The sequence below is a fragment of the Sphingomonas sp. genome (genome assembly GCF_017304635.1).
GTDB lineage: Bacteria > Pseudomonadota > Alphaproteobacteria > Sphingomonadales > Sphingomonadaceae > Sphingomonas.
On the sequence record NZ_JAFKMA010000001.1, the window covers coordinates 1,234,781 to 1,292,451 of the forward strand.

Annotated in this window: 42 protein-coding genes (2 of these 42 running past the window's edge); 25 read left to right on the forward strand and 17 right to left on the reverse strand. The window is 66.7% G+C overall.

Features of this window, described 5'->3' with window-relative positions; genetic code table 11:
- Positions 1–1,087 carry the end of an AAA family ATPase gene (locus tag J0I47_RS06290; RefSeq protein ID WP_294045628.1) on the forward strand. It extends 1,415 nt beyond the left edge of the window, so the window shows 1,087 of its 2,502 coding nt (coding positions 1,416–2,502); the start codon falls outside the window, past its left edge; it ends in the stop codon at positions 1,085–1,087.
- A gap of 125 nt (positions 1,088–1,212) precedes the next feature.
- Here the strand turns inward: J0I47_RS06290 and J0I47_RS06295 are convergent, their stop codons facing one another.
- The 3 genes from J0I47_RS06295 to J0I47_RS06305 form a co-directional block, all read right to left on the reverse strand.
- Positions 1,213–2,373, reverse strand: a complete 1,161-nt coding sequence (locus J0I47_RS06295) for a hypothetical protein (protein WP_294045629.1) — start codon at positions 2,371–2,373, stop codon at positions 1,213–1,215.
- A gap of 265 nt (positions 2,374–2,638) precedes the next feature.
- Positions 2,639–4,240, reverse strand: coding sequence for an alpha-L-arabinofuranosidase C-terminal domain-containing protein (locus J0I47_RS06300; protein WP_294045631.1), 1,602 nt, complete (start codon positions 4,238–4,240; stop codon positions 2,639–2,641).
- 74 nt (positions 4,241–4,314) lie between these two features.
- Positions 4,315–5,751, reverse strand: coding sequence for a GH1 family beta-glucosidase (locus tag J0I47_RS06305; protein WP_294045632.1), 1,437 nt, complete (start codon positions 5,749–5,751; stop codon positions 4,315–4,317).
- A 209-nt stretch (positions 5,752–5,960) separates the two neighbouring features.
- Between J0I47_RS06305 and J0I47_RS06310 the strand changes: the two genes are divergently transcribed.
- Positions 5,961–6,458 carry a hypothetical protein gene (locus J0I47_RS06310; RefSeq protein WP_294045634.1) on the forward strand — a complete coding sequence of 166 codons (498 nt, stop codon included), beginning with the start codon at positions 5,961–5,963 and terminating at the stop codon, positions 6,456–6,458.
- 22 nt (positions 6,459–6,480) lie between these two features.
- Here the strand turns inward: J0I47_RS06310 and J0I47_RS06315 are convergent, their stop codons facing one another.
- Genes J0I47_RS06315 through J0I47_RS06325 form a run of 3 tightly spaced genes read right to left on the reverse strand, consistent with a single transcriptional unit; the run spans position 6,481 to position 11,645 of the window.
- Positions 6,481–8,037: an aldehyde dehydrogenase (NADP(+)) gene (locus J0I47_RS06315; RefSeq protein ID WP_294045635.1), complete on the reverse strand. Its 1,557-nt coding sequence runs from the start codon at positions 8,035–8,037 to the stop codon at positions 6,481–6,483.
- A 48-nt stretch (positions 8,038–8,085) separates the two neighbouring features.
- Entirely contained in the window at positions 8,086–10,422 is a 2,337-nt protein-coding gene (locus J0I47_RS06320) for a TIM-barrel domain-containing protein (protein ID WP_294045637.1), read from the reverse strand.
- Between the two features lie 11 nt (positions 10,423–10,433).
- On the reverse strand, positions 10,434–11,645 hold the full coding sequence (locus J0I47_RS06325) for an alpha-galactosidase (protein WP_294045638.1): 1,212 nt from the start codon (positions 11,643–11,645) through the stop codon (positions 10,434–10,436).
- 64 nt (positions 11,646–11,709) lie between these two features.
- Here J0I47_RS06325 and J0I47_RS06330 point away from each other — a divergent pair, with 64 nt between their 5' ends.
- The 8 genes from J0I47_RS06330 to J0I47_RS06365 are packed head-to-tail and all read left to right on the forward strand — an operon-like array spanning position 11,710 to position 20,686.
- Positions 11,710–13,065, forward strand: coding sequence for a mannanase (locus tag J0I47_RS06330; RefSeq protein ID WP_294045640.1), 1,356 nt, complete (start codon positions 11,710–11,712; stop codon positions 13,063–13,065).
- Positions 13,065–14,147 carry an SGNH/GDSL hydrolase family protein gene (locus J0I47_RS06335; protein ID WP_294045641.1) on the forward strand — a complete coding sequence of 361 codons (1,083 nt, stop codon included), beginning with the start codon at positions 13,065–13,067 and terminating at the stop codon, positions 14,145–14,147. The genes J0I47_RS06330 and J0I47_RS06335 overlap by 1 nt, the downstream gene beginning before the upstream one ends.
- Positions 14,144–16,120: a sialate O-acetylesterase gene (locus tag J0I47_RS06340; RefSeq protein ID WP_294045642.1), complete on the forward strand. Its 1,977-nt coding sequence runs from the start codon at positions 14,144–14,146 to the stop codon at positions 16,118–16,120. The genes J0I47_RS06335 and J0I47_RS06340 overlap by 4 nt, the downstream gene beginning before the upstream one ends.
- Before the next feature lie 19 nt (positions 16,121–16,139).
- A complete protein-coding gene (locus J0I47_RS06345; protein WP_294045903.1) occupies positions 16,140–17,294 on the forward strand; it encodes a fumarylacetoacetate hydrolase family protein in 1,155 nt (384 codons plus the stop codon).
- Positions 17,291–18,058 (forward strand): SDR family oxidoreductase, encoded by a 768-nt coding sequence (locus J0I47_RS06350; protein ID WP_294045644.1) that lies wholly within the window; start codon positions 17,291–17,293, stop codon positions 18,056–18,058. Before J0I47_RS06345 ends, J0I47_RS06350 begins: the two co-directional genes overlap by 4 nt.
- Entirely contained in the window at positions 18,049–18,930 is an 882-nt protein-coding gene (locus J0I47_RS06355) for an SMP-30/gluconolactonase/LRE family protein (RefSeq protein ID WP_294045645.1), read from the forward strand. Before J0I47_RS06350 ends, J0I47_RS06355 begins: the two co-directional genes overlap by 10 nt.
- On the forward strand, positions 18,927–20,063 hold the full coding sequence (locus J0I47_RS06360; protein WP_294045646.1) for an endo-1,4-beta-xylanase: 1,137 nt from the start codon (positions 18,927–18,929) through the stop codon (positions 20,061–20,063). Before J0I47_RS06355 ends, J0I47_RS06360 begins: the two co-directional genes overlap by 4 nt.
- A 26-nt stretch (positions 20,064–20,089) precedes the next feature.
- Positions 20,090–20,686: a hypothetical protein gene (locus J0I47_RS06365; protein ID WP_294045648.1), complete on the forward strand. Its 597-nt coding sequence runs from the start codon at positions 20,090–20,092 to the stop codon at positions 20,684–20,686.
- 80 nt (positions 20,687–20,766) lie between these two features.
- Here J0I47_RS06365 and J0I47_RS06370 read toward each other — a convergent pair whose 3' ends face one another.
- The gene (locus J0I47_RS06370) at positions 20,767–24,153 is read right to left on the reverse strand and encodes a TonB-dependent receptor (protein ID WP_294045905.1); all 3,387 of its coding nucleotides are present in this window, start codon (positions 24,151–24,153) and stop codon (positions 20,767–20,769) included.
- On the opposite strand from J0I47_RS06370, the gene J0I47_RS06375 reads away from it, so the two are divergent.
- From J0I47_RS06375 to J0I47_RS06400, 6 genes are read left to right on the forward strand one after another with little or no spacing between them, the layout of a single operon-like run.
- Positions 24,140–24,358, forward strand: a complete 219-nt coding sequence (locus J0I47_RS06375) for a hypothetical protein (protein ID WP_294045650.1) — start codon at positions 24,140–24,142, stop codon at positions 24,356–24,358. The genes J0I47_RS06370 and J0I47_RS06375 overlap by 14 nt on opposite strands.
- 15 nt (positions 24,359–24,373) lie before the next feature.
- On the forward strand, positions 24,374–25,888 hold the full coding sequence (locus tag J0I47_RS06380) for a tryptophan halogenase family protein (RefSeq protein ID WP_294045651.1): 1,515 nt from the start codon (positions 24,374–24,376) through the stop codon (positions 25,886–25,888).
- Positions 25,885–27,378, forward strand: a complete 1,494-nt coding sequence (locus tag J0I47_RS06385; protein ID WP_294045652.1) for a tryptophan halogenase family protein — start codon at positions 25,885–25,887, stop codon at positions 27,376–27,378. The genes J0I47_RS06380 and J0I47_RS06385 overlap by 4 nt, the downstream gene beginning before the upstream one ends.
- Entirely contained in the window at positions 27,375–28,991 is a 1,617-nt protein-coding gene (locus tag J0I47_RS06390) for a tryptophan halogenase family protein (protein ID WP_294045653.1), read from the forward strand. The genes J0I47_RS06385 and J0I47_RS06390 overlap by 4 nt, the downstream gene beginning before the upstream one ends.
- A gap of 11 nt (positions 28,992–29,002) precedes the next feature.
- Positions 29,003–30,520: a tryptophan halogenase family protein gene (locus J0I47_RS06395; protein ID WP_294045655.1), complete on the forward strand. Its 1,518-nt coding sequence runs from the start codon at positions 29,003–29,005 to the stop codon at positions 30,518–30,520.
- Positions 30,517–31,533 carry a cupin-like domain-containing protein gene (locus tag J0I47_RS06400; protein ID WP_294045657.1) on the forward strand — a complete coding sequence of 339 codons (1,017 nt, stop codon included), beginning with the start codon at positions 30,517–30,519 and terminating at the stop codon, positions 31,531–31,533. Before J0I47_RS06395 ends, J0I47_RS06400 begins: the two co-directional genes overlap by 4 nt.
- On the opposite strand, the gene J0I47_RS06405 is transcribed toward J0I47_RS06400, so the two are convergent.
- A complete protein-coding gene (locus J0I47_RS06405; RefSeq protein WP_294045659.1) occupies positions 31,530–32,555 on the reverse strand; it encodes a cupin-like domain-containing protein in 1,026 nt (341 codons plus the stop codon). The genes J0I47_RS06400 and J0I47_RS06405 overlap by 4 nt on opposite strands.
- Before the next feature lie 97 nt (positions 32,556–32,652).
- On the opposite strand from J0I47_RS06405, the gene J0I47_RS06410 reads away from it, so the two are divergent.
- Positions 32,653–33,594, forward strand: a complete 942-nt coding sequence (locus J0I47_RS06410) for a polysaccharide deacetylase family protein (RefSeq protein ID WP_294045907.1) — start codon at positions 32,653–32,655, stop codon at positions 33,592–33,594.
- 57 nt (positions 33,595–33,651) lie between these two features.
- On the opposite strand, the gene J0I47_RS06415 is transcribed toward J0I47_RS06410, so the two are convergent.
- Positions 33,652–35,082 carry a sugar porter family MFS transporter gene (locus J0I47_RS06415; protein WP_294045661.1) on the reverse strand — a complete coding sequence of 477 codons (1,431 nt, stop codon included), beginning with the start codon at positions 35,080–35,082 and terminating at the stop codon, positions 33,652–33,654.
- A gap of 64 nt (positions 35,083–35,146) precedes the next feature.
- The gene (locus tag J0I47_RS06420; protein ID WP_294045909.1) at positions 35,147–36,169 is read right to left on the reverse strand and encodes a LacI family DNA-binding transcriptional regulator; all 1,023 of its coding nucleotides are present in this window, start codon (positions 36,167–36,169) and stop codon (positions 35,147–35,149) included.
- Between the two features lie 244 nt (positions 36,170–36,413).
- On the opposite strand from J0I47_RS06420, the gene J0I47_RS06425 reads away from it, so the two are divergent.
- Genes J0I47_RS06425 through J0I47_RS06440 form a run of 4 tightly spaced genes read left to right on the forward strand, consistent with a single transcriptional unit; the run spans position 36,414 to position 41,314 of the window.
- The gene (locus J0I47_RS06425) at positions 36,414–37,466 is read left to right on the forward strand and encodes a glycoside hydrolase family 43 protein (protein ID WP_294045911.1); all 1,053 of its coding nucleotides are present in this window, start codon (positions 36,414–36,416) and stop codon (positions 37,464–37,466) included.
- Between the two features lie 7 nt (positions 37,467–37,473).
- Positions 37,474–38,928 (forward strand): xylulokinase, encoded by a 1,455-nt coding sequence (gene xylB, locus J0I47_RS06430; RefSeq protein WP_294045662.1) that lies wholly within the window; start codon positions 37,474–37,476, stop codon positions 38,926–38,928.
- Positions 38,929–40,242: a xylose isomerase gene (gene xylA, locus J0I47_RS06435; RefSeq protein WP_294045663.1), complete on the forward strand. Its 1,314-nt coding sequence runs from the start codon at positions 38,929–38,931 to the stop codon at positions 40,240–40,242.
- Positions 40,243–40,282: 40 nt separating this feature from the next.
- Entirely contained in the window at positions 40,283–41,314 is a 1,032-nt protein-coding gene (locus J0I47_RS06440; RefSeq protein WP_294045665.1) for an oxidoreductase, read from the forward strand.
- A gap of 7 nt (positions 41,315–41,321) precedes the next feature.
- On the opposite strand, the gene J0I47_RS06445 is transcribed toward J0I47_RS06440, so the two are convergent.
- Positions 41,322–42,980 (reverse strand): glycoside hydrolase family 43 protein, encoded by a 1,659-nt coding sequence (locus J0I47_RS06445; RefSeq protein ID WP_294045667.1) that lies wholly within the window; start codon positions 42,978–42,980, stop codon positions 41,322–41,324.
- A gap of 292 nt (positions 42,981–43,272) precedes the next feature.
- Between J0I47_RS06445 and J0I47_RS06450 the strand changes: the two genes are divergently transcribed.
- The 3 genes from J0I47_RS06450 to J0I47_RS06460 are packed head-to-tail and all read left to right on the forward strand — an operon-like array spanning position 43,273 to position 47,954.
- Positions 43,273–44,175 carry a glycoside hydrolase family 5 protein gene (locus tag J0I47_RS06450; RefSeq protein WP_294045668.1) on the forward strand — a complete coding sequence of 301 codons (903 nt, stop codon included), beginning with the start codon at positions 43,273–43,275 and terminating at the stop codon, positions 44,173–44,175.
- A gap of 3 nt (positions 44,176–44,178) precedes the next feature.
- Complete coding sequence (locus tag J0I47_RS06455; protein WP_294045669.1) at positions 44,179–45,795, forward strand: DUF5597 domain-containing protein; 1,617 nt, start codon at positions 44,179–44,181, stop codon at positions 45,793–45,795.
- Positions 45,796–45,839: 44 nt separating this feature from the next.
- Complete coding sequence (locus J0I47_RS06460) at positions 45,840–47,954, forward strand: alpha-glucuronidase family glycosyl hydrolase (protein ID WP_294045671.1); 2,115 nt, start codon at positions 45,840–45,842, stop codon at positions 47,952–47,954.
- Positions 47,955–48,032: 78 nt separating this feature from the next.
- Here J0I47_RS06460 and J0I47_RS06465 read toward each other — a convergent pair whose 3' ends face one another.
- The 4 genes from J0I47_RS06465 to J0I47_RS06480 form a co-directional block, all read right to left on the reverse strand.
- A complete protein-coding gene (locus tag J0I47_RS06465; protein ID WP_294045672.1) occupies positions 48,033–50,351 on the reverse strand; it encodes an autotransporter domain-containing protein in 2,319 nt (772 codons plus the stop codon).
- A gap of 226 nt (positions 50,352–50,577) precedes the next feature.
- Positions 50,578–51,588: a CaiB/BaiF CoA-transferase family protein gene (locus J0I47_RS06470; RefSeq protein ID WP_294045674.1), complete on the reverse strand. Its 1,011-nt coding sequence runs from the start codon at positions 51,586–51,588 to the stop codon at positions 50,578–50,580.
- Between the two features lies 1 nt (position 51,589).
- Positions 51,590–52,372 carry an SDR family NAD(P)-dependent oxidoreductase gene (locus J0I47_RS06475; RefSeq protein ID WP_294045676.1) on the reverse strand — a complete coding sequence of 261 codons (783 nt, stop codon included), beginning with the start codon at positions 52,370–52,372 and terminating at the stop codon, positions 51,590–51,592.
- A 92-nt stretch (positions 52,373–52,464) separates the two neighbouring features.
- On the reverse strand, positions 52,465–53,640 hold the full coding sequence (locus tag J0I47_RS06480; protein WP_294045678.1) for an acetyl-CoA C-acetyltransferase: 1,176 nt from the start codon (positions 53,638–53,640) through the stop codon (positions 52,465–52,467).
- Between the two features lie 132 nt (positions 53,641–53,772).
- On the opposite strand from J0I47_RS06480, the gene J0I47_RS06485 reads away from it, so the two are divergent.
- Positions 53,773–55,866, forward strand: coding sequence for a malate synthase G (locus J0I47_RS06485; protein WP_294045680.1), 2,094 nt, complete (start codon positions 53,773–53,775; stop codon positions 55,864–55,866).
- Between the two features lie 30 nt (positions 55,867–55,896).
- Here J0I47_RS06485 and J0I47_RS06490 read toward each other — a convergent pair whose 3' ends face one another.
- On the reverse strand, positions 55,897–56,220 hold the full coding sequence (locus tag J0I47_RS06490) for a hypothetical protein (RefSeq protein ID WP_294045682.1): 324 nt from the start codon (positions 56,218–56,220) through the stop codon (positions 55,897–55,899).
- Positions 56,221–56,287: 67 nt separating this feature from the next.
- Positions 56,288–57,671, reverse strand: the 3' end of a protein-coding gene (locus J0I47_RS06495; protein ID WP_294045684.1) for an error-prone DNA polymerase. The gene runs 2,231 nt beyond the window's last position; the window shows 1,384 of its 3,615 coding nt (coding positions 2,232–3,615); its start codon lies off the right edge, out of view; the stop codon is at positions 56,288–56,290.

Below are 57,671 nucleotides of genomic sequence, written 5' to 3' on the forward strand. Positions count from 1 at the left end.
AGTCGAAGGGGTTGCCGACCAAGTGCTTCTCGCAGGCATCTCGCGTGCAATCCTGCGTCGTGGAGTTTCGAGCGAAACCGAATTGCTCGATTTGAACCGGATCGTCTTGGTGCCGTGCGGCTCAGCCAGCCACGTGCCGTATATGCTCTACCTGATCCGCGGTCGCGACAGCGATGCGCCAGCGGTCATCGTTCTATTGGATTCGGACAAGAGCGGAAACGAAGCAGCAGCTGTGTTACGCAAGGATGACAAAGCCTCCCGGCGCCTCATCAATCCGGACTACGTTATGCAGTTCGCCGAATTCGATATCGCGTCCGGCATCACACATCTAGTTGCTGAGCCTGAGGACCTGTTACCCCTCCCGCTCGCCCTGGTTGCTGCCAATTTGTATTTCAAAGAAGTCGCGGAGTTCCGCGAGGGCGAAGCGATTGTCCTGACCGAAGCCGATGTTGCTTCCAAGCTCAGCGCCACCGTAGGGATTTTTGACGCACTTAAGGCTGCCGCTAACGCCCAAGGCGGTCACATCGACAAGATTGGATTGGCCCGTTCGATCGTTACTCTATGCGAGGTTTCGTCTGCGGATAGCGCAATCGAGGAAAGCATTGCGCAGTTCCTCGGAAGAATGAAAGCACTGTTCAAAGGCCTCAATCGAAAGCGCCGTGCGGCGGACGAGGAGCGGCAGCGCCATAGGGTCAAGGCCTTGGTCGAACAACAGCGCAAAATCTTCCTTCAAGACTTCCCAGAATCTGCGACCCGCGAACAAGGACTATTTCTCTTCGAACGGATAGCCGATGGCCTCGACCATTCCCTCGAGGCCAAAGCCATTCGCGATCAGATGCTGACACTGACCGTCGAATTCGGGCTTGATGGAGAAGCGAATGAGCGAATTGCCGACTACGACGGGTTTAAGGCACGGCTCAAGGTTCTGAAGGACACGCTCTCAATGGGTCAAGAAGGGAGAACCGTCGCTAAGTTGAGCGAAGTAGTCCAGGGTGCAAAATCGTCAGCCAACAACGTCATCGCCAGATCAACTTCCCGCAGGTCACGCGCAGCGAAGAATGCGTCATCAGCGGTGAATAAGTCATAAGTCCACAGCATCGACATTAGTCATCATAGCCGCCTCTGTGAAAGACGACCGAGTGATATAGAACCGTCCCGTGATCTTATTTGCATCGCCGCCAGTAGAGGCAGCCGATAGGCCGTAGAATCGCGCTAGGGAAGATCCTGCGAATACCTTATCTCGAAGACTGACTGACCCGATTTCATCTCGCGACAAATTGCATGCATCAAGGCACTGGCGGGCTGAGACTCAATGAAGTTTTGCACGAAATTCTGCGTCATCTCTGTCGTCATCTTCCGCGTTATCTTCGTGCCGGGCATGTTGATATTTGTCCGCCCCTTCTTCGGCTCACCGTCGCCATCGTCGTCAACGTAAATGTAGTCGATCCTGAGCACGATTATCGCTCCCGATTTCGTGGCTTCCGCAAAATGCCGTGAACCAAGGTTCTCGGCAAACATCGGCGCCGAATATTCTTCCGATAGATAAAAGCATATCATTGAGCACAGCCATGACAGGTCGCGAGCCTCGTCCTGCTTGTCTGGGCTCCACGCCCCAGGCTTGCGCCGGTTGTTGTGAAAGTAGTGGCCCCGCCGCTCAACTAGGTGTTCGGCGATCTCATCCGGGGTAGGCGAACCGCGCAAAAACGTCCCGGTCGGCGTAGCGGGCCGAGTCCGATCCTCTCGAAAATCGGCCTGCGCCGACTTGATGGCGTCCATGAGCACGGCGTTGCCCTTAAACGCCTTTTCGAGACCGGCCTTCTTGAATTGCCCGTCGCTGAAGAAGGCGTCGAGGATCAGGAAATAGTAGCGAAAGGCGTCGATATATCGCGCTTCCTTTGACGCCTCGCGGGCGTAGCCGGTCAGCGTGGCAAATAGCCGGTATCGTTCGTCATACGGCTTTTCGGCAGCCATCATGGCCCTGGTGAAGTAGTCATATGTCAGGGCGAGCGGACGGTCATCGGCCTCGCCATATGTGAAGCGGCTAATAGCTATCGCATCGTTCTCCGCCGGCGTTTCCCCTTCATATTCCGCGTCTGTCCGATCGAAAGCGACTTGAACGGGAAAGAGTGCCTGGATGAAGCTAAAGCCATTCCGAACCTGCTGACGCAACAAGGATTGCAGCGGATCGTTGACGGTGATCGTCGGTGGCTGCCCCGGCTTTTTAGGGTCCGTCATTGTCGGCGCAAGAGATGTGGGCTGGCCGGTGAAAGTGAACAGCAATGCACTGACCATATCGCCGTCAGCCACCAGCGTCATGCGCGCGCCCAACACGTCAATGGGCCAATGATCCAGCATACGGATGGGCTGCTTCAAATGAACCGTATAGCGAGCTATCATCCTCGAAAAGCTACGGTGCGACCGTTGAAACGCAACCTTTCATACTAAAAGATATGATAGCAATTAGCAGATAGCCAACTACCGGTTTCAGAAGTTAGCCGGCGGCACAGGATGACCAGCTGGGCATCAATCTGCCTTTAAGCCACCCTCTGAACGAAAATTTCCCAATGATCTGAGTGCCCATCTCTTTCATGTCGGGTGCGCCACACATCATCCTCCCAGCCGCCGGGCCGCTTCCGTCCTAATCCACCGCCACCACGGCGATCGACTTGGGCGGCAGGTCGAACTGGAGCGTGCTGCCCGACACGCGGCCGGCGAAGGGTTGCGGCGTCACGGCGTTGGGCGTGTCGAAGCTGTTGTGGCTGTCCACGGCGGGCGCGGTCAGGACGTGGCCGGTCGCGGCGCGCGGCGTCACGCCGGCGATGGCCGTCGCGATGTGCACCGAACGGTCCGGATCGACGTTGACCAGCGACAGCCACAGCTTGCCGCTCGTATCGCGCGCCGCGACCGCATCCACGCGCGGCAGGCGAATGTCGCCATGGGTGTAGCTGCCCGCGTCGAACCGCACCGGCACCAGCGTCGCATCGTGGAACGGCACGTACAGGCGATAGACGTGGTAGGTCGGCGTCAGCACCATCTTCGGTCCGCTCGTCAGGATCACCGACTGGAGCACGTTGACCATCTGCGCGATGTTGGTGCCGCGCACACGATCCGCGTGGCGCATGAAGATGTTGAGGTTGAGCGCCGCGATCACCGCGTCGCGGATCGTGTTCTGCTGTTGCAGGAAGCCCGGATTGGTGCCCGGCATCGGGTCGGCCCACAGCCCCCATTCGTCGACGAACAGCGCGATCTTCTTGCCCGGATCGTAGCGGTCCATGATCGCGCTCTGGGTGTCGATCCAGCGGTTCATCTGGAGCGTCGCCTTCAGCGCCTTGGCATATTCGTCGACGCCGAACCCGACGCTCGGCCCCTTCTTCTCCCACGTATTGGGGATGGTGTAGGCGTGGAGCGACAGGCCCTCGATATCCCAGCTCCAGGTCTTGTTCTTCCACGCCTTCATGACGGCGTCGGTATAATCGCTGCTGCCGCTGTCCCAGCCGACCGCGATGCGGCGCATGGCGGTGGCGCCGGTCTGCGCCGCGTTGAAGTTGTGCGCGTAGTGCGCGAACTGCTTCATGCTCTCGACATAATGGTCGGGCGACATCGCGCCGCCGCACCCCCAATTCTCGTTGCCGAGGCCCAGGAACGTGATCTTGTACGGCGCCGGGTGACCGTTGGCGGCGCGTTCCTTCGCCAGCGTGGTCGGGACGTCGGCAGTCATGTATTCGAGCCAGTCCGCCGCTTCCTGCACCGTGCCCGAGCCCAGGTTGACCGACACGAACACGTCGGCGCCGACCTGGTCGGCGAAGTCCATGAACTCGTCGGTACCGAAGCTGTTGGGCTCGATCGCGTTGCCCCAGTTCGAGTTGATCCGGCTGTGGCGCTGCGCCGCCGGCCCGACGCCGTCGCGCCAGTGATATTCGTCGCCGAAACAGCCGCCGGGCCAGCGGACATTGGGCACGCGGATCGCGCGCAGGGCCTGCACGACGTCGGTGCGGATGCCGCGCACGTTGGGGATGGCCGAGCCTCGCCCGACCCAGACGCCACCATAGATGCCGGTGCCGAGATGTTCGGCGAACTGGCCGAAGATGTTGCGATCGATCTTCGGGCCGGCGCTGCCAGCGTCGACGCTGACCGACACGCTGCCCGCGTCAGCGTGCTGCGCGCGAACGCTCGCCGCGGGAGCCAGCGCGATCGCCGCCGCCGCGACACCCAGACGTGCCCCTGCCATCCCCAGTTTCATGGTGCCCCCTCGCAATCCCGATGCTGCAGCTCACTCACCCGCAACCGGCCGCTCCGACCGATTGCCTGTCCCCGTCAGACGATCCGGTTCTGGCGGATGACTTCCTTGTACCACGCCGCGCTCAGCTTGGGCGTGCGCGTCTGCGTCTTGAAGTCGACGTAATGGATGCCGAACCGCTTGGTATAGCCGTCCGCCCATTCGAAATTGTCCATCAGGCTCCACAGGAAATAGCCCTTGAGCGGATAGCCCTCGGCGACCGCGCGGCGGAACTGGCCGACATAGTTGCGCAGGTACATGACGCGATCGACGTCATCGATACGGCCGTTGGTCACCGGATCGTCGGCCGATGCGCCGTTTTCGGAGATGTAGAGCTCCTTGGGCCTCCACAATTCGCTGACGTGGCGCACGCCCCAATAGGCGACCTCCGGCCCGACCACGAGCCACGGCGAGGCCATGCGCGGCGACGATCCGATGTGCGGGACGACGGCATAGCCCTTGGCACTGTCGTCGGCACGGACCCATTCCGGTGCGTAGATGTTGAGCGCGACGAAATCGAGCGGACTGCCGATCGCGGCCATGTCACCCGGCTGCACCTTAGGCGCGTTCGCCCCCTCCTGTTGCAGATATTCGTCGATGTAGCGGCCTTCCATGATCGCGGTCAGGAACATCGCGTTCATCTCGCGCGTCGCCTTGCGCGCGGCGGCGATGTGCTCGGCCGTCTCGATCGCCGGGGTGTAGATCGTCGTATTGTCGGCCAGCCCGACCTTGGCCCCCGCCTTCGCGTGCGCGCGGATCGCCTGGACGCCGAGGCCGTGCGCCAGCACGCCGTGGTGCCGCACCTGGTTGACCTGGGCCGGCGGCAAGCGAAGACCCGGCGCGTGCAGACCCTGCATGTAGCTGAGGTCGGTGAAGCAGCGCAGTTCGTTCACGGTCATGAAATGGCGGACGCGATCCGACAGCTTGCCTGCCATGAACCCGGCATAATCGGCGAAGGCGAGCGCGGTGTCGCGGTTCTGCCATCCGCCCGCCAGCGCGACCGGGTAATCCCAGTGGAACATCGTGACGTACGGGTCGATGCCCGCCGCCAGCAACGCGTCGATCACGCGGTTGTAATAGTCGATCCCCTTCTGGTTGGGCTTGCCGCGTCCTTCCGGGAAGATCCGCGACCAGGCGATCGACATGCGATAGGTGCCGACGCCCAAGTCCTTCAGCAGCTGGATGTCGCGCGGATAGAGGTGATAGCTGTCGCACGCGACGTCGCCGGTATCGCCGTTGGCGACCTTGCCGGGCGTCTTGCAGAACACGTCCCAATTGGTCGGGCCGCGACCGTCCTCGTTCACGGCGCCCTCGATCTGGTAGGCGGCGGTGGCGCACCCCCAGCGGAATCCGTTGGGGAAACTCTGGTCGATCGGTGCGGCGACGGCGTTGCCGGCGCTCAGCACGTCGCCGGCCAGTACGGTCGCGGCCACGCCGAGGCCCTTGGCCAGGTCACGCCGATTGATCTCACGCATATCCGTCTCCCATGGCTGCGGTGTCCGCAGTCGCCCGCCGCGCTCGTTGGTCGCGTCCCGGAGAGAACGGTACATCGACATGATAACGCTAACAAGACGGTTTCTGGCGACCGTCGATCGGCGTGGCGGCAGCGTGAAATCTCGCTTATGATCGAGTGTCGCGAACGTTGGCGGAGGCGAAGATGGATCGGTTGGCGATCACATTATTGATGCTCGCTGTGAGCAATCCGGCGCTGGCCGGGCCCAAGTCCAAGCCGACCCCGCAAAGCTGGGGCCGCGCCGGCGTGTCGCTGGAGCAATACCGGCGGGACGCGATCGAATGCGGCCGCCAGGGCTATTATCTCGACATCGCCCAGACCGACGACGCCAAGGCGTTCGTGCGGGCGTCGCGCCAGCTCGACGATGCCAGCCAGAGCGTTTCGACCGCGCTGCCGGGCGACAATCCGGTGGATTCGGCGGTGAACCAGGCCAACCGGCTCGAACGCATCCGCGCCAGCATCCAGCCCGATCGCCGCATCGCGCATCTGCAAACCGTCATGCAGTCGGCGGTCGATCAGTGCCTCGTCAGCCGCGGCTATGCGCGGTTCCAGCTGACCGAAGATCAGTCCCGTCGGCTCGCCAAGCTGCCGCAAGGGTCGCCGGAACGGCGGTCATTCCTGTACGCGCTCGCCAGCGACCCGGCGGTCCTGAAGGCCCAGGCCCTCTAGACCGCCGGCGCGCCTCGCACCGTCAACTCACGTAGCGTGGCAGGTCGAGCGGGTTCGCGTCGCGCAGCATGTCGGGCAACAGCGCGTCCGGGATATCCTGATAGCAGACCGGCCGCAGGAAACGGTCGATTGCCGTGGCGCCGACCGACGTCGTCCGCGCGTCCGACGTCGCCGGGAACGGCCCGCCATGGACCATGGCATGACTGACCTCGACCCCGGTCGGCCAGCCATTGGCGAGGATCCGCCCCGCCTTGCGCTCGGCGATCGGCAGCAGGCGTCGCGCGGCGTCGTGGTCGGCCGCGTCGATCTGCAACGTGATGGTCAACTGCCCTTCGATGACTTCGAGCAAATTCGCGATCTCGTCGAGCGAGGCGCATCGCACGATGATCGACGCCGCGCCGAACAGTTCCTCGGCCAGCGTCGGGTCCGCCGCGAACGCAGCGCCGGTGGTCGAGAACAGCGCCGCGCGGCCGCAATTGGCCCCGCCCGCGGCCACGCCTTCGGCCAGTAGTTCGACCGCCGCATGGTTGCTCCGCCCGTTGACGCCCTCGCTATAGGCACGATGGATGCCGGGGGTCAGCATCACCTGCGGCTGCGCTCCCCCCAGGGCCTGCGCCGCTGCCGCCGCAAACCGATCGAGATCGGGGCCGTCGACCGCCAGCACTACGCCCGGATTGGTGCAGAACTGCCCTGCCCCCATCGTCAGCGACGCGATATACCCGGTGCCCAGCGCTTCGGCGCGATCGGCCAGCGCCGCCGGGAACAGGATCACCGGGTTGACGCTCGACATCTCGGCATAGACCGGGATCGGCTCGGGGCGAGCCTGAGCGATGTTGACAAGGGCCAGCCCGCCCGACCGGCTGCCGGTGAAGCCGACCGCCTTGATCCGGGGATCGCGCACCAACGCCTCGCCGAGTGTGTAGGACGGCCCCTGGAGGATCGAGAACACGCCCTCGGGCAGGCCGCACGCCGCCACGGCCTCGCGAATGGCATCGCCGACGAGTGCGGAGGTGCCGGGATGCGCCGGATGCGCCTTGACCACGACCGGGCACCCCGCCGCCAGCGCCGACGCCGTGTCGCCGCCCGCGACCGAGAAGGCGAGCGGGAAGTTCGACGCGCCGAACACGGCGACCGGTCCAAGCGGGATGCGGCGCTGGCGCAGGTCGGCCCGCGGTAGCGGCTGGCGCTCGGGCAGCGGCGGATCGAGCACGACGCCCGCCCAATGCCCCTCGCGCAACACGCGTGCGAACAGCCGCAACTGCCCTGTGGTCCGCCCGCGCTCGCCGGTCAGGCGGGCCTGCGGCAGGCCGCTTTCCGCCATTGCGCGCTCGATCAGCGCATCGCCGATCGCGTCGATCCGCTCGGCGATCGTCTTAAGGAAACGGGCGCGATCCTCCGGCGTCGTGGCACGAAACGAATCGAACGCGGCCTCAGCCTGGGCACAGGCGTCCGCGACGTCGGCCGTGGTCGCGATCGAGAAGGCCGGGGCGATTTCCTGCCCCGTCGCGGGGTTGATCGCCTGAAAGGTTTCGGGCCGGACGACGGCACGCGACCCGACGAGAAAATGACCGTCATTCATCGACATATGAAGCTAGTCCTGAGGCTTGGAGAGAAGAGTGGGAAGCGGTTACGGCGCCGGGCGAACGACCCGGACCAGCGGCGCCAGCGGCTGACGCGTCGGCAACGCCCCATCCGCCCGCAGCCGCTGCCCGCGCTCGTCCCAGCGCAGCGTCGTACCGCCGGTTCCCGCCGAGCGATAGGCGTTGGAGACGCCATCGTCGTCATACAGCGCGAACGTCGCGTCGCGGCCGGGATAGACGCGGATCTCGGCCAGATCCTGTTTCTCGGACGTGTTCTGGATCGGCTTGCCCAGCGGCACGATCGACCCGGCGCGCACGAACAAGGGGATCCGGTCGATCGGCGCCGCCGAGGTAATCGTCTGGCCGCCGGCATAGCGACGCTCGGTCCAGTAATCGTACCAGTCGGTCCCGGCCGGCAGATAGACCTGCCGCGCGGTCGTCCCCTGGTCGGTCACTGGCGCGACCAGGAAGGCCGGTCCGAACATATATTCGTCGCCGATCGTCGCGACGCGCGGATCGTCGGGAAAATCCATGAACAGCGCGCGCATGAACGGCGCGCCGGTCTCGTACGTCTGGCGGCCGAGTGAATAGAGGTAGGGCATCAGCGCGTAGCGGAAGCGTAGCCATTGCGCGAGGATCGGCTCCGCCGCCGCGCCATATTGCCAGATCGCGGTCGCCGGGCGCTGGCCGTGGATGCGCAGCGTCGGCGTCAGCGTATTGTATTCGAACCAGCGCACGAACAGCTCGGGATAGTCGCGATAGCTGGGCGCCATCGCGGTCGCGCCCGCCGGATCGACCAGCACCGGGTGCGCCGCCGCCGGCCCGTTCGGCCATTGCCAGCCACCGGTGTCGCTGCTCCAATACGCCATGCCGGACGCAGTGAAGCCAAGCCCCGCCGGAACCTGTCGCCGCAGCGCCTCCCACGTCGACTGCACGTCGGACGACCAGAAGATCGCGCCGTTCGCCTGCGCACCCAGATAGGCGGCGCGCGCGAGGATCAGGTTGCGCTTGGCCGGCCGGTCGCGCGCCGACCCTTCCGCCACGCCTTGCGTGTGCACCAGCGGATAGAGGTTGTGGAACCGGTCGCCGCTGCCGATCGAATAGAAATGGCCGTCTGGCACGAGGTCCGGCTCCGTCTCGTCGAGCCAGAACCAGTCGAAGCCGCGGCTCGCGATATTGTCGCGAATGCGATCCCAGAACCACGCACGCGCATCGGGGTTGGTCGAATCGATCAGCGCGCCGGCCCGGTCGGACCGTACCGGCAGGCCGTCGACCGGCGCGCCATCGGAATCGTGGAGCAGCCAGCCCTTGCTCGCCAGCCAGTCGTGATAGCGCGATTCGCGCTCGAACCGCGGCCACACGCTGATGATCGAGTGCATGCCCCAATCGTGCAACTGCCGGTTCATCGCGTCGGGATCGGGGAAGGCGGCGGGATCGATGTCGATCTGCCCCATCCGCGTCCAGTAGAACCAGTCGAGCACCATCACGTCGAGCGGATAGCCGCGCTTGCGATATTCGGCGGCGATGCCCAGCAACTCGGCCTGCGTCTCGTAGCGCGCCTTGCTCTGGATGAAGCCGAACGCGGCCTTGGGCGGCAGCGGCGTGACGCCGGTCAGGCGACGATAGCCGGCATAGAGCTCGTCCGCCGTCCGGCCGACGATCACGAAGAACGAGACGCGCTCGCCGACTTCCGACTGGAAGCGAGTCGCATTGTGCAGCCCGGGCGACACCGTCGTGGCCGATGGATTGTCCCACACGATCGCATAGCCCTGGTTGGTCACCAGGAACGGCACGCACACCGTCTCGCCCGCCGGCGCATCGTAATTGTGGCGGCAGTCGATCGTGCGCCCGCGCAGGTCGAGCACGCCCTCCTGATTCTGGCCGAGCCCGTAATAATGCGTGGCGGGGGTGTCGGCGAACGCCGCGCCGGTCTGGAAGGTGCGCTCGCCGGCGACGACGTGCGGCGCCAGGTCCCAGCCGTTCATCCGCGTGATCGCCGAGCCATCGGCGCGTGCGAACGCGATCGACACCGGCGGCAGCGAGGGCGCGAAATAGCGATCCATCTGGCTCGGCGGCTTGGGCTTGGGTTGCGCAGCGACGCTGACGGTCAGCGCGGACGAGGCGAAGACGTCGCCGCTGGCGTCGCCGCGATGCTCCCACCCAGTCTGGTCGGGCGTGCCGCTGATGCCGTAGCCCGCCGCCCGCTCCACCTCGCTCCGATCGAGCGCGATCGTGACGCGGACGATGTTGGGGCCATAGGGCTCGATCGCGACCAGCGCGCCGTTGCGATCGACCGTCGCGAACCGTGCCGCCGGCCACGCGCCGGCAATCCCAGCGGCCACCGCGCCGAGCACCCCGACGACGATCGTCAGCCAACGCCTCATGCCCGGCCGATTCACAGGCTCACCACGAACATGGCGACGCCGTGCGGTGCGACCGTCGCCGACAGCCGGCCGCGCATCGACCCGAGCTCGCGATGCGCCCACAGGTCGCGCACGCGCAACGACAGCGCCGGCGCCAGGTCGAGCATCGCCCAGTCCGCCGCGATCGTCGCCGGCGCCACACCGCGATTGAACAGCAGCACCGCCCGCCGCCCGCCCGACAGCGGCTTCACCCACACTTCGCGGTCGCCGTCCTTCGCGACGCGATGGCCCTGGACACCAAGCGGATCCTGATCGACCGCGATGACGTCGCGGTTGAGCAGGATGTCGCGCGTCGCCGCATCCATGCTCGCCACGTCGTTGCCGGCGATCAGCGGCGCCGCCATCATCGCCCAGAGCGAGAAATGGCTGCGATACTCGGTATCGGTCAGCCCGCCATTGCCGACCTCCAGCATGTCGGGATCGTTCCAGTGCCCCGGTCCGGCGAACGGCCAGAGCGGCTCGTTCAGGTCGGCGATCACGGTGAACCCCTTCCCCCATTCGGGATTGCCGCCCCATTTGTCGCCGATATCGCCGGTGGTGCGCCACATCTGGCCGACGCCCGCCGCCCATAGCCACGGCTTGCTGGTGCCCCATTCGCAGATCGACAGCAGGATCGGCCGCCCGGTCGCCTTCAGCGCCGCGGCCATGGTGCGATACGCTTCCTCCGCGTTGCGGGTGCCCGTCTCGCACCAGTCATACTTAAGGTAGTCGACGCCCCAGCGCGCATAGGCGAGCGCGTCCTGATATTCGTGCCCCTGGCTGCCGGGCCGCCCGCCGCACGTCCTGGCGCCGGCGTCCGAATAGATACCGAACGACAGGCCCCGCGCGTGAACATAGTCGGCCAGCGCCTTGATCCCGCTGGGAAACTTCGTGGCGTCGGCGGTGATGACGCCGTTCGCGTCGCGTGGACCCTGCCAGCAATCATCGATCACGACGTAGCGATAGCCGGCATCGCGCATTCCCGAGGCGACCATCGCATCGGCGACGCGGCGCACCTTGGCCTCGTCGACCGAGCAGGCGAACTTGTTCCAGCTGTTCCACCCCATCGGCGGGGTCGGCGCAAGACGATCGACCGCCACGGCCGGCGCGGGGTCGGCTGCGGCCATCGAAGCGGCAAGCATGGCGGCGATCCCGAGCAACGCCCGCCACCAATGCGCCCCATTTCGTTGCAGGGTGGCGATCATCCTTGTTCTCCCCTCCGTGTTACCGCTACCTTATGCCGACTCGCTAACGAGCGAAAGGGGTGGGATGACCGATCGGCGAAGCGTCATCGCGGGGGCCGCCGCGACCTTGGCAGCGAGCGCGGCACGGCCGGTGCTGGCCGCGATGCCGGCATCGCGCGACGAGCGACCGTTCGTACGCCGCGACGCTTCACACCTGATGATCGGCCGCGACCGCTATCGCTATGCCGGCGCCAATATGTGGTACGCCGCCTATCTCGGCGCGGAGGCGCCGATCGGCGACCGCGCGCGATTGCGCCGCGAACTCGACGCGCTCACCGGGATGGGGATCGGCAACCTCCGCATCCTGGCGTCGTCGGAAGCCTCGCCGCTCAGGAACGCGGTCAAGCCGAGCTTTCGCGACCAGGGCACCGCGTACAACGAAACGCTGCTGCGCGGGCTCGACGTGGCGCTCGCCGAAATGGGCAAGCGCGGCATGCGCGCGGTGCTCTACCTGACCAACTTCTGGGACTGGTCGGGCGGCATGATGACCTATCTGTCCTGGACCAATGGCGGTCGCTACATCGAGCCGAACGACCCGGCGCATCCCTGGCCGGCGTTCGCCGACATGACCGCGCAATTCTACCGCAGCCCGGCGGCGATCGCGCTGTATCACGAGTATGTGCGAGCGGTGGTCGGGCGGACCAATAGCGTGACCGGCATGCGCTATATCGACGATCCGACGATCATGGCGTGGCAGTTGGCGAACGAGCCCCGCCCGGGCGGCAGCGCCGAGGTCGCCCATGCCGGCCTGCCGCCGTTCCTCGACTGGGTTCGCGGCACGGCGCGGCTCATCAAGTCGATCGATCCGAACCATCTCGTCTCGACCGGCAGCGAGGGGTTGCAGGGCGGCGTCGACGATCCCGCGATCGTGCTGGCCGAGCATGCGATTCCGGAGATCGACTATCTGACCGCGCACATCTGGCCACTCAACTGGAGCTGGGTCGACGACAAGGATCTGGCGGGAACGTGGGAAAGCGGTGCGGCGAAAGTGCGCGACTATGTCCGCCGCCACGTCGCGTTGGCCAACCAGTTGAACAAGCCGTTGGTGATCGAGGAATTCGGCTTTCCGCGCGACCATGGCTACGATCCCGGCTCGCCGACCGTCTGGAAGGATCGCTTCTACCGCCTGATCTACGGCATGGCGGAGGCGGACGTCGCCGATGGCGGCCCGACCGCCGGCACGAATTTCTGGGCATGGGGCGGCAGCGGACGGAGCGCGACCGCCGACCATCGCTACCGCCCCGGCCCCGCCCATCTGGTCGGCGACCCGCCGCACGAGCCGCAGGGATGGTACAGCGTGTTTGACGTCGACGTCTCCACGCGCTGCGTGATCGCCGCCCATGCGAGCGCGATGCGCCGCGCCGGCCGGGCGGCGGCGTGATGCGCATCGCCACCCTCGCCGCAGCACTGGCTCTGACCGCGGCGGCACCGGCCCCGCAAAAGGCGCCGTTGCCGCTGAAGATCGGCGGTCGCATCGTGCCGGAAGCGGACGGCAGCGTCAGCTTCGGCTGGCCCGGCACGTATTTCGAGGGCCGTTTTCGCGGGACGGCGGTGCGCGTGCGCTTCGTCGCCGCCACCGATTTCTTCCGCCTACTGATCGACGGGCATGAGATGCGGCGGTTCGAAAAGCCGGGTGCGGTGGACGCCGTCATCGACGGGCTGACCGCCGGCGATCACGTCGTCCGGCTGGCGAAACTGACCGAGAACCAACACGGCGAAGCGCGCTTCATCGGATTCTATCCGGCTGCTGGCAGCATACCGCTCCCAATCGTGCGCGCGCCGCGAGCGATCGAATTCGTCGGCGATTCCTACACGGTCGGCTACGGCAACACATCGACGACGCGGACCTGCACGCAGGATGCCGTCCACGACACCACCGACACGCAGGCCGCGTTTGGCCCGATCGTCGCGCGGCATTACGACGCGGACTATCGCATCAACGCCTATTCGGGGATCGGCGTGGTGCGCAATTACAACGGGATCACGCCCGATATCGCGATGCCCCTGCTCTATCGGCGGTTGAAGCCGAGCGATGCCGCGCGATGGGAGAGTTCGGTCGGTGACTGGCGGCCGCAAATGATCGTCGTCAATCTGGGCACCAACGACTTCTCCACCCGGCTGCATGCCGGCGAGCGCTGGGCCGACGATGCCGCGTTGCGCGCCGATTATCGCCGGCAATATGTCACGTTCGTCACCCGGCTGGCGGCGACGCAGCCGCAGGCGCGGTTCGTGCTGATGGGCTCGCCGGATTTCTATGCGGATGTCGAGGCGGTTGCCGCGACGATCGACGCCCGGTGGCTAGGCCGTGCGACGCCACTGCTGTTCGACGGTCTCGCGCGCGACGGATGCGACAGCCATCCCTCGCTCGCCGACGACCGCCTGCTCGCCCGGCTGATCGAGGGCGCCATCGACCGGATCGAGCCCGGCTGGGCCACCACGCAAGACGGAGAACCCTCACGATGATGCGGCATGTCCTGGCGGCGACACCGCTGCTACTGGCGATCCCGGCGTCCGCCGCGCCCAGGCTCGACCCGCAGTTCGACGATCATGCCGTCATTCAGCGAGGCCAGCCGATCCTCGTCACCGGCACCGCCGATCCCGGCGAGACTCTGACCGTTGCGCTGGGCGACGAGCATACGACGGCGCGGGTCGGCACGGACGGTCGTTTCGCCGTCGCGTTCGCCCCGCGCGAGGCGGGCGGCTCGGCGCTCACGCTGACGGTGGTGGGCACCTCCGGCACCGCGACCGCCACCGACATCCTGATCGGCGACGTGTTCCTGTGTTCCGGCCAGTCGAACATGGAGTTGCAAGTCAGCCGCGCGCAGGACAGTTGGGGGACGGTGCCGGCGTCGGGCGACGCGATGCTGCGAGTGATGACGATCGACAAGACGACCGCGCTGCAACCGCAGACCGCCTTCGCGCATGTCCCGGCCTGGAAGATCGCCGGTCCCGACAGCATCGCCGACTTCTCCGCCGCCTGCTATTTCACGGTCAAGACGCTGCGGCAAAGCATGCACGTGCCGATCGGCGCGATCGCGTCGAGCTGGGGCGGCACCGCGATCAGCGCGTGGATGGGCGATCGTGCGCTGAAGGCGGGCGGACGCGCCGCCGACGCCGCTCTGCTACAACTCTACACCCACGATCCGGCGGCGGCGGCCCGGCAGGCCGGCAAGACATGGGAGTCGTGGTGGCGTCAGCAGACCGGCGTCGCCCCCGGCCGTGAACCGTGGCAGCCGGCGACGACGCTCGACTGGCGCCCCGTGCCGACGATCGAAGCCTGGGGTCGATGGGGCGTCCCGGCGCTCGTCGACCATCAGGGCATGGTCTGGTACCGTCGCGAGGTCACGCTGACCGCGGCGCAGGCGCGCGGCGCGGCAACGCTCGGCATCGGCGTCGCCGACGACATGGACCAGACTTGGGTCAACGGCATCGCGGTCGGCGCCAACGGCAACCCCGGTGCGCAGCGGCATTATCCGCTGGCGGCCGGCACGCTGCATGCCGGGCGCAACGTCATCGTGGTCAATGTCGACAACGTCTATGCGGACGGCGGCCTGCTCGGTCCGGTCGACGCGATGAAGCTGGAGCTGGCGGACGGCGGCACGGTTCCGATCGGTGACGGCTGGCGCTACGCGGCCGCCGAGACGACCCCGCCGAACGTGCCCCGCGTGCCGTGGGACGACATCGCCGGCGCCGGCGTCATCTACAATGCGATGATCGCGCCGCTGGGCACGTTCAAGTTCGCCGGCGTCGCCTGGTACCAGGGCGAGACCGACGCCGGCAGCACCGGTTACGCCGATCGGCTGACGGCGATGATGAGCGACTGGCGCCGCCAATTCGGACAGCCGACGCTGCCGTTCGTGGTCGTCCAACTCTCGGCCTATGGCAAGCCGGCGACGGCGCCCGAGCAGAGCGGCTGGGCGGCGTTGCGCGAGGAGCAGCGGCAAGCGACGATCCGCGACGGCCACGCCGCGCTGGCGGTGACGATCGACCTTGGCGATCCGCTCGACATCCATCCGGGCGAGAAGCACGAAGTCGGCCGCCGGATCGCACGCGCGATGGCGACGATGACCTATCGCAATCCGCGCTCGCCGCCGACGCCGGCGATCGCCGGCGTCGGCGCGCAGCCCGACGGCGGCGTGGTGCTGCATTTCACCGGCGTCACCGGCGGTCTGCATATGCGGAGCAGCGACCGTGCGATCGGCTTCGAATTGTGCGGCGCCGGCGGGAAGGACTGCCGATACGCGCTCGGAGCAGTTACCGGGGACGACGTGCGGCTGGCGGGCGATGGTCGGCCGGTCGCGGAAGTGCGGTACGCCTGGGCCGACGCGCCCGTGGTCAATCTGTTCGACGCGTCGCCGCTGCCCGTTGGACCTTTCCGTATCGCCGTCCCGACGCCCGATCACGGCTTGACGACGGCGGGCCAACCAATACGGTAGCGCTATCATGAGCCCCGATATGACACCTGCCGCGTTCGACGCCGCCGAGAACCTGCCCGACGATTGGCGCGACGCCCTGCTGCTGGGGCGGATCGATTTCGGCGATGGCCCCTCTCCCGTGATCGTGGCCGGCGGCATCGTCCACGACATGTCGCGCGTCGCCCCGACCGTGTCGTTGCTGATCGAGGCCGGTGCTTTCGACCCGTCGCAAGGCGTGGCGGTCGGCACGCTCGATACGCTGGAATTGTCGGTCACGGGCGCGCATCCCCGGCTGCTCAGTCCGATCGACCTGCAATGCGTGAAGGCGAGCGGCGTGACCTTCGCGGTTTCCGCGGTCGAGCGCGTCATCGAGGAACGCGCGCGCGGCGATGCGATGGCAGCGCGGGACATGCGCGACCGGCTCGAGACGAGCATCGGCGGCAGCATCCGGAGCGTGACGCCCGGCTCGACAGAAGCGGCGGCGTTGAAGGCGGTGCTGATCGCCGAGGGCCTGTGGTCGCAATATCTCGAAGTGGCGATCGGCCCCGACGCGGAAATCTTCACCAAGTCCCCCGTTCTGTCGACGGTCGGCTGGGGCGCGGCGGTCGGCGTGCGGTCGGATTCGGACTGGAACAATCCCGAGCCGGAGGTCGTCGTCATCGCCGATCCGCACGGCAAGGCGGTCGGCGCGACGCTGGGCAACGACGTCAATCTGCGCGATTTCGAGGGACGCTCGGCGCTGCTGCTGGGCAAGGCCAAGGACAACAACGCATCGTGTGCGCTGGGGCCGTTCATCCGGCTGTTCGATGACGGTTTCACGATCGACGACGTCCGTGCGGCCGAGGTCGCGCTGACGATCGAGGGCAACGATGGTTACGTGCTGCGCGGATCGAGTTCGATGCGCGAGATCAGCCGCGATCCGCTCGAACTGCTGCGCCAGGCGATGAGCGAGCATCACTTCCCGGACGGTTTCGCGCTGTTCTGCGGCACGATGTTCGCGCCGACCCAGGATCGCGACCATCCGGGGCGCGGTTTCACGCACAAGGTCGGCGATGTCGTCACCATAGCCAGCGATCGGCTGGGGCGGCTGGTCAATCCGGTGATGCACGCGTGCGACGCACCAGCCTGGGTCGATGGAATTGGTGCGACGATGCGCAACCTGGCCGCGCGGGGATTGATCGGGACCGGACGATGATCGCGAACCGCGCCGTCTATCCGTCGCTCCGCGACAAGCGAGTCATCGTCACCGGCGGCGGGTCGGGTATCGGCGCTGCGCTGGTCGAGGGATTCGTCGATCAGGGCGCGCGCGTCGTCTTTGTCGATCGATCGGAAGAGCCGTCGCGCGAACTGGTCGATCGGCTGTCGGCGGACGCCGCCGTGCCGCCGGTCTTCTACCAGCTCGATCTGCGCGACCTCGATGTCTTGGCCGAGACGATGCGCGCAGCGATCGCGACGCTCGGCGGGGTCGACGTCCTCGTCAACAATGCGGCGAGCGACGATCGCCATTCGCCGCACGACGTCACGCCTGATTATTGGGACGATCGCATCGCGGTGAACCTGCGCCACCTGTTCTTCGCCGCGCAGGCGGTGATCCCGAGCATGCAGGCGCAGTCGTCGGGCGCGATCGTCAATTTCGGATCGATCAGCTGGCATCTCGGCCTGCCCGAACTGACGCTCTACCAGACCGCCAAGGCCGGGATCGAGGGTATGACCCGCGCGCTGGCGCGCGAGCTCGGCGGCGACGGCATCCGCGTCAACACGATCGTGCCCGGCAACGTCGACACGCCCCGCCAGCGCCAATGGTACACGCCCGAGGGCGAGGCGGGGATCGTCGCGGCGCAATGCCTGACGGGGCGTATCCAGCCAGCCGACGTGGCGGCGATGGCGTTGTTTCTCGCCTCGGACGATGCGCGTATGTGCACCGGGCACAATTATTGGGTGGATGCCGGATGGCGGTGACGATGATCGAGGCGAAACCGGTACTTTCGGTCGGCGCGGAACTCGGCGAGGGGCCGGTTTGGATCGAACGCGATCGCGCCCTATGGTTCGTCGATATCAAGGCGCCACGCATCCATCGCTTCGATCCGGCCACTGGCGCGCACGACAGTTGGCCCGCCCCAACGCATGTCGGCTGGATCCTGCCGGCGAGCGATGGCGGCCTCGTCGTGGGCTTGTCCGACGGCCTGCATCGTTTCGACCCGGCGACGGGCGCGTTCGCTCCGCTGGCGACGATCGAGCCCGACCTGCCCGACAATCGCCTGAACGACGCGACGGTGGATCGCGCCGGCCGTATCTGGTTCGGGTCGATGGACAATCGTGAAGCCGCCGCCAGCGGACGGTTCTACCGCCTTGCCGGGGGCATGGTGCAGGACACCGGCATCGCGCCGACCGAGATCACCAACGGCCCCGCCGTCTCGCCCGACGGGACGACCTTGTACGCGGTCGATACGCTAGCGCGCACGATCGATGCTTACGAGGTGACGGCCGATGGTGAACTCGCCCGCCAGCGACGCTTCCTGACGATCGACCCGGCACAGGGCCATCCCGACGGCGTCTCGACCGATGCCGAGGGCGGCGTGTGGGTCGGATTCTACGGCGGATGGGCGGCGCGGCGATACGACGCGAGCGGCACGCTGACTCACGAGGTGCGCTTTCCCGCCGCCAACGTGACCAAGGTGGCGCTGGGCGGCGCGGACGGCCGCACCGCCTTCGCCACGACCGCGCGCCAGGGGCTCGATGCCGCCGCCCTCGCTGCGCAACCGCTGGCCGGCGACCTGTTCACCTTTCCAGTCGACATTTCCGCTGCGCCGGCTTGCGAAGCTCGCTTGTGACCAGCGCCTTCACCCGGCGGGAAACCTTGCTGCTCGGCGCGAGCGCGGCGCTGGTCGGGAACGCTCCTGCTCTCGCCGCGTCCGAAGACTCGCTCCATGCGATCGCGCGGAGCCGGGGACTGCGGTTCGGGTCGGCCTTGGCATGGGGACCACCCGGCGCCGACCGCGCGTCGTTCGCCAACCCGCGCTATGCCGCGTTGCTCGAACGCGATTGCGGATTGCTCGTCGCCGAAAATGAAATGAAGTGGCCGTCGCTCCACTATGCCCCGGCGACGTTCGACTTCACGCGAGCCGACGCGATCGTCCGCTACGCCGAGCGGCACGGTATGGCGATGCGCGGGCACAATCTGCTGTGGCATCAGCCCAAGTGGCTGCCGAAATGGGTGAATGATTATGATTTCGGCCATCGCCCGCGCGATGCCGCGGCGGAACTGCTGACCCGACATATCGAGACGGTGTGCCGCCACTTCGGCACTCGCGTCACGGCGTGGGACGTCGTCAACGAGGCAGTGCGCCCATCGGACGGCCAGTTGTACGACACAGTCCTGTCGCGTGCCTATGGCGGGACCGAGCCGTTGCTCGATCTCGCCTTCCACACGGCGCGGGCGGCAGCGCCCGGCGCGCAACTCGTCTATAACGATTACATGGGCTGGGAGCCCGGCAATGCCGAGCATCGCGCGGGCGTGTTGCGCCTGCTCGAAGGATTCCGCCGCCGTGGCACGCCGGTCGACGCGCTCGGGCTGCAATCGCATCTCATTACGCAGGGTCGCGATGCGAGCCTCCAGGGAATGGAGGCCGACTGGCGCCATTTCCTCGATGCCGTCACCGCAATGGGATTCGGGCTAGTGGTGACCGAACTCGACGTGCGCGACGACAATCTGCCGGCCGACCCGGCGGCTCGCGACCGTGCCGTCGCCGACTGCACCAAGGCCTATCTCGACCTCACGCTCGACTATCGACAGGTCCGCGACGTGCTCGTCTGGGGGATGTGCGACCGCTATAGCTGGATCGAGGGGTTCAAGCCCCGCCCGGACGGTGCCCGGCGGCGTCCCTGCCCCTATGACGACGCGTTCCGGCCCAAGCCGATGCGGCAGGCGATCGCCGCCGCGCTCGCCGCGGCCCCGACCAGATAAGGATGAAGACCAGGAGGAGACGCCAGATGAAAGTATCGCTCATTCTATTGCCTGCCTGCGTCGCGATCAGCGCCGCCGTCGCGGCGCAGACCCAGCCGCCCGCTCCGGCCGCCGCGCCCCGGGCCGATCCCAATTCGAAGCTCGTCAATTTCCCGACCGCACCGTGGGTGACCTACGGCCCCGACCAGGTCAGCAAATATGACGACAAGGGTGGGCCGCAGGGCTATCCGATGACTCGCGTCACGGTCAGCGCGGCGGGGAAGAACGCATGGGACGCGGGCGGCAACGCGCCGCTCAGCAAGGCGCTCGCGGCCGGCGACGTGGTGTTCGTCGCGGTCTATCTGCGCGCCCCGCAGCTCAAGGACGGCGAAACGGCGACCCTGCCCTTCATCGGCGTGAACGGCGCGACGCCCCCGTACGAAACGATCGCCGCCGGATCCGCGACGATTACCAATCAATGGAAGCAATATTACGCAGTCGGCAAGGCACCGCGCGCCTTCCCCGCCGGTGGCGCGCAAGCCGCGATCCATCTCGCCGGCGAGAAGCACGTGATCGATCTCGGACCGATCCGCGTGTTCGATTTCGGCCCCAACGCCGACATGACGCGCTTGCCCCATAATTGAAAAAACCGGCCCGCGTTTGGCGGGCCGGTCCTTCCGGAACGGTCGCTGCCGATTTGGCAGCGACCGTGTTTTTTGAAGCGCTAGAAACTGCCGCGCAGGATGAACGAAAAGCGGCGGTCGTTGATGAAGTACGACCGGGGCGCGAGCAAATTCGGATCACCCGTATATGCCTGCTCGGTCTTGGTGACCGTGTCCGTCAGGTTCACGCCCTGCACGCCGATCTTGATCTGCTTCGTGATGTTGATGAATGCCGAAGCATCGAGGTAACCGGCCGGCGCATTGAAAATCGGCGCGTATGGGAAGATCACGTCGGCCGCGGTCAATAGGAAGCGCGATCGCCAGTTATAAGCGACCCGCAACGAGATCGGTCCCTTCTCGTAAAAGCCTTCGACGTTCACCGTATGCTTCGACAATTGTTCGAGCGGCAGATTACCGTCAACCTTGGCGAAATTGCCGGTGTTCGACGCCGACCCGCCATTGAGGAACGAGTTGGGCAGGCCCGAGCTTTCGAGATAGGTGTAGCTCGCATTGAGCCCGAACCCGCTCAGCAGGCCCGGCAGGAAATCGAACGTCTGCTGATAGGCGACCTCGAATCCCTTGATCTTCCCGTGACCGGAATAATTGTCGGCAATCCGCACGGCCACCGGAACCGTCACGCCGTTTTGCGTGAAGTTACGCTGCACCGTACTGGCATAGAAGAAGTTATTGATATCCTTATAAAAGGCATCGAACGTCAGCGACCCGACCCGCGCAAAGTACCATTCGACCGTCGCGTCGAACTGAGTCGCCGTCGCCGGCTTCAAATACGGATTGCCGAGGTTGAACGTGACGACATTGTCCGAACCATAACTTGCGGAGAACGAATTACGGATAGATGCCATGTCAGGCAGCGTCATGACGCGCGAAGCGGCGAAGCGCGCGATCAGCTTCGACGACAGCTCGAACTTCAGGTTGAGGCTGGGCAGAAAATGATTGTCGGTCGTGAATGCCGTGTTCGGTGTTACGGTCTGCGCGCCGGAGATAGGCGTGACACCATCGGCCTGAACCCCCGTAAACGTCTGCAATTGCGAGTAACCGGTTGGCCCCAACAGACAGATTCCGCTGGGTTGCCCAATCGCGACGCCGGGCGGCACTCCTTGAGGCGGTGCACCCGCGTTGGGGCAACGCGACGAATAGGATTGGTTGACGCCCAAACCTGCTGCATTGATGTTCACGGCCCCCGCCGAACGTACGAACGTATGCACGTACCGCAGGCCGAGGTTACCCGACATCCGCACACCGAAAACGTTGTTGCTGCGGAAATTGAGCTGAGCGTACAGGTCGGTATTGCGCTGCTGAACATCCTGGATTTCGTTCGGCAGATAGCCTCCCGATCCGGGCACGACACCGGCGCGTTGCGCCGCTGGCACCCAGCCCGAGCCGTTGCCCTGTGCCAGCCATTGCTGGTTGACCGACTGGAGGAACTGCGACGCTCCCTGATAATTATTAATCAGGTCACCGGTGTAATAAAGGGCGCTGGGCGGAGCATTCGTCTGCCCGCGGAAGAAATTGGGGAAGTTGTAGAGCGCATATTGCGAGCTGTTGGTCTGTGAGAACGAGATTGGGTTGCCATTACCCCACACCTCACTCAACGCGCCCCAATTGTAGGTACTGTATTTGATCGACTGGCGGCGATCGGCGTAGCGCGCGCCGAACTTGATATCCGTCAGGAAGCCCGAATCGAACTTGCGATCCAGATCCATCTTGAACGCATATTCCTTGCCGACGCTGTCCTCGATATGATCCATCGCGGCGCGCCAGAATTGGACCCGGGGATCGGAAAAATACTGCGAGTCCGATTCGGCCAGCACGGCCGGATTGGCCGAAGCCCAGCTATAGGCGGTATTGAGCGGCTTGTGCGCGACGACCTGCGGCAGGTTGCCGGTCAGATCGAGGTTTTCATCCGCCCAGGTCGAGCCGAAGGTGCTGACATCGAGCTGCGTATGGTGCGACCGCGTGTAATCCGCATCGATATTGAAATACAGATGATCGGTCGGCTGCGCCTTAAGGTTCAGGCCGTAGTCGGTGTTGGTGTTGGTTTCCCTGACCTGACGCCGCGACAATGACTGCTGAATGCCACCAGCGGAAACGAAGCTGCTGCCCGACCCTGGCCCCGCACCGCGCCAGCCGCCGCCCGGATAGGTGACGTAGCCCTTTTGGAACAGGCCATTGGAGGCATAGGTGTAATTCTGGGTCGATCCTGCCGGGCATTCCGCACGCGTAGTGCCGCCGGGACCATCAGTGTTCTGAAGACATCCCGCCGGATAGGTATTGTATTCCGACAGATCGGGACCGGACTCGAACGTATGCTCGCCCCAATCCAACTCGGTATGGCTGCGGAGATATTGAGCAGTCAGCAGCGTCTTGCTGTCGTTGCTCTGCCACTGGAAAGCGAATGCCTGGCCTTCACGCTTGCGATCGAAGTCCTGCGTGCGGTACGATCCGCCGAGCGGCGCATATCGCGTCCCGGCGTTATCCAGCAATCCGTCGCTTCCGCTGGTCGACGCCGTGCCGCAGGCGGACCCGGCGGCCGGAAGCGTCATCGTGTCGCCGGTACCGGGCAGCGGGTTGCGGCAGACTAGGGTCGCCTGCGTGTTCGACGCGATGGCAAGCGTGTTGTCGCGCGTCTGGAAATTGGTGACCTGGATACCGTCCGAGCGATATTTCAACCGCGAATAGGAAATGTCGCCAAGGAAACCGATCGTGCCGATATTCGTGTTGAAGGTGTCACTGACCAACAGCGACCCGGTCGGCGTCCACTTTTTCTCGAAGTCGCCATAATTGGCTTCGGCGTCGAACGCGATGTGAAGCCCTTTGTTGTCGAAGGGCTTGCGGGTGTTGAGGTTGACGGTGCCGGCAAGGCCGCCCTCGATATTCTCCGCCGTCGCATTCTTGTAGATTTCCACCGAGCCGAGCAGTTCGGCGGGGACGTCGGCAAAATTCAATGCCTGGCCGCCGATGCCGGCGGAAAACGCGTCGCGACCGTTGAATTCGGACCGGACGAAATTGAGGCCGCGGACCGTGACGCCCGAGCCTTCGGCCGAGAAGTGATCGGGATCGTTCGATCCGGCGAAGCGGTTGATCGCGACGCCGGGCACGCGCTGCAGTGCCTCGGTCACGGACCGGTCGGGCAGTGCGCCGATGTCCGTCGCCGTGATCGCGTCGACGACCGTGTCGGAGTTGCGCTTGATGTTCTGCGCGTTCGCCAGCGAAGCGCGGATGCCGGTCACGACGATGTCGGACTTCGAATCACCTTGGTCGGTAGAGGTCGTGCTCTGCCCCGGGTCGGCCGCCGGCTGCGCGGGAGCCGTTTGCGCCAGCGCCGGCACCGCGAACAGCGCGGCACACAGCGCCGTTGCGGACGCACCGCCACGCAAGGCACCAACAAGAGCATGGATGTCGCGGACTCGGCGAGTGGAATACGCCATCAATTCCTCCCCTGATGAACGCACCCCGCGCGTTCAAACGATTGTTAGCGGCTGGTTCGACCGCCTGATTGTTTCCCATGGTTGCGATAACATTTTGGTTTTGGCAAGACCTCAAATGCAGTTTGGTGTTGCGCGATCGCAACATGCGGCGAGCTTTGTGTATGGCGATGATACCGCTATGCAGGACGAAAAGACGCAAGGGTGAGGATCGGCAGCGGGAATGGCGGACGAAGCCAAGGTCAGGGTCGTGGTCGTCGGCGGTGGCACCGCCGGTTGGATGACCGCCGCGGCGCTGGCCAAGTTGTTGCCCACGGTCTGCTCGGTGCACCTGGTCGAGTCCGAGGCGATCGGCGTGGTGGGTGTCGGCGAAGCCACCCTGCCCCACATCCGCGCGTTCAACGAAAAGCTCGGCATCGCCGAGGCCGACTTCATGCGGTGGACGCGCGCGACCTTCAAGCTCGGCATCGAATTTCGCGACTGGGGCCGGATCGGCGACAGCTACATCCACCCGTTCGGCACGTTCGGCCGCGGTCACGGCGAGGTCGATTTCCACCATTACTGGACGCGGATGCGTGCGGCGGGCCAGCCGGTGCCGCCGCTCGAGCACTTTTCCTATGCCTGCATGCTCGCGCGCCAGAACCGGTTCCGCTTGCCGGGAACCGAGCCGCGCGACCTCGCCTCTACCTTCGGCTATGCGTACCAGTTCGATGCGCTGCTGTTCGCGCCCTATTTGCGCCAGCTTGCCGAGGGGCTCGGCGCGCAACGTAGCGAGGGCATCGTGGTTGCCGTCGATCGCGACGGGGAAAGCGGCGATATCCGTGCCGTGACGCTGCAAGGTGGCGAGCGGATCGAGGGGGACCTGTTCGTCGATTGCTCCGGATTCCGCTCGCTCCTGCTCGGCGAGGCGATGGGCGAGCCGTTCCAGGACTGGTCGCGCTGGCTGCCGACGGACCGCGCGGTGGCGATGCCGTGCCGGACCGCGACCGACGTGACGCCCTATACCGGCGCGATCGCGATGCCCGCCGGCTGGCGCTGGCGGATCCCGCTCCAGCACCGCACCGGCAACGGCTATGTCTACGCCAGCGCGTTCGTCGACGACGACACGGCGGCGACGGCACTGGCAGCGGCGGTCGAGGGCGAGGCGATCGCGCAACCCCGCCTGCTCAGGTTCCGCGCCGGTCGCCGCGAGCGTAGCTGGGTCGGCAATTGCATCGCGATCGGGCTCGCCAGCGGCTTCCTCGAACCGCTCGAATCGACCAGCATCTACCTCGTCCAGGCGGCGATCACCGCGTTGGTCGAACTGTTTCCCGAACGCCGCGTCTCGCCGGTCGATCGCGACGAATTCAACCGGCTGATCGACCTGGAATATGACCGTATCCGCGATTTCCTGATCCTGCACTACCACGCCACGACCCGCGACGATTCGCCGTTCTGGGACTATGTCCGCACGATGCCGATCCCGGACAGCCTGGCCGAGAAGATCGAGCTGTTTCGCCGGCGCGGGCGCGTCGTGAAGTACCGCGAGGGCGTGTTCCTCGATGCCAGCTGGATCGCGGTGTATGTGGGCCAGGGGATCGTGCCGGACGGTCACGACCCGCGCGCCGACCTGCCGCCGCTCGACGCGCTGGCCGCGGGATTGCGCAACTTGCGGACGGAGATCGACGCGACCGTCGCGCAAGCGCCGGCCCATATCGATTTCATCGACCGCTATTGCCCGATGGCCGAGGCGGCGTGACGACGGGGCCGATCCGTCAGATCGTGGTGGTCGGCGGCGGGCTGGCCGGCTGGTCGGCGGCCGTCGCGCTCAAACGACGCGTGCCGTCGCTCGATGTCACGATCCTGCCGCTCGCCCCGGCACCGGATGCGCTGGCCGACCGCATCGGCGCGACCCTGCCGTCGATCCTGGGCTTCCACGCCGATCTCGGCATCGGCGAGGACGATGCCGTGTTGCGCACCGGGAGCAGCTATCGCCTGGGGAGTCGCTTCGTCGGCTGGTCGTTCGACGCGCCTCCCTACATCCACGCTTACGGGCAGCATGGCCGGCCCTTGCCCGGCGGCTCGTTCCATCTGCATTGGGCGCGCGCCACGACGCAGGCGAGCGCACCGCCGTATGACCTGTTCTCGGCCGCCGCCGCAATGGCGAGCGACGGGCGGTTCGCGCCGCCGCCGGACGACCCCGCCGACCCGTTCGCCGGGTACGAATACGGACTGTACCTCGACCTTCCGCGGTACACGGCGATGCTGCACGCCTTCGCGCGGCATTGCGGCGTGCGGGAGCAGACGGTCCCGCTGCGCGAGGTGCGGCTGCGCGGCGACGGCTGGATCGATGCGCTCGTGCTGGCGGACGGGTCGGAACAGCGCGGCGACCTGTTTCTCGATTGCACCGGACCGGCGGCGATGCTGCGCAGCAAAATCGATGACCGGCGCGACGATTGGTCGCAATGGCTGCCGTGCGACCGCATCCTGTTCGCGACGGAAGAAGCGACGACGCACCCCTGCCCGCTCGACGAGGTGACGGCCTGGGCCGCCGGGTGGCGCTGGTCAGCGACGACGCCGCGCAGTCGGTCGACCGGGATCGTCTATGCATCGGCTGGCGCCAGCGACGATCAAGCGGCGCGCATCCTGGAGACGATGGGCACCGCCCCTGCCGATGTTCCGGTCGCGATCGCAGCCGGCAATCGCGCCGAGCCCTGGCGCGGCAATTGCGTCGCGATCGGCGAAGCGGCGACGCAGGTCGAGCCGCTCGAATGGACCAACCTGCACCTCGCCCACAGCGCGATCGACCGGCTGATCGCGATGCTGCCCGACCGCGAGTGCGCGACGGTCGAGGCGGCGGACTATAATCGCCAGACGGAGGCCGAAGCCGAACGCGTCCGCGATTTCCTGGTGCTGCATTACGCGGCCGCACGGCGCGACGAACCGTTCTGGCGCGACCGCGCCGTAGCGTTGCTGCCCGAATCGCTGGCGCACACGCTGGCGCTGTTCCGCGAGCGCGGCCGCCTGCCGATCTACGAGGAGGAAACCTTTGCGCGCGATAGCTGGCTGGCCGTGCTGTTCGGCCAAGGCGTGCGCCCGCGCCGGATCGACCCGTTGATCGCCGCGACGCCGATCGCCGAATCGCAGGCGCTGATGAACCGCTGGCGCCAGGCGATCGCCGCCGGCGTCGCCGCTCGCCCGACCCTGTCGACCTATCTCTCCCACCAGATGAGCCAGCTATCCCGATGAACGAACATTCGATCCGCGACGTCGTCATCGTCGGCGGCGGCACCGCCGGCTGGATGGCGGCGGCCGGCCTCTCGCGTTTCCTCAACAACGGCTACACTCGCATCACGCTGGTGGAATCGGAGGAGATCGGCACGATCGGCGTCGGCGAGGCGACGATCCCGCCGCTCATCAACTTCAACCGCATGCTCGGGCTGAACGAGAACGAATTCCTGGCGGCGACCGGGGGCACGTTCAAGCTTGGCATCGAGTTCGTCGACTGGGGCGGCCTCGGCGAGCGGTATTTCCACCCGTTCGGCCATTACGGCCAGGATTTGCAGGGCATCCACTTTCACCAATTGTACCTGCGCGAGCGCAAGCGCCGGGTGATGCCCGACATCTCGGCCTGGTCGATGAGCTCGGTCGCCGCCTCGCTCGGCCGGTTCGGGCGCGCGGCGGAAGGCGCGCAGTCGCCGGTGCGCGAATTGTTCTACGCGTTCCATTTCGACGCCGGGCGCTATGCGCGCTACCTGCGCGATTATGCCGAGCGCGCCGGGGTCATGCGCGTGGAAGGCCGCATCGTCGATGTCGGCCTGCGCGCCGGAGACGGGTTCGTCGAGGGGGTGACGCTGGCCAATGGCGAGCGCGTCACGGGCGACCTGTTCATCGACTGCTCCGGCTTTCGCGGGCTGTTGATCGAGCAGGCGCTGGAGACCGGTTACGAGAGCTGGCAGCACTGGCTGCCGTGCGATCGCGCGGTCGCGGTGCCATCGGCGCTGACCGGCGATCCCGATCCGTACACGCGGTCGACCGCGCGCACGGCCGGCTGGCAATGGCGCATCCCGTTGCAGCATCGCATGGGCAACGGGAACGTCTATGCCAGCGATCATCTCGACGACGCGACGGCGGAACGCATGCTGCTCGAGTCGATCGAGGGCGAGCCGCTGGCCGAACCGCGTCGGGTTGCGTTCACGACCGGCCGGCGCAAGGCCGCGTGGAACCGCAACGTGGTGGCGCTCGGCCTGTCGAGCGGGTTCATCGAGCCACTCGAATCGACCAGCATCCATTTCATCCAGGCCGGCATCTCGCGCCTGATCTCGCTGTTCCCCGACAAGCGCTTCGATCCCACCGAACGCGACGAATATAATCGCCAGATCGACGAGATTTACGCCGACGTGCGCGACTTCATCATCCTGCATTACAAGGCGACGACGCGCGACGACACGCCGTTCTGGCGCCAGTGCCGCGATATGACGATCCCCGACTCGCTGGCGCGCAAGATCGAACTGTTCCGCAGCAAGGGCCGGCTGTTCCGCGAAGGGCGCGAGCTGTTCGCCAACGCGAGCTGGGTCGCGGTCTGTCTCGGCCAGCACATCGTCCCGCGCGAGTACGAACCCGCGGTCGATGCCCTCGACGAGGACAAGGTCGCCGCGGCACTCGAACAGATTCGGCTCGGCTATTGGGAAACCGCGCAGCATCTGCCGTCACACGGCGATTTCCTGCGTCGCGTCGCCCCCGCCCCGTTCGCCGCCCCGCCGTCGGCAGCGACTGCCGCCGCCGCACCGGAGGGCGACGTGCCGTTCTTCTCGTTCACCGCCGAATCGCCCTTCCCGACCGGCTCCGGTTCCCCGGTATGAGGGCGGATGCGATGCGGCGCATCGTCATCGTCGGCGGCGGGACGGCGGGATGGATGGCGGCCGCAGGGATCGCGCGCGCCGTGGGCGAATTGCCGGGCCTGACGATCGAACTGATCGAATCCGACGAGATCGGCACGGTCGGCGTCGGCGAGGCGACGATCCCGCAGATCGTCCTGTTCAACCAATTGCTCGGGATCGACGAAGCCGACTTCGTCCGCGCGACCAACGCCACCTACAAGCTCGGGATCGAGTTCGTCGACTGGACGCGGATCGGGCATCGCTACGTCCATCCGTTCGGTTTCTACGGCCTCGACATGAAGGGGGTGGAGTTCCACCATTTCTGGCTGAAAGGTCGCGGGCTCGGCGATCCGACGCCGCTCGATGCCTATTCGCTCGGCGTGGTGGGCGGGATGCAGGGCCGCTTCGCGCATCCCCGCCCCGACCAGCCCAATTCGCCATTGTCGAAGCTCGGCTACGCCTTCCAGTTCGATGCCGCGCTGTATGCGCGCTACCTGCGCGGGCTGGCCGAACGCTGGGGCGTCAGGCGGACCGAGGGGCGGATCGTCGACATGGCCCGTAATGGCGACAACGGCCTGGTCGACGCGGTCGTGCTGCAATCGGGCGCGCGGATCGCGGGCGATCTGTTCATCGACTGCTCGGGGTTTCGCGGGCTGCTGATCGAGGGCGTCATGCAGGCCGGGTTCGAGGACTGGTCGGCGTGGCTTCCCTGCGATCGCGCGTTCGCCGTGCCGTGCGAGCTCGGCGGCGACCGCCTGCCGATGACGCGCGCGACCGCGCGACCGGCGGGATGGCAATGGCGCATCCCGCAGCAGCATCGCATCGGCAACGGCTATGTCTATTCGAGCGCGCACGTCTCCGACGACGAAGCCGCGGCGACGTTGCTCGCCAATCTCGACGGCGCTCCGTTGGCCGATCCCAAGCCGCTCCGCTTCACCGCCGGGCACCGCAAGCAGGCATGGGTCGGCAACGTCGTCGCGCTCGGCCTGGCCGGCGGATTCCTCGAACCGCTCGAATCGACCAGCATCCACCTCGTCCAGTCGGGGATCGCGCGATTGATGGCGCTGTTCCCGCATCGCGGGCTGGAGCCGGTCGAGATCGCGCGGTTCAACGCCGACAGCGCGCGGGAATATGAGGATATCCGCGACTTCCTGGTACTCCATTACAATGCGACCGAGCGCGACGACACGCCGTTCTGGGACTATTGCCGCACGCTGGCGCCGCCGCCCGGTTTGGCCGACAAGCTGGCGATGTTCCGGCGCAACGGCCGCATCTTCCGCGAGCATGAGGAATTGTTTACCGAGACGAGCTGGCTGTCGGTGATGGCCGGCCAGGGCGTCGAGCCGGCGGGCTATCATCCGGTCGCCGACCTGCTGTCGGATGACGAGACGCTGCATCGGCTCGCGCATATTCGCGACGTGATAGCAAAGACCGCGGCGGCGATGCCGCACCAGGCCGATTATCTGCGCCAGATCGGGTGTGGCGAGCCGCCGCTCCGCCGCGCGTCATGACACCCCTGCCCCGACCCAGGCCGATCGCCGAAATCACCGGGATCGACCGCCGACGGTTCGATGCCGAGATACGGCCGGCCGGACAGCCGGTGGTCTTGCACGGACTCGCCGCCGAGTGGCCGGCGGTCCGTGCCGCTCGGTCCGGTGCCGAGGAGGCGGTCGCCTATCTCAAGCGCTTCAGCCATGCCGAACCGGTCGCCGCGATCGTCGGCGCGCCGGAGATCGAGGGGCGGTTCTTCTACACACCGGATCTGACGGCGCTGAACTTCACCCGCGGGCAATCGCCGCTCGATCCCTTTCTCGACCGATTGCTGCGCGATCGCGATGCGGCGCGGCCCTATGCGATGGCGGTGCAGTCGATCCCCGCGCCCCAGCTATTGCCCGGCTTCATCGAAGAGAACCGGATCGACATCGTCGCCGATGCGGTCACGCCGCGGCTATGGCTCGGCAATGCGATCCGCGTCGCCGCACATTTCGACCTGATGGAGAATATCGGGATCGTGGTCGCGGGCCGGCGCCGCTTCACGCTGTTTCCGCCCGACCAAATGGCGAACCTGTATATGGGTCCGATCGAGTTGACCCCCGCCGGCACCCCGGTCAGTCTGGTCGACCTCGCCGCGCCCGACCTCGACCGCTTTCCGCGCTTCGCCGAGGCGATGGCCCACGCACAGGAGGCGACGCTCGAGCCGGGCGATGCGATCTACATCCCGTATCATTGGTGGCACGGCGTCGCGTCGCTCGACCCGGTCAATCTGTTCGTCAATTACTGGTGGAACGACGCGCGGCAGGATCTCGGCAATCCGTACGACACGCTGCTCCACGCCTTGTTCGCGCTCCGCACCCTGCCCGCGGACCAGCGCGAAGCTTGGCGGATCATGTTCGACCAACTCATCTTCCGGCCGGATGGCGACGCCTTCGCCCACATCCCGCCCGAGGCGCAGGGCGTGTTCGGCCCGGCCGATGCCGATAATTACCAGCGGATGCGCGCGACATTGCTGCGCAACCTGGCCTAGCTTCGCTGCAGCATTCGGACGAGAAAATCGCGCAGGCGATGCGTGCGGGCCGGGCTCGACGGTCCCAGCACGCTGCGCGCGGCGGGTGGCAGATGATCGGCCGCGCGATCGGCATCCTGCGCGAATACCATATGGTCGAACCACGCCCGCCACGTCGCCTTCTCGGCCGGCGGCAAGTCGCGGATCGCCAGCACCGCGTGGATCAGGGCGGGGAACGCCGCCCCGGATTCGTGTCCCCACCAGTAGTTGACCAACACGTTGAGCGGATCGAACGCGCGAACGTGGTGCCACCACAAGGGCGGGATGAAGATCGCATCGCCGGGGCCGAGTTCGGCGGTCTCGGCATGGGTCAGGGCGTCCGTGAAGCGCGGATATCGATCGACATCCGGCGCCTCCGGATCGACCATGCTGACGGGCTGGCCGGCCAGCGTGTGGTCGAGCGGCCCGACATACAGATTGGCGAGCTGGTCGGGCGGGAACAGCGTGAAACGCCGCCGCCCGGCGACGACGCAGGCGATGTTGCTCGACATGTCGTAATGCGTCGCGACTTGCGTGGCGTTGCCGATCCACAGCCGCGCGGGTGCGTCGATCGCAAGACCCAGCGGATTGGCCGCCTCCCATCCCGGCAGGTGCTCCGGCGCGGTCGCGGAATTGGCGTACAGAGCGTGCGGCCGCGCGACGCCTTCCTCGGCAAAGCGCAGCAACTCGCCGAGCAGGGCGCCGAGCGCTACCGACTGGCGATGGAAGTTGAGCCCGGTGACGCTGTCGTCGGCGTAGAAGAACCGTCCGCCGATCTCTGGCGGGCCGATCATCACGTCGAGCGGTCGGCCACCGCCGAAGCCGGCGAGATATTCGGCGATCGCACGGGCGCCCTGCTTAGCCGCTCCGACCGCCGGCCAATCGGCGACCTGCCCGCGCAGAACGACCGGGCGTGACGCCGTCACGATCTCGCGCGCGAACGTATCGGCGTCGACGGCCCGACGTTCGGTGATGGGCTTCAGGTCGCGCAGGTCGATCGACATGGCGCCACGCTAGCCGCACCCCCGTCCGGCCGCCAGCGAAACGCGTTGCGCGGCTCCGATGCGCGACGCATGATAGCGCTAACCGGGAGGGGTGAGCATGCGACGGTCACGGCAGGTTTTGGCGGCATTGTGCGGCGTGCTGTTGGCGCACAGCGAGGAAACGAGCGCATCGTCGCGCAAGCCGGCGCCCCAACCGCTTAGGCTGGCGATCACCTTCGACGACTTGCCGTTACACGGCCTGTTGCCGCCCGGCGCGACGCCGTTGAGCGTGATTTCGGCGATCATCGCCGCGTTGCGGTCGGCCGGTGCGCCGGCGACCTACGGTTTCGTCAATGCCGGCAATCCGGCGGACGGCCAGAACGACGCGGTCCTCAATGCCTGGCGCTCGGCCGGTTTCCCGCTCGGCAACCACGGCTGGAGCCACGCCAACCTCGCCCAGATCGACCCGGCGGCCGCCAGCGCCGAGATCACGCGCGGCGAGGCCGTCATCGCCGGCAAGATGGGCAGCCGGGACTGGCGCTGGTTCCGCTATCCGTTTCTGTCGGAGGGGCAGACGCCCGATCAGGTCGCGGCGCTGCGTGGCATGCTCGCCGCCGGGCGTTACAAGGTCGCCGCCGTCACGATGTCGTTCGGTGACTATGCCTGGAACGGCCCCTATGCCCGTTGCGTCGCCAGGAACGATACGGCCGCGATCGCGGCACTGGAGGCGCGCTACCTCGCCGCTGCCCGCGCTGAAGCCGACCGCGCACGATCGATGAGCCGGGCCGCGACCGGTCGCGATATCCCCTACGTCCTGCTGATGCATGTCGGCGCGTTCGACGCGCGGATGCTGCCGCGCTTGCTGGCGCTGTATCGCGAGATGGGCTTTCGGCTGGTCGGGTTGCCCGAGGCCGAGGCCGACTCGTTCTATGCCAATGCGCGCGACCTGACGCTGCCCGGCCCGAGCGCGACGCTGGAAAGCGCGCTCCGTGCCAAGGGGCTGCCGATCCCGGCAGCGGCCCCTGCTGCCGCCCTGCCCGGCCCGGAAGTCTGCGCCTGACACGAAAAAGGGACGCCGACTCGCGCCGACGCCCCCTTTCCTCCTGACGCAGGACGATCAGCCCTGCATCGCTTCCAGTTCCTTGCCCTTGGTCTCATGAATGAACTTCTGGACCAGGAAGAAGCTGATGAGCGCGCAGCCGCCATACAGGCTGTAGCTGACCGCCAGGCCCAGTCCGGCCGCCATGATCGGGAAGCTCTGCGCGATCAGATAGTTGGAGAACCACTGCGCGAACCCGCACACCGCGAGCGCCGATCCGCGGATCTGGTTGGGGAACATCTCGCCCAGCATCACCCACATCACCGGCCCCCAACTGACGTTGAAGAACACGACGTAGAGGTTGGCCGCGACCACCGCGACGATGCCCAGATCCTTCGACAGGACCAGCTTGCCGTCCGGGTCGAGCGTCCCGTGGCTGAAGGCGTAGACCATCACGAACAACGTGACGGTCATCCCGGCCGACCCGATCAGCAGTAACGGCTTGCGACCGATCCGGTCGATCACCGCGATGGTGATGAGGCAGGCACCGATCGACACGGCGCCCGATACGATGTTGATGAGCAGCGAGTCCGCCTCGCTGAACCCGGCGAGCTGCCACAACGTCGCGCCATAATAGAAAATGACGTTGATGCCGACGAGCTGCTGGAACACGGCCAGCAACAGCCCCGCCCAGACGATCGCCCGGATGCCGAGGAATCCGCGCCCGCCGGCCGGCGTCAGCACGTCGGCCAGGCGTGGACGGTGGTCGGCCGAAAAACTCGCGCGGATCTCGTCGAGCTTGGTGCGTGCGGCACTTTCTCCGAACAGGCGCGCGAGCACGCCCGCGGCTTCGTCATGCCGCCCCTTCGCCACCAGGTATCGCGGGCTCTCGGGAATGAACATCAACGCGATCAGGAAGACCGCGGCCGGGATCGCCTGCATCAGGTACATCCAGCGCCAAGCCTCGATTCCGCCCCAGAACGCGTTGGTCGAAACGCCGGCGGCCTTGGCCAGGAAGAAATTGATGACGAACGCGGCGGTCAGGCCGCTGATAATCATGATCTGCTGCACCGTGGTCATTCGCCCGCGGACGTTGGCGGGCGCCACTTCGGAGATATAAGCGGGCGACAGCACGCTCGCCGCGCCGACCGCGATCCCGCCGCAAATCCGCGCGAGCACGAAGAGCGGCTGGGCATGCGCAAAACCCTGGGTCAGCGCCCCGGCGAGGAACAGCACCGCGGCCAGCCGCATGACGTTGCGACGACCCATCGCATCGGCCAGCGTGCCGGCGAAGAACGCACCGATGAAGCATCCGATCAGCAGCGATCCGACCGTGAATCCCAGCCCGCCTTCGCTCAGATGGAATGCCGCTTTCAGGCCATCCTGCGTGCCGTTCACCGCGCCGCTGTCATAGCCGAACAGCAATCCGCCGATCGTCGCGACCGCGACGATCGAGGCGATGAACCCCATATTGGCGCCGCCGGGCGGCGCCGCTTGCGTATCCCTCATCAACCCTCTCCCACGCCACGCCTTTGTTGGCGTTAGCGCTAACAACCCCGCCCCGGCGCTGCTGTCAAGCGGGTCGCGCGGCCGGTCGGCGGCGGGGCGGAGCGTCCGACTGGCGCCGTACCAAGGTGAAATCGAGCAGGCGATGCTCGCGCTCCCCGGCGCCCGCGCCCGCGCGGATGGTTGTCACCAGCATCTCGATTGCGGCCCGTGCCATGTCGTCGATCGGCTGGTGGATCGTGGTGAGCTCGGGCCACGTCACCGTAGCCAGCGTCGTATCGTCGAACCCGCACACGGTCAGGTCGCCCGGCACATCGAGCCCCAATTTGTGCGCGACCGCAACGGTCGCCGCGCCCATGTCGTCGTTGCTGGCGAAGATCGCGGTCGGCGCATCCTCGCGATCGATCAGTTGCTCGGCCGCATCGAGGCCCGACCGGTATGTGAAGAGACCCGACGCGATCAGCGTTTCGTCGACCGGCAACCGTGAATCGCGCAACGCCGCCTTGTACCCGTCGAGCCGCAAGCTGCTCGCGGTATGCACCGGATCGCCGGTGATGAACCCGATGCGACGATGCCCGAGCGAGACGATGTGCTTCGTCATCGCATAGGCCGCCCCGCCCTCATCGATGTCGACCGCCAGCATTTCGGGCGCCGGCGCGCCGGATCCGATCAAGACGGTCGGGATGCCCTCCGCGATCAACAGGCGGCGAAGCTCCCGCGATTCGTTGAGCGGCGACGGTAGCAGGATGCCGTCGATACCGCCCTGGATCAGGTGACGCGCCGCGTCGAAGCCCTGATCGGCGACGTCGCAATGCTCGACGATCAGCTGTGCGTCGTGGCGTCGGGCCTGATCGAGCCCGCCCAGCAGGAAGGCGCTGAAATAACCGGCGCTGGGATTGCTGTAGAGCAGGCCGAGCCGGCATTGCTCCGCCCCCGCGAGCGCGCGCGCGGCGGAGTTCGGCGAATAATTGAGCTCGGCGATCGCGTCCTTCACGACATCGCGGGTCGCGGGGCGAACCTTGGCCTCCCCATTGATGACGCGCGAGACGGTCATCGGCGACACACCGGCGCGGCGCGCGACGTCGGCGATAGTGGGGGCGGAACGGACTCGACGGGGTGATTTCACGGCGCGCGTGGTCTCATGAAATTATGACGATGGCAATTGGTGCCCCCTGCACCGTCTCAAATCGCGACGGGCTTGCCCTTCCCTTTTGAAAAGGCTTAGGGTAGCGCTACCACAAAGATAAGGGAGGGGGAGTCGGATGGCGAAGGTTCGTGCCGGCTTGATCGGGGTTTCGACGCTGGCGGCCGTCATCGCGGTCGGCACCGGGCTGATGGCGCAGACGACCGCGCCGACGCGTGCCGTACCGAAGGCACCGAACGGGCGGCACTATCTGTCGCAACCATTGGTCACGTCGATCTATACGGCCGACCCGTCGGCACACGTCTTTGCCGGCAAGATCTACGTCTATCCCAGCCATGACGTGCCGACGACCATCGCCGACGACGATCTCGGCAACGAATATGCGATGCACGATTATCGCGTGCTGAGCATGGATCGCATCGGCGGCCCGGTCACGGTCGGCCCGGTGGCGCTCGACGTGAAGGACGTGCCCTGGGCCTCGCAACAGATGTGGGCACCCGATGCGGCCTATCGCAACGGCACCTATTATCTCTATTTCCCCGCCCGCGATAAGTCGAAGGACAAGAACGGCTTGGGCGCGTTCCGGATCGGCGTGGCGACCTCGAAGAGCCCGGTCGGTCCGTTCAAGGCCGAGCCGCAGCCGATCGCGGGCAGCTATTCGATGGATTCCGCGGTGTTCACCGACACCGATGGCAAGACCTATATGTATTTCGGCGGCATCTGGGGCGGCCAGCTCCAGCGCTGGCACGACGGGCGCTACGACCCCAATGGGAGCGATACCGACCTGCATCAGGACGACCGGCCGTCTTTGTCGGGCAAGGTCGTCCGGATGGGCGCCGATATGAAGAGCTTCGTGGAAACGCCGCGCGATGCGGTGATCCTCGATCCGGCGACCGGCAAGCCGGTGCTCGGCGGCGACCACGACAAGCGCTTCTTCGAGGCGTCGTGGATGTTCAAGCGCGGTGGCACCTATTACTACACCTATTCGACCGGCGACACGCACTTCCTTAATTACGCGACCGGGACCAATCCCTACGGCCCGTTCACCTATCGCGGGCACTTCCTGTTGCCGGTGCAGGGCTGGACGACGCACCATTCGATCATCGAATGGAACGGCAAGTGGTGGCTGTTCTACGCCGATACGCAGCTGTCGAACCGCAATCACCTGCGCAACGTGAAGGTCACCGAACTCCAATTCGCCCCGGACGGCAGCATCCGGACGATCGACCCGTTCGTCGACTGAGGCACGGATGTTCCTGGGCATCGACATCGGCACCTCCGGGGTGAAGGCGGTCGTGATCGACGAGCGCGGCAGCGTGGTCGATCAGCGAACCGCCGCGCTGACCGTGCAGCGCCCGCATCCGCTCTGGTCGGAGCAGGATCCGGACGCCTGGTGGAATGCGACCGACGCCGCGGTGCGCGCGATCGCGCCCGAGGTGCGCCGCACGGTGCGTGGGATCGGGCTCGCCGGGCAGATGCACGGCGCGACCCTGCTCGGCGGCGACGATCGCCCGCTCCGCCCCGCCATCCTGTGGAACGACGGCCGTAGCTTCGCCGAATGCGAGGAGCTGGAGCGCGACTGTCCCGACCTGCACGCAATTACCGGCAACCTGGCCATGCCCGGTTTCACCGCGCCCAAGCTGTTGTGGGTCCGCAAGCACGAGCCCGACATTTTCGCGCAGGTGCGGAGCGTGCTGCTGCCCAAGGACTATGTCCGGCTGCGCATGACTGGCGACAGGGCGTCGGACATGGCTGACAGCGCGGGGACCCTCTGGCTCGACGTCGCAGGGCGTCGGTGGAGCGATACGGTGCTCGCCGCATGCGGGCTGAGCGACGCGCAGATGCCGCGCCTGTTCGAAGGGTCGCAAGCGACAGGTACGCTGCGCCCCGAGATCGCCGAGGCATGGGGGATGGACCGCGTCCCGGTCGCGGCAGGCGGCGGCGACAATGCCGCGGGCGCGGTCGGCGTCGGCGTGGTCCGGGACGGCGATGCGCTGCTGTCGCTCGGCACGTCGGGCGTGATCTTCGTCGCGACGGCGGAGTTCCGGCCCAATCCCGGCCGCGCGGTGCACGCCTTCTGCCATTGTCTGCCCGATCTGTGGCACCAGATGTCGGTCCATCTGAGCGCCGCCGCATGTGTCGACTGGGTCGCCAGACTGACCGGAGCGAACGGGGCCGCCGAAATGTTCGAACGGGCAGAGCGATCGGGCATCGGACGCGGACCCGAACTCTTCCTCCCCTATCTGTCGGGTGAGCGCACGCCGCACAACGATCCGCTGGTCCGCGGCGCCTTCCTTCAGCTCGACAATGACAGCGACGCCGATCGGCTGTCCGCGGCGGTGCTGGAAGGTGTCGCGTTCGCGCTGGCGGACGGACTCGACACGCTGACCGATGCCGGCACGACGGTCGATCGGCTCGCGGTGATCGGCGGCGGTGCGCGGTCGGGCCATTGGGGCCGCATCCTCGCCGCCGCGCTCGAACGGCCGCTCGTCTACCTCCAGGGCGGCGAAGTCGGCCCCGCCCTCGGTGCCGCTCGCCTCGCCCAACTCGCGGTCGACGGCGGCGATCCGGCGGCAGTCTGCGCCGCCCCTCCGGTCGCGCGCATCGTCGAGCCGGAGCCGGCGCTCATCGACATCCTATCCACCAAGAAACGGCAATTCCGCGACGCCTATGCGCGGATCACGCCCAGACAGAAGGCAGCTTGAATGGCATCCGATTTCTTCGCCGACGTACCGACCGTCACCTACAAGGGGCCGGAAAGCGACGACGACCTCGCCTATCGCTGGTACGACAAGGATCGCGTCGTGCTGGGCAAGCGGATGGAGGACCATCTGCGTTTCGCGATCTGTTTCTGGCACACCTTCTGCTGGCCGGGCAGCGACGTGTTCGGCGCGGGCACGTTCAATCGTCCGTGGCATGCCGGCGCCAACGACGCAGCGGCCGCGACGGCCAAGCGCACGATCGCGTTCGACTTCTTCCGGAAGATGGACGTGCCCTTCTACTGCTTCCACGACGTCGACGTGATGGCCGACGCCAACGACGTCGCGAGCTTCCGCCGGTCGTTCGCCGACGCCGTGGACGATCTCGAACGGTTGCAGGCGACGCACGGCCGCAAGCTGCTGTGGGGCACCGCCAACCTGTTCAGCCATCCGCGCTATGCGGCCGGCGGCGCGACCAATCCCGACCCGGAGGTGTTCGCCTGGGGCGCGATGCAGGTTCGCGACGCGCTGGAGGCGACGCATCGCCTAGGTGGCGTGAACTACGTCCTGTGGGGCGGTCGTGAGGGATACGAGACGATCCTCAACACCGATCTGAAACAGGAACTCGACCAGCTCGGCCGCTTCCTCAGCCTGGTCGTCGAGCACAAGCACAAGATCGGCTTCACCGGCACGATCCTGATCGAGCCCAAGCCGCACGAGCCGACCAAGCATCAGTACGATTTCGACACCGCGACGGTGTACGGTTTCCTCAAACGCTACGGTCTCGAGAACGAGGTGCGCGTGAATATCGAGGCGAACCACGCGACCCTGTCCGGCCACACGTTCGAACACGAGATCGCGACGGCGGCGGCGCTCGGCATCTTCGGCTCGATCGACGCCAATCGCGGCGATCACCAGAACGGCTGGGACACCGATCAATTCCCCAACTCGGTCGAGGATCTGACGCTGGCGATGATCGAGATCGTGCGCGCGGGCGGCTTCACGACGGGCGGGTTCAATTTCGACGCCAAGGTGCGGCGGCAGAGCATGGACGCGATCGACCTGGTCCACGGCCATATCGGCGGGATCGACACGGTCGCGCGCGCGCTGTTGCGCGCGGCGGCGATCATCGAGGACGGGCGGCTCGATCGGTTCCGCGACGAGCGCTACGCCGGATGGCAGGGCGATGCGGGCCGGGCGATCATGGGCAACGACGCCAGCCTGGCGTCGATCGCCGACATGGCGGTCGCGCGCGATCTGGCGCCGCAACCGCGATCGGGGCGGCAGGAATGGCTGGAGAACCTCGTCAACCGCTTCTGATCGCGGCTAGACCTGTCGCGCGAAGCGACGGGAGGCTGGGATGAGCGTACGGGTCGGGCTGATCGGTTTCGGACTGGCGGGACGATCCTTCCACGCGCCACTGATCGATGCCGAGCCGCGCCTCGTTTTGACGGCCGTCGCTAGCTCTCGCGCCGATGCGGTCCTGGCATCGCATCCGGGCGTTCGGGTCCATCCGACCGCAGAGCGACTGATCGCCGATCCCGGAATCGAATTGGTCGTCATCGCGACGCCCAACGATCTGCACGCGCCGCTGGCCCGTGCTGCGTTGATGGCGGGGAAGCACGTCGTCGTCGACAAGCCGTTCGTGGTCGATCTGGCGGACGGAGCGGCGCTGATCGACCTGGCGAAACGGCAAGCGCGCATGCTGAGCGTATTCCACAACCGGCGCTGGGACGGCGACTTCCTGACCGTACGCAACTTGCTGGCCAGCGGCCGGCTGGGGGACGTACGGCTGGGCGAATTCTGTTGGGATCGCTTTCGCCCGACCATCAAGCCCGGCTGGCGCGAGGCGGGCGGCGATGGCGGCGGCGTGCTGGCGGATCTGGGGCCGCATCTGGTCGATCAGGCGCTGCAACTGTTCGGAAATCCGGACAACGTCGCCGGTGATATTCTGGTGCAACGCGACGACGCGCAGGTCGACGACTATTTCGCGCTCACGCTCGGGTACGGACGCTGCCGTGTACGGCTATGCGCGTCGACGCTGGTCGCATCGGCTCGCCCGCGGTTCGCGCTGCACGGCACGATGGGCAGCTTCGTCAAATACGGGATCGACCCGCAAGAGGCTGCGCTCCGGGCCGATGTTAGCGTGGTGTCGCCGGGGTTCGGCGAGGAGCAGCCCGGCAGCTTCGGCCGACTGACGGCGCCCGACGGCACGCAAACCCAGGTCCCGACCGAGCGCGGCGACTGGCGACGTTATTATGCCGGAGTCGCGGCGGCGATCCTCGACGGCACACCGCCGCCGGTCAGCGCGGAGGAGGCGCTGACCGGATTGCGCATTATCGATCTCGCGCGCCGGAGTGCTGTCGAAAACGGTCGCGCTTTGCCGTTCTGACGCAGGGCTATCGCGGCGAATAGGCATAGAGCCCGAAGCTCGCACCGACGAAGCCGCCGGCGCGTTTCGTGCTGAGCACGCCGCCGTCGGCGCCCGTAACCAGCGGCATCCACCGCCCCTTCTCGTCGGCGAAGGCGAAGTCGTAAGCGTCGCCGCGCGCGACGATGCGCAACCTCACCGAGCCCGTCGCAGGCGCCGGTGCGGAGGCGATCACGACGCCATCACGCGGGTCGCTGGCATCGGCGCGGCGGTCGACCTCGACCATCCGCCGGCCGCCGCGATTGACGATCCCGACGAAGTAATAATGTTCCTCGTTCTGATACGCGACCAACCCGGCCCGCGAACCCTCGACCGGCGCGGCGAAACGCACGATCGTCGATGCGGTGGCGTACGGATGCTGCTGACGACGCAGCAATGCGCTGGGCTGGCCGCGCGTTCCGATGGCGTCGGGTCGCGCCGCGATTTGCAACGCGCCGTCCGCCAGTCGCCACCATCGGTCGCTGGGGATGCGGATCGTCATCCAGTCGAGCGGCAGTCGGCTGCCCGTGAAATCGTCGTGCACCGTGAAATCGCCGCTGGTCGGGACCGGCGGCGGCGGCGTTGCCGGCAACGCCGGCCGTCGTATGACGGAGGGGATAGCCTGCCCCGGCGCGGTGATGATCGGCCAGCCATCGACCCAGCGGACGGGCAGCAGGAAGGTCTCGCGACCGGTATTGTATTCGTCGCCGCGATATGGGCGCACGGCGAGAAAGCTCGACCACCACTCGCCCGACGGCGTATCGACGATCGTCGCGTGACCGGCCGAGGTGACCGGATCGGGCCGACCGGGATCGAGGTCGCGCTGCGTCAGGATGGGCTTGGGAAACGCCGTCCACGGCCCCTCCGGCCGGTCGGCGCGATAGACGGTTTCCGAATGGCCCATTGCGGTGCCGCCCTCCGCCGCGATCAGATAATAGCGGCCGTCATGCGTAAAGAGCTTGGGCCCCTCCACCCAGATCGGCTTGGTCGCGATATCGACGCCGCCGTCGACGATCATCGTCGCCGCACCGCTGGTCTTGAGCGTCGCCAGGTCGAACCGCCGGATCCAGATCGCGCGATGCCCGTCATAGCGCGAGCCACCCTCCGGCGCATCGTTGTTGAGCAGCCACGCTTTCCCGTCCGGGGCGATGTAGAGCGACGGGTCGATGCCGCCGACATCCTTGATCCAGACCGGATCGGACCACGGCCCAGCCGGATTGCGCGCGGTAATGACGTAATTCCCGCCGCAATTGACGCAGGTGTTGACCAGGTAGAACAGCCCGGCGTGATAGGCGAGCGACGGTGCGAACACGCCCTCCGACAGGCCGATACCGCGAAAATCGAGCTGCCCCGGACGATCGATCGCATTGCCGATCTGGCTCCAGTGGATCAGGTCGCGGCTGTGGAAGACCGGCAATCCGGGAAAGTACCCGAACGTCGAGGTCACGAGATAGAAGTCGCCACCGACGCGCAGCAGACTGGGGTCGGGATAGAAGCCGTTGAGGATCGGGTTACGATAGTGATCGGGCCCGATCGGCGATTGCGGGGTCGCGCGATCCGTGCCGCGATAGTCGAACCAGCCGAAGCTGGCGATCGGACCGCCGAACGCGGGCGAGGATATCGCTACCATGACTGAAAGTGAAGCCATGCCGACTGTCCTGCGCCACATCATCGTCGCTCCCTCCTCCAGCGGGTTGAACGCCAATCAAGGCGATCGTCCAGCGAAGCCATTGCACTGGACGCTTATCGCAAAGCGCGCTTATGATGATAGCGATATCAGAACGGACTCGGGAGAGCGATCGATGGGCATGGTGAGATGGCTCGCATTGGCGTCGCTCGCACTGGCACCGATGCCGGCGATCGCTCAATCCGCCTCTCCGCAACCATCCGCCGCCCCCGACGCATGGCAAGCCGCCGCTCGTTTGCATCGCGGCGTCAACGTGTTGGGGTACGACCCGTTGTGGACCGACCCGGCCAAGGCCCGCTTCCAGCCGCGACACTTCACGATCATCCGCAAGGGCGGGTTCGATTTCGTGCGGATCGTGCTGCAATCGTTCAAGCACATGGACGCCCGCAACCGGCTCGATCGGCAATGGCTGGCGACGCTCGACCGGCTCGTCGCTCAGGCCGGCGCGGCGGGTCTGAGCGTCATCCTGGACGAGCACGACTTCAACTATTGCGCCGACGACGCGGCGATGTGCGAGACGAAGCTGATCGCCTTTTGGCAGCAGGTCGGCGCCCATTTCGCCAATGCGCCGGCCAACGTCCTGTTCGAGGTATTGAACGAACCGCACGGTGCGCTGAACGGCGAGCCGTGGAATGCACTGATCGCCAAGGTGGTGCCGGTGATCCGCGCGACCAATCCGCGGCGGACACTCATCATCGGCCCGTCGCACTGGAACAGCCTGGCCGACTTGCCGCTGCTCAAACTGCCGCCCGACGACCGCAACATCATCGTGACCGTGCATTATTACGAACCGTTCCGCTTCACTCATCAGGGCGCGCGATGGGCTGGCGATGTCGCGAACCTGCACGGCATCCCGCTCACGGCCGACGACGAGCGTCGGATCGTCGGTGACTTCGATACGGTCGCGGCATGGTCGAAAGCCAATGACCGGCCGGTCGAGCTCGGCGAGTTCGGCGCCTACGACCGCAGCGGCACGCCGATCGCCGACCGCGCCCGCTATGTCCGCGATGTCCGGCAAGCGGCGGAATCGCATGGCATGCCCTGGGCTTATTGGCAGTTCGACGGGGATTTCGTCGTATACGACATCGATCGCGACGCCTGGGTCGAGCCGATCCGCCGGGCGCTGATGATGCCGTCCGACCCGACGGGGAAGTGACCGATGCGCCGATGGAGTCACGCCTTGCTGGCGCTGTGCGCGATGACGACGAGCGTGATCGCGCGCGCCGACGACGTTCCCCGCATCGTGACCAAGGGCGACCGCCATGCCTTGCTGGTCGACGGCCAGCCGTTCCTGATGCTTGCCGCGCAGGCCAACAACTCGTCCAACTACCCCGCCGCATTGCCCGACGTCTGGCCGGTGATCGAGCGGATCGGCGCCAACACGCTCGAAATGCCGATCGCGTGGGAACAGATCGAACCCGAACGCGGCACATTCGATTTCGGCTTCGTCGATACGTTGCTGGCGGAGGCGCGCCGACGCAACCTGCACCTCGTGTTGCTATGGTTCGGCACGTGGAAGAACACGGCCTCCAATTACCAGCCCGCCTGGGTCAAGCTCGACACGCGTACCTATCCGCGCATGATCGACGCGAAGGGTGAGCGGCATTATGCGCCGACCCCCTTCGCCCCGGCGACGCTGGCGGCCGATCGCGCCGCCTTCGCTCGCCTGATCGCCCACCTTCGCGACGTCGACCGGCAGAATACCGTGCTGATGGTGCAGGCGGAGAACGAAGTCGGCAGCTATCGCCTCGCCCGCGATCATTCGCCGGCGGCCGAGCGGCTGTTTCAGGCCAAGGTGCCCGCCCCTCTCCTCGCCAAGCTCGGCAAGGCGACCGGCACCTGGACGCAAGTGTTCGGCCGCAATGCGGAGGTGGCGTTCCAGACCTGGTACGTCGCGCAATATGTCGATGCGGTCGCGGCGGCGGGCAAGGCGATCAAGCCGATCCCGATGTACGCCAACGCCGCGCTGACCGCGCACGCGACCGGGTGGCAGGATCCTGCGACCTATGCGGCCGGCGGTCCGGTGCCCGGCATGATCGACATCTGGAAGGCGGCGGCACCGCATATCGACGTGGTCGCGCCCGATATCTACCAATCGGACCAGGCCGAGTATCTCGGCTTCCTGACCGCCTACGACCGGCCCGACAATGCGCTGTTCGTGCCGGAAACCGGCAACGCCACCTCCTTCGCCCGTCACTTCTTCGCGGCGGTCGGGCGCGGGGCGATCGGATGGTCGCCGTTCGGTATGGATGCGACCGGATACGCCAATTTCCCGCTCGGCGCGCCGAAGCTCGACGACGCGACGCTGGAGGCGTTCGCCGCGAACTATCGCCTGTTCGCGCCGATGACTCGAATCTGGCCTACCCTGGCCCTCGACGGCAGGACGTGGGGTGTGGCGGAGCCCAACGACCCGGCGGCAAAGCATGCGCAAGTCATCGCGCTCGGCGCCGATTGGCGCGCCACCGTCACCTTCGGCCGCCCGCAATTCGGCTTCGACGCGCCGGTCGGCAACGACCCGCTGACCGGCGGCGCGGTGATCGCGCAGCTCGAGCCCAACACCTTCCTCGTATCCGGCATCCGGTCGCGGGTCGCGTTCGACCATGTCGGGAACGGCAAACCGGACGATTGGGTGCTCGTCCGCGCCGAGCAGGGGCATTACGACCCGGCCGGCCAGTGGCAGTTCGAGCGCGTCTGGAACGGGGATCAGGTCGATTACGGCTTCAACTTCGGCACGCGTCCGGTGTGGCTGCGCGTGACGTTCGCCAAGCTTTCCTGACGTTGCGGTCGCGCGCGATACGGTGGCCGAAGCGCATCGCGATCTTGACTGCGATAGCGCTGGGGCTGGTCGGCACACAGCCGGCATCGGCGGAAGACGGCTATGACCTCTGGCTGCGCTATGGCCCCCTGCCCCCCGCGATGGCGACCGGTGCCAGGGCGACCGGCATCGTCGTCGAGGGCGATGGCGCGACGCTCGATGCGGCGGCGAAGGAATTGTCGCGCGGCCTGTCGGGTCTCGGCGCCACGCGCGTTCCGATCGCGACGACGATCCGCGACGACAGCATCGTGCTGGCGATCGCCGCGCGGCACGACCTTCCTGGCTTGGGCGACGAGGGATATCGAATCGAACCCGCGACCCGCCGGGGGCGGCACGTGCTGCTCATCACCGCCAATCGCGATCGCGGGGTGTTGTACGGCGCCTTTGCGTTGCTGCGCTGGGTGCAGACCGGACATCGGCTCGCCGACGCGCGCTTGGCCTCGGCACCGCGCGTCAAGCTCCGCGTGCTCGACCATTGGGACAATCTCGATGGCAGCGTCGAGCGTGGCTATGCCGGCGCGTCGCTGTGGGATTGGTGGACGCTGCCCGATTACGCCGACCCGCGCTACACCGACTATGCCCGCGCCGATGCGTCGGTCGGCATCAACGGCGTCGTGCTCAACAACGTCAACGCCACCGCGGACAGCCTGACGGCGGCCTATATCGCGAAGGCCGCCGCGCTTGCCGACATCTTCCGGCCATGGGGCATTCGCGTCTTCCTGTCCGCTCGCTTCTCCGCGCCGATCGAACTCGACCACCTGCGCACCGCCGATCCGCTCGATCCCGCCGTCGCGGCGTGGTGGCGACGCAAGGCCGACGAAATCTATCGCGCGATCCCCGATTTCGGCGGCTTCCTGGTCAAGGCCAATTCCGAAGGCCAGCCCGGGCCGCAGGATTATCATCGCAGCCATGCCGACGGCGCGAACATGCTCGCGGCGGCGCTGGCCCCTCATGGCGGCGTCGTCATGTGGCGCGCCTTCGTCTACGCCGCGCCGAACGGCGAGGATCGCGCCAAGCAGGCGTATGACGATTTCCATCCGCTCGACGGCCGCTTCGCGCCCAATGTGCTGGTCCAGGTCAAGAACGGTCCGATCGACTTCCAGCCGCGCGAACCGTTCCACCCGCTGTTCGGCGCGATGCCGAAGACGCCGCTGATGATCGAGTTCCAGATCACGAAGGAATATCTCGGGTTCGCGACGCACCTCGTCTATCTCGGCCCCTTGTTCGAGGAAACGCTGGCCAGCGACACGTTCGCGCGCGGCCGGGGATCGACCGTCGCCCGCGTGATCGACGGCAGCCTCGATCGCCACGCGTTGACGGGCATGGCGGGCGTCGCCAATGTCGGTCGCGACCGCGACTGGTCGGGCTCGACGTTCAATCAGGCCAATTGGTATGCGTTCGGTCGCTTCGCCTGGGACCCGTCCGCATCGGCTGAGGCGGTCGCCCGCGAATGGGCGGCCATGACCTTCGCGCCCGATCCGCGCATCGTCGATCCGGTCGTGGCGATGATGATGGGATCGCGGGAAGCGGCGGTCGATTACATGACGCCGCTCGGCCTCGCGCACCAGATGGCGACCGACAGCCATTACGGCCCGGCGCCGTGGGTCGCCGATCTGGCGCGGCCGGAATGGAACCCGGCCTATTACAACCGGGCCCGCGCCGACGGCATCGGCTTCGACAGGACGGCCGGCGGAAGCGACGCGATCGCGCAATATTCGCCCGAGATCGCGCGTCGTCTGGCCGATCCCGCCACGACGCCGGATCGCGAGCTGTTATGGTTCCACCATCTGCCCTGGAACTACCGCCTGTCCTCCGGTCAGTCGCTCTGGCAGGAGATTGTCGCACACTACGATCGAGGAGTGGGATCCGTCGTGGGAATGCGCCGCTCCTGGGCGACGCTGACGCTCCTGATCGACGCCGAACGCTTCGCCAAGACGGCGACGTTCCTGGCGATCCAGGAGCGCGAAGCACGCTGGTGGCGCGACGCCAGCATCGCCTACTGGATGTCGCTCAACCACCTCCCCCTGCCGGCCGGCGCCGCTGCTCCGGCCCACGACCTCGCCTGGTACCAATCCCAACACGCCACCCACGCACCGGGAACGCCGAAGACGTCGAACTGAGGATGGCCGACCTGCTTGCCGGGCTGACGCGAATGGCTGCGCGACTCTTTCGCGCAGCCATCCGTCGTCCGGTCACGATCAGAACTGCGCGCGGACGCCCGCCATCAGGCCGTGCGCCTTCAGGTCACTGCGGTATGTGCCCTGATACCCGAGGTAGAAACCGAGGCCGTCGTCCACCAGCAGCTGCACGCCGGCGTCGAGGTCCGCTTCGGACGATGCCGCGGGCAGGCCGGCCACGGTGAACGCGGTCGTCGTGTCGCCGTCGAGATAGGCGGTGACGTTGCTCTGCGGATTGCCGTCCAGCCGCGAGCGGTACATGCCCTTCAGGTATGGACGGAACCGGCCCTGGGTCTTGGCGATCGAGAAACCAGCGAGCAGGTCGGTGCGGTTGGCGTTGATCCGCTGCACCGTCAGCGTGTCCGGCGTCGCGCTCGTCTCGGTGAACTGGCGGATCGCGCCATGGTCGAACTGTACGCCGGCGAACGGCGTCAGCTTGTAGTCGCCGACCGGCAACGCCGCGCCGATCCGCACGGTGCCGGACACGAGATAGTCGTACGCCGTCCCGGTCGCGGTGTCGGTCGCCGTCGCGCTGGTGGTCGTCGTCCCCGTGGTCGACGTCGTCGTGGTCGTTCCCAGCACGGCCGACCGCGTCGCCGACATGTGCCCGAACTGATAGCTCGCGATTGCGTCGATGAAGACCGGGCCGGCATGATACGATCCGTAGGCAGCGACCTGGGTCGCGCCGTTGTGCCCGGTCAGGTTGCCGCCATTGTAGCGAAGCTTGTCGTACGAATAGCCGATCGCGGCGCCCATTGTGAAGTTGCGCGCGATCGCGTCGTAACCGCCGCCGAACGAGGTGCCGGTCTGGCGGCTGCCGGTCGCCGGCGCGCTGCCGGCCAGCTGTGCCGCGCCCTGCAGCCAGAAACCGGGGTGCCAGCCGCCATCGTCGTCGTACAACTGGTAATGATCGTCCATCCGCTGGCTGATCTGGCGATGGAACAGGTTGGTCTGGTCGCGCATCGCGCCGGCATAAGCGAGATATCCGGCCGGGCTCAGGTCGCCGAAATAGGTCGCCGCGTCCGCCGCGCTCAGGAAGTCGATCTTGCCGACCAACGCCGCGACCGGCGACGTCGGCGTCGTGCTGGCGGTCGCGACGAGCGGCTGGAACCCGGTCGCGGCGGCCAGCTGGACCGCAGTGGCGGTCGGCGCCAGCACGGACGCATAGGTACCGTTGCGCTGCACCGTCAGCTGGTACGCCTGCTGCCCGTTCGACAGCGTGACGACGCCCGACGGTACGAAGCTGATGAACCGCAACGTCGTGCCGTTGACCGTGGCGAAGTTGCCGGTCACCCCGCCATCGGCGACGACGACGTTGTAGGTCGATCCGGTCGGGTAGAAGCCCGCGCTCGGCGTGACGTTCAGCGTGCCGCCCAGGCTGGCGGTCGCGCCGGTGCCGGCGGCATAGATCTGGCCATAGGTGGCGCCTGCCACCGCGACCCCGGCCGATGGCGCCAGGATCGACACGTTGAGCATGCCGCTCGATCCCTGGCTGAACCCACCGTTGACGACCAGCGTCGTCGCCGACGTCGCCGTGCCGATCGTCAGCGTGCCGTTATTGGTAAAGCTGGTGCCTGGTGACAGCAAGGTTCCGATCCGGCTGAGACCGTTGAGGGTCATCGTGCCGTTATTGGTGACGGTGGTGACGTCGCCGGTCGTGATGGTGCCGGTGAAAGTACCCGCCGCCTCGTTCAGGATCGAGACCGATCCCAATGTCGCGACCTGGTTGATCGAGCCGTTGAACAAGCCGGCATTGTCGACCTGCGTGTTACCGCTCGAATTCACGGCGCCGGTGAAGCCGAACGAGGTGTTGCGATTGGTGAAGGTTGCGACGTCGTTGCCGAGGTTGAGCCCGTACTGGATGTTGCCGGTCACCGCCGCCGTCGCGCTCGCCAGGTTCAGGAAGGTACCGCCGCGCCCGAACTGGACGGCGTTGGTCCCGGACGCGGCGGTCAGGACGGCGCCGTTGGTCACCGACGCGTGATCGCCGAGCACGATGCCCGCCGACCCGGCGCTCGCATTGGTCGAGGTGATCGTGCCGAGATTGTTGACGACGCTCGCATCGCCCGCCTGCAATGCGGCGCTGCCCGCGCTCGCCGTGATCGTGCCGTTGTTCGCGACCGTGGCGGACGGACCCAGGATGACGGGACCGGTGACCGACGATCCGGTCGCGGTGGTCAGCGTGACGCCGGTGTTGGAATTCTGGTAGCCGGTGCTGACCGTGCCGCTGCAATTGACGTTGGTGTTGGTCGAATCCGCGACGCATTGCGCCGCCGCCGGGCTGGCGACGCTCAAGGACGCCACGCCGATCGCGATCAGCGAGACGGAACGGGGAGACAACGTGCTCGGGAGGGAGCGCACTGGGTTGATCGGCATGCAATGTTCTCTTCGTCTGGATCGCGGCAGCGGGGGGCAACGGCCGCGTGGGAAAAAGCGCCGGTTTCCGGCAGCCAGACGAGTGCCGGGCGTCGCTTACAGCCACCTTACGGCGACGAGCGAGCGAGATTTTGCCGAGACGAACGAGCGATTTGCGATGATCGGCGCGGTTGCCGTGTGGGCAGGCCAGCTATCCCGAAAAACGCGGCGCCGGTGCCGGCTGTCTTATCCCGTCTCGTTCGACGAAGGTATTGCGCGCGGCGTTGTGCGGGTGAGCCGCGGCTTCGTCCATCGACAGGACGGGGGCGAAGCAGACGTCCGAGCCTTCCATCAGCGCGCACCATTCGTAGCGAGTCCTGCTGCGGAAGACTTGGGTCAGGCGCTCGCGCATCGCCGGCCAGCGCGCGCGGTCGTGCTGCGCGTCGAACAGCGGATCGTCGGTCAGCTCCAGCTTTTCGCGCAGGAGCGCGTAGAATTGCGGTTCGAGCGAACCGATCGCGACGTAGCCGCCATCCATCGTCTCATACGTGTCGTAGAACGGCGCCCCGCCGTCGAGCAGGTTCACGCCGCGCTCGTCGCGCCACAGCCCGGTCGCGCGAAAGCCCCACATCATCGCCATCAACAGCGCCGACCCGTCGGTCATCGCGCAGTCGATCACTTGGCCGCCCGCGCCGTTCTTCACCGCCAGCAACCCCGCGACCATCCCGAACGCCAGCATCATCGCGCCGCCGCCGAAATCGCCGACCAGATTGATCGGCGGCACCGGTCTCTCGCCCGCTCGCCCGATCCCGCCGAGCACACCGGACAGCGCGATATAATTGATGTCGTGCCCCGCCGCCTGGGCATAGGGTCCGTCCTGCCCCCATCCGGTCATGCGACCGATCACCAGCTTCGGGTTGTCCGCCAGCAAGATGTCCGGCCCGATCCCCAGCCGCTCGATCACGCCGGGCCGGAATCCCTCGATCAATCCGTCCACCGTCTTCACCACCTCGCGCAGCCTCGCGATGTCGTCGGGCGACTTGAGGTCGAGGTTCATCGCCGTCCGCCCGCGCAGCAACGGATCGCGCGAGTCGAGCTTCACGCCGGGCCGATCGATGCGGATCACCTCCGCTCCGTGATCGGCCAGCATCATGCCGCAGAACGGCGCCGGCCCGATCCCGGCGAGTTCGACGATGCGAAGACCGGCGAGCGGGCCGGGCATGTCAGCGCGGCGCCATCCGGATCGCACCATCGAGGCGGACGTCCTCGCCGTTGAAATAGCCGTTCTCGATCATCGTCAGCGCGAGCGCGGCATATTCGGGCGGGTTGCCGAGTCGCTTCGGGAACGGCACCGACGCCGCCAGCGCGTCCTTCACGTTCTGTGGCGCACCCTGCATCAGCGGCGTCTCGAAAATGCCGGGCAGGATCGTGTTGATGCGGATACCCTCACCCATCAGGTCGCGCGCGATCGGCAGCGTCATGCCGACCACCCCGCCCTTCGACGCCGAATAGGCCGCCTGACCGATCTGGCCGTCCTCGGCGGCGACCGAGGCGGTCATGACCATCGCGCCGCGCTCGCCATCCTCCTGCGGATCGAGCGTCAGCATGCCAGCCGCCGACTTGGCGACGCAACGGAACGTGCCGATCAGGTTGATCTGGATGAGCCAGTCGAACGCCTGGAGGCTGAAATGCTTGATGCTGCCGTCTTCCTTCGATCGGCTGGCGGTCTTCATCGCATTGCCGGTGCCGGCGCAGCAGACTAGCACGCGCTCCTGGCCATGCGCGGCGCGGGCCTTGGCGAAGCCGGCATCGACGCTGTCGTCGCTGGTCACGTTGACTTCGCAGAACACGCCGCCGATCTCCGCCGCCAGCGCCTCGCCCTTCTCCGCCTGCAAGTCGAAGATCGCGACCTTGACGCCCTTTGCCGCCAGCGCCCGCGCCGTCGCGGCGCCGAGGCCGGAAGCACCGCCGGTGACGACCGCCGCGACCGAATTGTCAAGTTTCATTCTATCCTCCCGTCGCCCCCGCGGAGGCCGGGGCACCTATGTCAGTTATTCTAGTCGCCAGCGGCCCCGGACTCCGCCGGGGCGACGGCAAATCACAACCGTTCGACGATCGTCACATTGGCGATGCCGCCGCCCTCGCACATCGTCTGCAACCCGTAGCGCTTCCCGCGCGCCTTCAGCGCATGCAGCAAGGTCGTCATCAGCTTCGTGCCCGATGCCCCCAGCGGATGACCGAGCGCGATCGCGCCGCCATTGACGTTGAGCTTCGCATGGTCGCCGCCGATCACGCGCAACCACGCGAGCGGCACCGGCGCGAACGCCTCGTTGACTTCGTACAGGTCGATATCCTCGATCCGCATTCCGGCCCGCTGCAACGCGCGCTGCGTAGCCGGCAGCGGCTCCTCCAGCATGATGACCGGGTCGCCCGCCGTCACCGTCAGATTGTGGATTCGCGCGAGCGGTGTCAGGCCGTGCTGCTTCAACGCGCGTTCGCTGACGATCATCACGCCCGATGCGCCATCGCAGATCTGGCTGGCGGACGCCGCGGTCAGCACGCTGCCCTCGCCCAGCGGCTTCACGCCCGCCATCGATTCGGGCGTCGCGTCGTAGCGGATGCCCTCGTCATGGATGTGGCGGACGGTGTTGCCCTCCTCATTCACGATCTCGATCGGCACGATCTCGGCATCGAACGCGCCGGCCTGCGTGGCGGCGGCGGCGCGCTTGTGGCTTTCGAGCGAATAGGCGTCGAGCTCCTCGCGGCTGAATCCGTACTTCTCCGCGATCATCGCCGCGCCGGTGAACTGGCTGAAGCCCTGCACGCCGTAGCGGTCCTTGATCCGTTGCGACCAGGGACCGATGCCGATGCCGAGCTGCGCGGGCGCGGAACTGGCGAGGCCCATCGGCACGCGAGTCATGCTCTCGACCCCCGCCGCGATCACGATATCCTGCGTGCCCGACATCACCGCCTGCGCCGCGAACTGGATCGCCTGTTGCGAGCTGCCGCACTGGCGGTCGATCGATACGGCGGGCACGCTGTCGGGCAGGGACGACGCCATGACGGCGCTGCGTCCGATATGCGCGGATTGCTCGCCGGCCTGCATCACGCAGCCCATGATGACGTCCTCGACCGCCGCCGGATCGACCCCGGCGCGCGCGACCACCGCGTCGAGCACCTGGCCCGCCAGATCGGCCGGATGCCAGTCCTTCAGCTTGCCGCCGCGCCGCCCGCCGGCGGTGCGCCCCGCCGACACGATATATGCCTCCGCCATCCTTCTCTCCTCGATTTGGGTTGCAGATAGCCACCGACCTGACGCGCCCGCAAGCGAATTTCCGGGCTGGACGGCGTGGCCCGGCGGTGTATTGGCACGGCTCCTCCCCCTCCATGCTGAACGGAGTTGCGCATGCCCGGAGGTTCCCTGATTGATCGCCACGGCTTGCAGGTTGCAAGCGAGCTCGCCGACTTCATCGAAACGCAAGCGCTACCCGGCACGGGCATCGCACAGGATGATTTCTGGGCTGGCGCCGCCGCGATCTTCGCGCGGTTCGCGCCCCGGAATGCCGACCTGCTGGCGACGCGCGACCGGATGCAGGCGGAGATCGACGGCTGGCTCGCGCAGCGGGCCGGGCTGCCGATCGATCAGGCGGAGTATCAGGCGTTCCTGCGCTCGATCGGGTATCTGGTGGACGAACCCGCGCCGTTCCAGGTCACCACGACCGGTGTCGATCCGGAGATCGCGAGCACCGCTGGGCCGCAGTTGGTCGTCCCCGTGCTCAACGCTCGCTTCGCGCTCAACGCCGCCAATGCGCGCTGGGGGAGCCTGTACGACGCGCTGTACGGCACCGATGCGATTCCGGGTGCGGCGAAACCTGGCGTTTACGACGCGGAACGCGGTGCGCAGGTGATTGCTTGGGCGAAGGCGTTTCTTGATACCGCGGTGCCGCTGGCGGAAGGTAGCTGGGCCGATCTGCGCGGCGAGCCAATACTGGCTGACCCATCGATTCTCGTCGGCCGTTCGGGCGATAATTATCTGTTCGAACACAATGGTCTGCACATCGAAGTCGTGATCGATCGCGAACATCCGATCGGCCGCGACGATCCCTCCGGGATCGCCGACGTCATCCTCGAAAGCGCGATCACGACCATCGTCGATCTCGAGGATTCGGTCGCGGCGGTCGATGCCGCGGACAAGGTCGCAGCCTATGCCAATTGGCTCGGGCTGATGCGGGGCGATCTGAGCGACACGTTCGATAAGGGCGGCCAGTCGCTGACGCGCAAGCTGAACGAGGATCGCCGGTACACGAAGCCCGATGGCACCACCCTCACCCTCCCCGGCCGCGCGTTGCTGTTCGTGCGCAACGTCGGCCACCTGATGACCACGCCCGCCGTCCGCCTCGCCGATGGTGGCGAAGCGCCGGAGGGCATCCTCGACGCGATCGTCACCAGCCTGATCGGGCTGCACGACATCAATGGGCCAAAGCGCAACAGCCGCGCCGGTTCGATCTACATCGTCAAGCCGAAGATGCACGGCCCCGCCGAGGCCGCCTTCACCAACGACCTGTTCGACGCGGTCGAGGACCTGCTCGGGCTCCCTCGCCACACGATCAAGGTCGGGGTGATGGACGAGGAGCGCCGCACCTCGGCCAACCTCGCCGCGTGCATCCATGCGGTGAAGCACCGCATCGTCTTCATCAACACCGGCTTCCTCGACCGCACCGGCGACGAGATCCATACCTCGATGCAGGCCGGGCCGATGGTGCCCAAGGGCGAGATGAAGACCAGCGCCTGGATCACGGCGTACGAGAACCGCAACGTCCGGATCGGACTGGCCTGCGGGCTGGCCGGCAAGGCGCAGATTGGCAAGGGGATGTGGGCGGCGCCCGACCGCATGGCCGATATGCTCGACCAGAAGATCGCCCATCCGATGACCGGCGCGACCACCGCCTGGGTACCCTCGCAGACCGCCGCGACACTGCACGCGACGCATTACCACCGGGTCGACGTGGCCGCGCGACAGGCGGAGCGTGCCAAGGAGCCGGTCGCCGGCCTGGACGACCTGCTCACCGTTCCGCTCGCGCTGGGGCGCAACTGGACGCCCGACACGGTCCGCGCCGAGCTCGACAACAATGCGCAGGGCATCCTGGGCTATGTCGTGCGCTGGGTCGACAAGGGCGTCGGCTGCTCAAAGGTGCCCGACATCCACGACATCGGCCTGATGGAGGATCGCGCGACGCTGCGCATCTCCAGCCAGGCGCTCGCCAACTGGCTGCTCCACGGCGTCTGCACCGCGGAGGAGATCGAGGCGGCATTCGGTCGCATGGCCGCCAAGGTGGATGCGCAAAACGCCGGCGACCCGGCATATCGATCGCTCGTCGCTAACCCGACCGGCCCCGCTTATCGCGCCGCCCGCGCGCTCGTGTTCGAGGGCACGGTGCAGCCCAACGGCTATACCGAGCCGCTGCTCCACGCCTTCCGCGCGGAGGCCAAGGGTCGCTAGCGCCTCTGCCGCGGCAGAGGTGCCAGGACGCTACGTGCCGGTGACGCTGCCGCCACGGCAGACGTTGACGTTGTTGGTTTCCTGCTCGGTGCCGTCGCTGAACTTGATCCGCACGTCGTACAGGCAGTAATCGCTCGCCGGCACGGTGAAGGACGATCGCGAGCTCGGCCCGATCGGGTATTTCAGGTCCATTTCCTGAAACGCCTTGCCGCTGCCCGATTGCGCGTACCACAGTTTGACAATGGCTGCCTTGCCGTTGGTGTTCGACACGGTGAAGCCGCGATCCGCGGCCATGGCCGGCGCGGCGACTGCGGTGGTGAGCACCAGAGCGGAAACGATCGAACGCAACATCATGCCCCTCCTTCAGGGCGGTGGTTTCAGGAGGCGAGATAGGGTCCGAACCCGGCGAATTGAAGGCGGATCAATGGAAATCGCGCGACTTGGGCAGGATGCGGACGTCGCGCGGATGGCGTCCGCCGGTCGACGTGGCCCGCGTGTAGCGCGGGTCGGGCTGGAGGCCGATGTCTGCCCGCGCCATGACAGGGCGCGTCGCGCGATCCTCCGACAGGCGCGACAGTTCGTGCGTGCGGTCGATCACACGGGCGCCCATCAGGTGGACGACGTCGCCCTCGTCCTTGGGACTGCGCTGGATCTCGCCCTCGACCGTCATCAGCCGCGATCCCATCACCTGCATCCGCTGCGCCTCGAAGATCCGCGCCCAGAGCAGCACGTTGGTTATGCCGGTCTCGTCCTCCAGCGTGATGAAGACCGCGTTGCCGTTGCCCGGCCGCTGGCGCACCAGCACGACGCCGGCAACGGTCGCACGCGTGCCGTTCTTCGCCGCGTCGATCTCGGCGCTGCTTTTGACCCCCTCACGCGCGAACATCGGGCGGAGGAATTGCATCGGATGCCCTTTGAGCGACAGCCGGGTCAGCTGGTAATCGGCGCTGACTTCCTCGCTGAGCGGCATCGCCGGCAGCCGCGCGTCGTCCTCCACCCCCAATTCGCGCGCCTTTGCTGCCGCGAACAGCGGTAGTTCGTTCGACGGCGTCCGCCGCACCTCCCACAAGGCATCGCGCCGCCCCGTGCCGAGCGATCCCCACGCATCGGCATCGGCCAGCAACCGCAACGCCCGCGACGGCAGGCTGGCGCGCCGCGCGAGTTCTTCGATCGAGGCGAAAGGGCCGTGGGCGAGGCGCTCGTCGCGCAAACGAACCGCCCATTCCTCGCGAAACCCGTCGATCTGGCGGAAACCGATGCGCAAGGCCAGCCCGCCATCGCTCCGCTCCCGCTGCGCCCAACGCGGCAAGGGGTCGGGCGGTGCGTCATTCGGCTCCAACAGATTGTCCCAGTCACTTGCGTTGACGTCGACCGGCAGGATCGCAACGCCGTGCTCGAACGCATCGCGCACGATCTGCGCCGGCGCGTAGAACCCCATCGGCTGTGAGTTCAGCAAGGCGCAGGCGAAGGCGGCGGGATAAAAGCATTTAAGCCAGGCGGAAACATAGACCAGCCGCCCGAAGGCCAGGGCATGACTTTCGGGAAAGCCGTAGCTGCCGAACCCCTCGATCTGCTTGAAACAGCGTTCGGCGAAATCGCGCTCGTATCCGCGTGCGACCATGCCCTCGACCATCTTCTCCTGAAAATGCGGCATCGTGCCGACGTTACGGAAGGTCGCCATGGCACGACGCAGGCGGTTGGCATCCTCGGGGGAAAATCTGGCGGCGACGATCGCCAGCTTCATCGCCTGTTCCTGAAACAGCGGCACGCCCAGCGTCATGCCGAGCACGCCTTCCAGTTCGTCG

Excerpts from the sequence above, each read along its gene's own strand:
- J0I47_RS06300 (WP_294045631.1), bottom strand. The coding sequence starts at position 4,240 with ATGAAACTGGGGATGGCAGGGGCACGTCTGGGTGTCGCGGCGGCGGCG.
- J0I47_RS06305 (WP_294045632.1), bottom strand. The coding sequence starts at position 5,751 with ATGCGTGAGATCAATCGGCGTGACCTGGCCAAGGGCCTCGGCGTGGCC.
- J0I47_RS06310 (WP_294045634.1), top strand. The coding sequence starts at position 5,961 with ATGCTCGCTGTGAGCAATCCGGCGCTGGCCGGGCCCAAGTCCAAGCCG.
- J0I47_RS06315 (WP_294045635.1), bottom strand. The coding sequence starts at position 8,037 with ATGAATGACGGTCATTTTCTCGTCGGGTCGCGTGCCGTCGTCCGGCCC.
- J0I47_RS06320 (WP_294045637.1), bottom strand. The coding sequence starts at position 10,422 with ATGAGGCGTTGGCTGACGATCGTCGTCGGGGTGCTCGGCGCGGTGGCC.
- J0I47_RS06325 (WP_294045638.1), bottom strand. The coding sequence starts at position 11,645 with ATGATCGCCACCCTGCAACGAAATGGGGCGCATTGGTGGCGGGCGTTG.
- J0I47_RS06330 (WP_294045640.1), top strand. The coding sequence starts at position 11,710 with ATGACCGATCGGCGAAGCGTCATCGCGGGGGCCGCCGCGACCTTGGCA.
- J0I47_RS06335 (WP_294045641.1), top strand. The coding sequence starts at position 13,065 with ATGCGCATCGCCACCCTCGCCGCAGCACTGGCTCTGACCGCGGCGGCA.
- J0I47_RS06340 (WP_294045642.1), top strand. The coding sequence starts at position 14,144 with ATGATGCGGCATGTCCTGGCGGCGACACCGCTGCTACTGGCGATCCCG.
- J0I47_RS06345 (WP_294045903.1), top strand. The coding sequence starts at position 16,140 with ATGACACCTGCCGCGTTCGACGCCGCCGAGAACCTGCCCGACGATTGG.
- J0I47_RS06350 (WP_294045644.1), top strand. The coding sequence starts at position 17,291 with ATGATCGCGAACCGCGCCGTCTATCCGTCGCTCCGCGACAAGCGAGTC.
- J0I47_RS06355 (WP_294045645.1), top strand. The coding sequence starts at position 18,049 with ATGGCGGTGACGATGATCGAGGCGAAACCGGTACTTTCGGTCGGCGCG.
- J0I47_RS06365 (WP_294045648.1), top strand. The coding sequence starts at position 20,090 with ATGAAAGTATCGCTCATTCTATTGCCTGCCTGCGTCGCGATCAGCGCC.
- J0I47_RS06370 (WP_294045905.1), bottom strand. The coding sequence starts at position 24,153 with ATGGCGTATTCCACTCGCCGAGTCCGCGACATCCATGCTCTTGTTGGT.
- J0I47_RS06380 (WP_294045651.1), top strand. The coding sequence starts at position 24,374 with ATGGCGGACGAAGCCAAGGTCAGGGTCGTGGTCGTCGGCGGTGGCACC.
- J0I47_RS06390 (WP_294045653.1), top strand. The coding sequence starts at position 27,375 with ATGAACGAACATTCGATCCGCGACGTCGTCATCGTCGGCGGCGGCACC.
- J0I47_RS06395 (WP_294045655.1), top strand. The coding sequence starts at position 29,003 with ATGCGGCGCATCGTCATCGTCGGCGGCGGGACGGCGGGATGGATGGCG.
- J0I47_RS06400 (WP_294045657.1), top strand. The coding sequence starts at position 30,517 with ATGACACCCCTGCCCCGACCCAGGCCGATCGCCGAAATCACCGGGATC.
- J0I47_RS06405 (WP_294045659.1), bottom strand. The coding sequence starts at position 32,555 with ATGTCGATCGACCTGCGCGACCTGAAGCCCATCACCGAACGTCGGGCC.
- J0I47_RS06410 (WP_294045907.1), top strand. The coding sequence starts at position 32,653 with ATGCGACGGTCACGGCAGGTTTTGGCGGCATTGTGCGGCGTGCTGTTG.
- J0I47_RS06415 (WP_294045661.1), bottom strand. The coding sequence starts at position 35,082 with ATGAGGGATACGCAAGCGGCGCCGCCCGGCGGCGCCAATATGGGGTTC.
- J0I47_RS06425 (WP_294045911.1), top strand. The coding sequence starts at position 36,414 with ATGGCGCAGACGACCGCGCCGACGCGTGCCGTACCGAAGGCACCGAAC.
- xylB (WP_294045662.1), top strand. The coding sequence starts at position 37,474 with ATGTTCCTGGGCATCGACATCGGCACCTCCGGGGTGAAGGCGGTCGTG.
- xylA (WP_294045663.1), top strand. The coding sequence starts at position 38,929 with ATGGCATCCGATTTCTTCGCCGACGTACCGACCGTCACCTACAAGGGG.
- J0I47_RS06440 (WP_294045665.1), top strand. The coding sequence starts at position 40,283 with ATGAGCGTACGGGTCGGGCTGATCGGTTTCGGACTGGCGGGACGATCC.
- J0I47_RS06445 (WP_294045667.1), bottom strand. The coding sequence starts at position 42,980 with ATGGCTTCACTTTCAGTCATGGTAGCGATATCCTCGCCCGCGTTCGGC.
- J0I47_RS06455 (WP_294045669.1), top strand. The coding sequence starts at position 44,179 with ATGCGCCGATGGAGTCACGCCTTGCTGGCGCTGTGCGCGATGACGACG.
- J0I47_RS06470 (WP_294045674.1), bottom strand. The coding sequence starts at position 51,588 with ATGCCCGGCCCGCTCGCCGGTCTTCGCATCGTCGAACTCGCCGGGATC.
- J0I47_RS06475 (WP_294045676.1), bottom strand. The coding sequence starts at position 52,372 with ATGAAACTTGACAATTCGGTCGCGGCGGTCGTCACCGGCGGTGCTTCC.
- J0I47_RS06480 (WP_294045678.1), bottom strand. The coding sequence starts at position 53,640 with ATGGCGGAGGCATATATCGTGTCGGCGGGGCGCACCGCCGGCGGGCGG.
- J0I47_RS06485 (WP_294045680.1), top strand. The coding sequence starts at position 53,773 with ATGCCCGGAGGTTCCCTGATTGATCGCCACGGCTTGCAGGTTGCAAGC.
- J0I47_RS06490 (WP_294045682.1), bottom strand. The coding sequence starts at position 56,220 with ATGATGTTGCGTTCGATCGTTTCCGCTCTGGTGCTCACCACCGCAGTC.